The sequence below is a fragment of the Leptospira koniambonensis genome (assembly GCF_004769555.1).
Classification (GTDB): Bacteria; Spirochaetota; Leptospiria; order Leptospirales; family Leptospiraceae; genus Leptospira_B; species Leptospira_B koniambonensis.
In genome coordinates this window covers 55691-113361 of record NZ_RQFY01000007.1, presented here as the reverse complement: position 1 = coordinate 113361, position 57671 = coordinate 55691, and the positions used below count along the sequence as shown (strand labels likewise).

The 57671-nt window shown below is 37.8% G+C and carries 56 protein-coding genes (2 of these 56 running past the window's edge); 26 read left to right on the top strand and 30 right to left on the bottom strand.

What is annotated here, in order from left to right:
* The 4 genes in view from EHQ52_RS15915 to EHQ52_RS15900 are tightly spaced (at most 13 nt apart) and all read right to left on the bottom strand, a layout consistent with a single transcriptional unit that may run on beyond the window.
* On the bottom strand, positions 1-50 hold the 5' end (the start) of the coding sequence (locus EHQ52_RS15915) for a hypothetical protein (protein ID WP_135616170.1). Its footprint begins 1336 nt before the window's first position; only the first 50 of its 1386 coding nucleotides appear in the window; it begins with the start codon at positions 48-50; its stop codon lies off the left edge, out of view.
* Positions 50-655 (bottom strand): LIC20162 family protein, encoded by a 606-nt coding sequence (locus EHQ52_RS15910; RefSeq protein WP_135616169.1) that lies wholly within the window; start codon positions 653-655, stop codon positions 50-52. Before EHQ52_RS15910 ends, EHQ52_RS15915 begins: the two co-directional genes overlap by 1 nt.
* A gap of 11 nt (positions 656-666) precedes the next feature.
* The gene (locus EHQ52_RS15905; protein ID WP_135616168.1) at positions 667-1794 is read right to left on the bottom strand and encodes a glycosyltransferase family 4 protein; all 1128 of its coding nucleotides are present in this window, start codon (positions 1792-1794) and stop codon (positions 667-669) included.
* A gap of 13 nt (positions 1795-1807) precedes the next feature.
* Positions 1808-3118, bottom strand: coding sequence for a glycosyltransferase family 87 protein (locus tag EHQ52_RS15900; protein ID WP_135616167.1), 1311 nt, complete (start codon positions 3116-3118; stop codon positions 1808-1810).
* Positions 3119-3202: 84 nt separating this feature from the next.
* Here EHQ52_RS15900 and queA point away from each other — a divergent pair, with 84 nt between their 5' ends.
* From queA to EHQ52_RS15880, 4 genes are all read left to right on the top strand, one after another.
* Positions 3203-4258 carry a tRNA preQ1(34) S-adenosylmethionine ribosyltransferase-isomerase QueA gene (queA, locus tag EHQ52_RS15895; protein WP_135616166.1) on the top strand — a complete coding sequence of 352 codons (1056 nt, stop codon included), beginning with the start codon at positions 3203-3205 and terminating at the stop codon, positions 4256-4258.
* A 51-nt stretch (positions 4259-4309) separates the two neighbouring features.
* Positions 4310-5929, top strand: coding sequence for an AAA family ATPase (locus tag EHQ52_RS15890; RefSeq protein WP_135616393.1), 1620 nt, complete (start codon positions 4310-4312; stop codon positions 5927-5929).
* Between the two features lie 180 nt (positions 5930-6109).
* Complete coding sequence (locus EHQ52_RS15885) at positions 6110-6340, top strand: hypothetical protein (protein WP_135616165.1); 231 nt, start codon at positions 6110-6112, stop codon at positions 6338-6340.
* 56 nt (positions 6341-6396) lie between these two features.
* Positions 6397-6705 (top strand): YbaB/EbfC family nucleoid-associated protein, encoded by a 309-nt coding sequence (locus EHQ52_RS15880; RefSeq protein ID WP_100723727.1) that lies wholly within the window; start codon positions 6397-6399, stop codon positions 6703-6705.
* Here EHQ52_RS15880 and EHQ52_RS15875 read toward each other — a convergent pair whose 3' ends face one another.
* Complete coding sequence (locus tag EHQ52_RS15875) at positions 6706-8328, bottom strand: peptidase M30 (protein ID WP_135616164.1); 1623 nt, start codon at positions 8326-8328, stop codon at positions 6706-6708. It abuts the gene before it with no gap.
* 93 nt (positions 8329-8421) lie between these two features.
* Here EHQ52_RS15875 and EHQ52_RS15870 point away from each other — a divergent pair, with 93 nt between their 5' ends.
* Positions 8422-9207: a hypothetical protein gene (locus tag EHQ52_RS15870; RefSeq protein ID WP_135616163.1), complete on the top strand. Its 786-nt coding sequence runs from the start codon at positions 8422-8424 to the stop codon at positions 9205-9207.
* A gap of 2 nt (positions 9208-9209) precedes the next feature.
* Here EHQ52_RS15870 and EHQ52_RS15865 read toward each other — a convergent pair whose 3' ends face one another.
* Entirely contained in the window at positions 9210-9914 is a 705-nt protein-coding gene (locus tag EHQ52_RS15865; protein ID WP_135616162.1) for a leucine-rich repeat domain-containing protein, read from the bottom strand.
* A 173-nt stretch (positions 9915-10087) separates the two neighbouring features.
* On the opposite strand from EHQ52_RS15865, the gene EHQ52_RS15860 reads away from it, so the two are divergent.
* From EHQ52_RS15860 to EHQ52_RS15845, 4 genes are all read left to right on the top strand, one after another.
* Positions 10088-10486: a Fur family transcriptional regulator gene (locus EHQ52_RS15860; RefSeq protein WP_135616161.1), complete on the top strand. Its 399-nt coding sequence runs from the start codon at positions 10088-10090 to the stop codon at positions 10484-10486.
* A complete protein-coding gene (locus EHQ52_RS15855; RefSeq protein ID WP_135616160.1) occupies positions 10483-12069 on the top strand; it encodes a hypothetical protein in 1587 nt (528 codons plus the stop codon). The genes EHQ52_RS15860 and EHQ52_RS15855 overlap by 4 nt, the downstream gene beginning before the upstream one ends.
* Before the next feature lies 1 nt (position 12070).
* Positions 12071-13309, top strand: a complete 1239-nt coding sequence (locus EHQ52_RS15850; protein ID WP_135616159.1) for an AZOBR_p60025 family cell surface glycopolymer formation protein — start codon at positions 12071-12073, stop codon at positions 13307-13309.
* A gap of 305 nt (positions 13310-13614) precedes the next feature.
* Complete coding sequence (locus tag EHQ52_RS15845; protein ID WP_008589002.1) at positions 13615-13872, top strand: RNA recognition motif domain-containing protein; 258 nt, start codon at positions 13615-13617, stop codon at positions 13870-13872.
* 36 nt (positions 13873-13908) lie between these two features.
* Here EHQ52_RS15845 and EHQ52_RS15840 read toward each other — a convergent pair whose 3' ends face one another.
* The 9 genes from EHQ52_RS15840 to EHQ52_RS15800 all read right to left on the bottom strand — a co-directional run bounded on the left by EHQ52_RS15840 (position 13909) and on the right by EHQ52_RS15800 (position 23656).
* The gene (locus EHQ52_RS15840) at positions 13909-14397 is read right to left on the bottom strand and encodes a DUF4269 domain-containing protein (protein ID WP_135616158.1); all 489 of its coding nucleotides are present in this window, start codon (positions 14395-14397) and stop codon (positions 13909-13911) included.
* Between the two features lie 17 nt (positions 14398-14414).
* The gene (locus EHQ52_RS15835) at positions 14415-14768 is read right to left on the bottom strand and encodes an LB_289 family protein (RefSeq protein ID WP_135616157.1); all 354 of its coding nucleotides are present in this window, start codon (positions 14766-14768) and stop codon (positions 14415-14417) included.
* A gap of 293 nt (positions 14769-15061) precedes the next feature.
* Positions 15062-16597, bottom strand: a complete 1536-nt coding sequence (locus tag EHQ52_RS15830; protein ID WP_135616156.1) for a S1C family serine protease — start codon at positions 16595-16597, stop codon at positions 15062-15064.
* 3 nt (positions 16598-16600) lie between these two features.
* Positions 16601-18061 carry a S1C family serine protease gene (locus EHQ52_RS15825; RefSeq protein WP_135616155.1) on the bottom strand — a complete coding sequence of 487 codons (1461 nt, stop codon included), beginning with the start codon at positions 18059-18061 and terminating at the stop codon, positions 16601-16603.
* A gap of 7 nt (positions 18062-18068) precedes the next feature.
* Entirely contained in the window at positions 18069-18602 is a 534-nt protein-coding gene (locus tag EHQ52_RS15820) for an adenine phosphoribosyltransferase (RefSeq protein ID WP_100710892.1), read from the bottom strand.
* Positions 18603-18701: 99 nt separating this feature from the next.
* Positions 18702-19613 carry a protease HtpX gene (gene htpX / locus EHQ52_RS15815; RefSeq protein WP_135616154.1) on the bottom strand — a complete coding sequence of 304 codons (912 nt, stop codon included), beginning with the start codon at positions 19611-19613 and terminating at the stop codon, positions 18702-18704.
* Positions 19614-19693: 80 nt separating this feature from the next.
* On the bottom strand, positions 19694-21301 hold the full coding sequence (locus tag EHQ52_RS15810) for an NCS2 family permease (RefSeq protein ID WP_135616153.1): 1608 nt from the start codon (positions 21299-21301) through the stop codon (positions 19694-19696).
* Entirely contained in the window at positions 21298-21777 is a 480-nt protein-coding gene (locus EHQ52_RS15805) for a ClpXP protease specificity-enhancing factor SspB (RefSeq protein ID WP_135616392.1), read from the bottom strand. Before EHQ52_RS15805 ends, EHQ52_RS15810 begins: the two co-directional genes overlap by 4 nt.
* A complete protein-coding gene (locus EHQ52_RS15800; protein WP_135616152.1) occupies positions 21770-23656 on the bottom strand; it encodes a polysaccharide biosynthesis protein in 1887 nt (628 codons plus the stop codon). Before EHQ52_RS15800 ends, EHQ52_RS15805 begins: the two co-directional genes overlap by 8 nt.
* Before the next feature lie 105 nt (positions 23657-23761).
* Here EHQ52_RS15800 and EHQ52_RS15795 point away from each other — a divergent pair, with 105 nt between their 5' ends.
* Both EHQ52_RS15795 and EHQ52_RS15790 read left to right on the top strand, forming a co-directional pair.
* On the top strand, positions 23762-24238 hold the full coding sequence (locus EHQ52_RS15795) for an STAS domain-containing protein (RefSeq protein ID WP_135616151.1): 477 nt from the start codon (positions 23762-23764) through the stop codon (positions 24236-24238).
* Positions 24239-24310: 72 nt separating this feature from the next.
* The gene (locus tag EHQ52_RS15790; RefSeq protein WP_135616150.1) at positions 24311-27151 is read left to right on the top strand and encodes an adenylate/guanylate cyclase domain-containing protein; all 2841 of its coding nucleotides are present in this window, start codon (positions 24311-24313) and stop codon (positions 27149-27151) included.
* A gap of 2 nt (positions 27152-27153) precedes the next feature.
* Here EHQ52_RS15790 and recD read toward each other — a convergent pair whose 3' ends face one another.
* From recD to EHQ52_RS15770, 4 genes are all read right to left on the bottom strand, one after another.
* Positions 27154-28941, bottom strand: a complete 1788-nt coding sequence (gene recD, locus EHQ52_RS15785; RefSeq protein ID WP_135616149.1) for an exodeoxyribonuclease V subunit alpha — start codon at positions 28939-28941, stop codon at positions 27154-27156.
* Positions 28938-32597: a UvrD-helicase domain-containing protein gene (locus EHQ52_RS15780; protein ID WP_135616148.1), complete on the bottom strand. Its 3660-nt coding sequence runs from the start codon at positions 32595-32597 to the stop codon at positions 28938-28940. Before EHQ52_RS15780 ends, recD begins: the two co-directional genes overlap by 4 nt.
* Complete coding sequence (locus EHQ52_RS15775; protein WP_135616147.1) at positions 32584-35985, bottom strand: exodeoxyribonuclease V subunit gamma; 3402 nt, start codon at positions 35983-35985, stop codon at positions 32584-32586. Before EHQ52_RS15775 ends, EHQ52_RS15780 begins: the two co-directional genes overlap by 14 nt.
* 483 nt (positions 35986-36468) lie before the next feature.
* A complete protein-coding gene (locus EHQ52_RS15770) occupies positions 36469-36864 on the bottom strand; it encodes a hypothetical protein (RefSeq protein WP_135616146.1) in 396 nt (131 codons plus the stop codon).
* Between the two features lie 494 nt (positions 36865-37358).
* On the opposite strand from EHQ52_RS15770, the gene EHQ52_RS15765 reads away from it, so the two are divergent.
* The 10 genes from EHQ52_RS15765 (at position 37359) to EHQ52_RS15720 (ending at position 49076) form a co-directional block, all read left to right on the top strand.
* Positions 37359-37871 carry an LB099 family protein gene (locus tag EHQ52_RS15765; RefSeq protein ID WP_086445869.1) on the top strand — a complete coding sequence of 171 codons (513 nt, stop codon included), beginning with the start codon at positions 37359-37361 and terminating at the stop codon, positions 37869-37871.
* A 181-nt stretch (positions 37872-38052) separates the two neighbouring features.
* The gene (locus EHQ52_RS15760) at positions 38053-39483 is read left to right on the top strand and encodes a polysaccharide deacetylase family protein (RefSeq protein WP_135616145.1); all 1431 of its coding nucleotides are present in this window, start codon (positions 38053-38055) and stop codon (positions 39481-39483) included.
* 212 nt (positions 39484-39695) lie between these two features.
* Positions 39696-41411, top strand: a complete 1716-nt coding sequence (locus EHQ52_RS15755) for a diguanylate cyclase (RefSeq protein WP_244244930.1) — start codon at positions 39696-39698, stop codon at positions 41409-41411.
* A gap of 101 nt (positions 41412-41512) precedes the next feature.
* On the top strand, positions 41513-43447 hold the full coding sequence (locus EHQ52_RS15750; RefSeq protein WP_135616143.1) for an AMP-dependent synthetase/ligase: 1935 nt from the start codon (positions 41513-41515) through the stop codon (positions 43445-43447).
* Between the two features lie 58 nt (positions 43448-43505).
* Positions 43506-43898, top strand: coding sequence for a DoxX family protein (locus tag EHQ52_RS15745; protein ID WP_208653523.1), 393 nt, complete (start codon positions 43506-43508; stop codon positions 43896-43898).
* Between the two features lie 93 nt (positions 43899-43991).
* Positions 43992-45254, top strand: coding sequence for a porin (locus tag EHQ52_RS15740; protein ID WP_135616141.1), 1263 nt, complete (start codon positions 43992-43994; stop codon positions 45252-45254).
* A 138-nt stretch (positions 45255-45392) separates the two neighbouring features.
* A complete protein-coding gene (locus EHQ52_RS15735; protein WP_135616140.1) occupies positions 45393-46190 on the top strand; it encodes a UDP-2,3-diacylglucosamine diphosphatase in 798 nt (265 codons plus the stop codon).
* Between the two features lie 94 nt (positions 46191-46284).
* A complete protein-coding gene (locus tag EHQ52_RS15730) occupies positions 46285-47853 on the top strand; it encodes an FMN-binding glutamate synthase family protein (RefSeq protein ID WP_135616139.1) in 1569 nt (522 codons plus the stop codon).
* A gap of 53 nt (positions 47854-47906) precedes the next feature.
* Positions 47907-48626 carry a hypothetical protein gene (locus EHQ52_RS15725; RefSeq protein WP_135616138.1) on the top strand — a complete coding sequence of 240 codons (720 nt, stop codon included), beginning with the start codon at positions 47907-47909 and terminating at the stop codon, positions 48624-48626.
* A gap of 21 nt (positions 48627-48647) precedes the next feature.
* Complete coding sequence (locus tag EHQ52_RS15720; RefSeq protein WP_135616137.1) at positions 48648-49076, top strand: acyl-CoA thioesterase; 429 nt, start codon at positions 48648-48650, stop codon at positions 49074-49076.
* A gap of 70 nt (positions 49077-49146) precedes the next feature.
* On the opposite strand, the gene EHQ52_RS15715 is transcribed toward EHQ52_RS15720, so the two are convergent.
* The 3 genes from EHQ52_RS15715 to EHQ52_RS15705 form a co-directional block, all read right to left on the bottom strand.
* The gene (locus EHQ52_RS15715; RefSeq protein WP_135616136.1) at positions 49147-49590 is read right to left on the bottom strand and encodes a DUF1801 domain-containing protein; all 444 of its coding nucleotides are present in this window, start codon (positions 49588-49590) and stop codon (positions 49147-49149) included.
* Between the two features lie 103 nt (positions 49591-49693).
* A complete protein-coding gene (locus EHQ52_RS15710) occupies positions 49694-50188 on the bottom strand; it encodes a helix-turn-helix domain-containing protein (protein WP_244244929.1) in 495 nt (164 codons plus the stop codon).
* Between the two features lie 11 nt (positions 50189-50199).
* Positions 50200-51753 (bottom strand): NAD(P)/FAD-dependent oxidoreductase, encoded by a 1554-nt coding sequence (locus EHQ52_RS15705; protein ID WP_135616135.1) that lies wholly within the window; start codon positions 51751-51753, stop codon positions 50200-50202.
* Positions 51754-51949: 196 nt separating this feature from the next.
* On the opposite strand from EHQ52_RS15705, the gene EHQ52_RS15700 reads away from it, so the two are divergent.
* Positions 51950-52180: a helix-turn-helix domain-containing protein gene (locus EHQ52_RS15700; RefSeq protein ID WP_135616134.1), complete on the top strand. Its 231-nt coding sequence runs from the start codon at positions 51950-51952 to the stop codon at positions 52178-52180.
* A gap of 4 nt (positions 52181-52184) precedes the next feature.
* Here EHQ52_RS15700 and EHQ52_RS15695 read toward each other — a convergent pair whose 3' ends face one another.
* The 4 genes from EHQ52_RS15695 to EHQ52_RS15680 form a co-directional block, all read right to left on the bottom strand.
* Positions 52185-52820 (bottom strand): hypothetical protein, encoded by a 636-nt coding sequence (locus EHQ52_RS15695; RefSeq protein WP_244244928.1) that lies wholly within the window; start codon positions 52818-52820, stop codon positions 52185-52187.
* 48 nt (positions 52821-52868) lie between these two features.
* Complete coding sequence (locus EHQ52_RS15690) at positions 52869-53273, bottom strand: DoxX family protein (protein ID WP_135616133.1); 405 nt, start codon at positions 53271-53273, stop codon at positions 52869-52871.
* 144 nt (positions 53274-53417) lie between these two features.
* Positions 53418-53804, bottom strand: coding sequence for an iron chaperone (locus EHQ52_RS15685; RefSeq protein ID WP_135616132.1), 387 nt, complete (start codon positions 53802-53804; stop codon positions 53418-53420).
* Between the two features lie 47 nt (positions 53805-53851).
* Positions 53852-54265, bottom strand: a complete 414-nt coding sequence (locus EHQ52_RS15680; protein WP_135616131.1) for a hypothetical protein — start codon at positions 54263-54265, stop codon at positions 53852-53854.
* A gap of 186 nt (positions 54266-54451) precedes the next feature.
* On the opposite strand from EHQ52_RS15680, the gene EHQ52_RS15675 reads away from it, so the two are divergent.
* The 3 genes from EHQ52_RS15675 to EHQ52_RS15665 all read left to right on the top strand — a co-directional run bounded on the left by EHQ52_RS15675 (position 54452) and on the right by EHQ52_RS15665 (position 55787).
* Positions 54452-54832, top strand: a complete 381-nt coding sequence (locus EHQ52_RS15675; RefSeq protein ID WP_135616130.1) for an ArsR/SmtB family transcription factor — start codon at positions 54452-54454, stop codon at positions 54830-54832.
* Positions 54795-55256: an SRPBCC family protein gene (locus tag EHQ52_RS15670; RefSeq protein WP_135616129.1), complete on the top strand. Its 462-nt coding sequence runs from the start codon at positions 54795-54797 to the stop codon at positions 55254-55256. The genes EHQ52_RS15675 and EHQ52_RS15670 overlap by 38 nt, the downstream gene beginning before the upstream one ends.
* Positions 55257-55319: 63 nt before the next feature.
* A complete protein-coding gene (locus EHQ52_RS15665; RefSeq protein WP_135616128.1) occupies positions 55320-55787 on the top strand; it encodes an SRPBCC family protein in 468 nt (155 codons plus the stop codon).
* 40 nt (positions 55788-55827) lie between these two features.
* On the opposite strand, the gene EHQ52_RS15660 is transcribed toward EHQ52_RS15665, so the two are convergent.
* The 3 genes from EHQ52_RS15660 to EHQ52_RS15650 are packed head-to-tail and all read right to left on the bottom strand — an operon-like array spanning position 55828 to position 57046.
* Positions 55828-56217: a DUF1801 domain-containing protein gene (locus tag EHQ52_RS15660; protein WP_135616127.1), complete on the bottom strand. Its 390-nt coding sequence runs from the start codon at positions 56215-56217 to the stop codon at positions 55828-55830.
* Positions 56214-56663 carry a GNAT family N-acetyltransferase gene (locus tag EHQ52_RS15655; RefSeq protein ID WP_135616126.1) on the bottom strand — a complete coding sequence of 150 codons (450 nt, stop codon included), beginning with the start codon at positions 56661-56663 and terminating at the stop codon, positions 56214-56216. Before EHQ52_RS15655 ends, EHQ52_RS15660 begins: the two co-directional genes overlap by 4 nt.
* Positions 56664-56683: 20 nt before the next feature.
* A complete protein-coding gene (locus EHQ52_RS15650; protein WP_135616125.1) occupies positions 56684-57046 on the bottom strand; it encodes an MmcQ/YjbR family DNA-binding protein in 363 nt (120 codons plus the stop codon).
* A 113-nt stretch (positions 57047-57159) separates the two neighbouring features.
* Here EHQ52_RS15650 and EHQ52_RS15645 point away from each other — a divergent pair, with 113 nt between their 5' ends.
* Complete coding sequence (locus EHQ52_RS15645) at positions 57160-57576, top strand: SRPBCC family protein (protein ID WP_135616124.1); 417 nt, start codon at positions 57160-57162, stop codon at positions 57574-57576.
* 93 nt (positions 57577-57669) lie between these two features.
* On the opposite strand, the gene EHQ52_RS15640 is transcribed toward EHQ52_RS15645, so the two are convergent.
* Positions 57670-57671 carry a 2-nt sliver of a VOC family protein gene (locus tag EHQ52_RS15640; protein WP_135616123.1) on the bottom strand. Its footprint extends 379 nt past the window's final position, so a 2-nt sliver of its 381-nt coding sequence is all that appears in the window; the start codon falls outside the window, past its right edge — the gene reads right to left on this strand; only part of the stop codon is in view: it crosses the right edge, with 2 bases visible at positions 57670-57671.

Here is a 57671-nt window from a genome sequence, read left to right as displayed (position 1 = left end):
TTCTCTGCTTTTTTAAGGAACTCCAGGCTTTCTAGAGAACGTTTGAACATTAAACTGATCTAAATACGGAAGATAAAAAATCCTGATTACTTTTAGAGAAGAAATAAGGAGATTCTGCGAGTATTGAATTTTCAGTTTCTGAAAGATGGATCCTAAAAGATAATTTTTCAAAACCTAAAAGAGAACGGAACCATCCTGATTTATGATGGATCTGTAAACCAGTTTGGTCTGGATTCCAACGAATAGTTTCTTTTCCTAATAATCCCCATTTGGTAACTGCGAGTCTATTTTCTTCGGTAACAAAAGTTTGGAAAAGGTTCTTTCTTAAAAATCTGATCAGATCTAAAAAGAATGCAAATGCGATATAAGAGATCACAAATAGGGCAGTGTAATCGTATAATCTTTTGTCAGTTAATAGAGAAAGTTTTAATACCTTAGTGATTTGTAGTAGTTCTACAAATTTGAAAATCCAAGTGGAAACTAAGGTTCTTAAAGGGAATAAATAAACTAAAAATACTCCATAGACCAAGATCGCAAAGAAAGGAGGTATATAATTGATCCTTAATTTACTTTTTTTGATCTTGGAGGACCTAACTTCCGGTTCGGAGTTCTCCCAATTCCACCATACGGATTTAGATATATCGGATTTATTCATACTTTGAGGGCCTAGGAGTTTTTCTTTCTTGATTTCCAAAGTTCTACGAGAGAGTTTTCGATCTGTTTTGCGGTAGAATCCCAAGACCAATCGTTTCTGCTCGGCTTTCTGCCATAGATCCCTTTTTTACCAGTCAGGGAAAGTGCGTTTTTCCAAGCTTCTAAATCCTTAGGAGATACAAAAGAATCTGTAAACTCATCTAAGGCTTCATGAAACACCGGAATATCAGAAGCGATACAAGGTTTGTTTTCTCTGATTGCCTCTAGTAAGGGTAGACCAAAACCTTCATGCAAAGAAGGGAAAATAAAATAAGAACAATTTTTATATAACCAACCTAATTTAGAATCATCCGGATTTTCTATAAAGTAAACTCCGTCCTTCTCCAAACCACCTTCTTTTAAAAGAGAGGTTAGACCTTCTGATTTCCAACCAAGTCTTCCTGCTAAAACTAGAGGGTAGGGGAAATTAGGTTCTTCTTTCTTTAAGGAAAGATAAGCTTCTACAAGAGTGCCTAAATTTTTTCTAGGTTCTAATGTACCTACAGAGAATAAGAAATTTTTAGGTAGAGTTTTTTCGGGTGCAGATACTGATCCAAAACCTTGGACTCCTGGATAAACTACTTCTAATTTTGGTTCTAAGTCAGGTAAAAAATTTAAAATATCGTTCTTTGTATTTTGAGAAAGACATAGAACCTTATCTGCTTTTTTTAAAGTGATCGGTGACATGATCTTATGCTGCCAATAATTAGCAGTGGTCATTGTCTCTGGCGCAGATTTAAAATTTAGATCATGATAATTTACTATGGTAGGAACTTTCAGACCGAATGCGGGAAGTAACTGTAAGGTCCCCCAGAATAGATCTATCCTATGCTTTTTTATCAAGGAAGGTATAGTAAAGTTTAACCATAAAATCCCAGGAAGTTTGCTTGGAATGAAAGTAGGAGTGATCCCAATCAAATGATTGAACACCGGATGAATTGGTTTATTTGAATAAAGATAATATTCTAAAGGAGAATCTGGGCGCAAAAGTCTTTCTAGAACTTCTGCGAGATATCTGGAGTTTCCAGTGATCCCGTAGGACAATGGCCTCGCATCTACTGCGACCCTTGGTTTGTATTTTAAATTTTCCTTTTTTAGCATAAGATTCTAACAACTAGCTAGTTCTATCCGAATAGAATATGCATACATATTGTATTAAAGAAGTATATAATAAGAAGGAGAACATCAAGATTGCTTCTTCTGCCATATTTCCTATAAAACTTCTGTTTAAGAGTAATACTAATATGGACACAGAGATAAAGATCGTAGCAGATCTGTATTCTATCAATTTTGATTTCCATTTTTCCCAAATAAGAAGTGGTTGTCCTTGTTCCGGCCAAAGTTTGGAAAGAGCAAATGCAGTTGGGAATAATAAGAAAACGAATGCATGTATCCAGGAGATCCCACTGAAAATAATGGAAAAGAAAAATAGCCCAGATAGAACAAATCCTTCCGAGGCTCCTTTAAACACTCTATACAAATAAGGGCCTGCAATTCCTAAACTTAAAATTCCGGAGATGATCTTTACTTGATTTACCGTTAACGTAGTAAACGGCATTCCAAATCTTCCCTGATTTAACAAATCAGAATATGCTAAAAAATACTTAGCTAGGGTAGAATTCAAACTTTGGTTATTTTTCCAAGCGCGCAAAGCAGGAGACTTAAGATACTTATCTAAAATTAAATCGTACCAGGTTTGGTTCATCTTCCATGTGAATTCTGGATTGTACAATGCTGGTAGCGCGATCCAGCCTAAAACAAAGATAATCGTATAAACGATCACCATCGGTCTTTTTTTGTATAAGAAATAAAATAAGAAAGCAGCAGGAGTGATCTTGATCACGATTGCAAGAGCTAAGACGAGTCCAGACAACCAATCCTTTTGGACTGAAACTGAAACCAAGATCATAAATAAGAGTAAGAATCCGACTTGGTTATTGTTTTGGTGGTTTTCAACAAACCGTAAGGATAAAAGTAAAACTGCAGATAAGAATAAAAAGGATTTCTCTCTTCCTAAAAGTTTCCCAATCAAGAAAAGGCTTAAGATCAATGCAGCAAAATTGATTGTGAAAAATATCCCTGAGGCCACTTCAAACGGAAGGCTGGAAATTGGGATGAGTAAGAATGCAAAAGTTGGCGGATAAATATAAGAGCCTAAATTTTCCATTTTTGCTTTGATCCTAAAGAACACTTCCGGATCAAATATTTGTTCCATTTTGAATTTGCCGCTTTCGAGTTCTTGGATGACTTCTGACAGTTCGTCCAGGCTATATAGATCTTTGCCTTGTTTGAAATTACGAGAAGCTTCGTAATAATCCGAAAAATCGGAAGATTGGCTGGTTCGGCTGAACCCGTTTGCGTAAAGGAAAACTAAGAGTAAAGAAAATGCTAAAACAGGGCCGGATTTTTTGAGGTCGATCCGCATTCAGGTACTCTTTTCTGTCCGCCCGAAAAAGCCAAGAAATTAAAAATCGGTTCCCGAATTCTTCGGATCGGATTCATTGGAAGAATGGAATTCCAAGATCTATCCGATTTTGATTTCGAACTTCCCGAAGACCAGATCGCAAAATTTCCTGCGGCTAAAAGAGATAAGAGTAGGCTGCTTGTTTTAGGAAGGACCCAAAATTTTTTAAAAGAAGAAACAGAGTTTTCCAAAATATTAAACTATCTCCAAGAAGGAGATGTACTGGTAGCAAATGCAACCAGAGTTTCCAAACGAAGAGTGTTCCTAACTACTAAAACAGGAAGAAGACATGAGGCAATGTTCCTTTCTGAAATAGAACCTGGGCTTTGGAAAACACTTACTCGAAATTCTAAAAAGTTGAAGATCGGAGATAGCATCTCAGACGAAACAACTGGGAAATTCCTTTTTTCAGTCGTACGAAAAGAAGAAGAATTTACTATCTTTCAGTCTGGAATACCTCTCGATGAAAATTCATTTGAGACAATAGGCCGCACTCCAATTCCTCCTTACTTCAAAAGAGAAAGTACATCTGAAGACGATGTACGCTACCAAACTGTGTATTCTAAAAATTTGGGTTCAGTTGCAGCTCCCACAGCAGGATTACATTTTACTCCAGAATTATTAGAAGAGTTGAAAAAACGAAACATAGAATTTCTAAACCTAGAACTGAAAGTTGGTTACGGTACATTCCAGTCCTTGAACGAAGATCATTTTACGAATAAAAAATTACATGAAGAAGAATTTGATCTTCCTCTTGAAACCAAAAACGTTTTGGATTCTGCTAAGAAAAATGGTAAAAGGATAATTTCTGTAGGCACTACTACGTTAAGAGCCTTGGAATCAGCTTATGATCCAAACACTAAAACTTTCAGATCAGGAGAAGGAAAAACAAGACTGTTTTTACAGCCGGAAGATTCTATCCTAAGTTGCGAAGGTCTGATCACTAATTTTCACCTTCCTCAAAGTAGCTTACTTTTGTTAGTAAGTGCCTTTTCTGAAAAAGAAAAAATACTGAAGGCATATAAATTTGCTATAGAACAAAATTTTCGTTTCTTTTCCTACGGAGATTCTATGCTGATTTTGGATCCTGAAAAAATCTGATCCCAACTTATTTAATTGAGGAATTCTAAGCCGAAAAGGAAAATGGGAAAGGTGTTAAGAAAGGTTCTTCCTGGGCAAACTGAAATTAGATTTAAAGCGGCAAAGCCGGCTAAATTAAACGGACTGCCTGACTTTTTAGTATTTCATAAGGAAGAGGTGAGAACATTCCGCCAAGCCCTTGGCAACCCAGGACTCTTCCGACATATCCTAATCACCGGTCCAGAGATAGAAGCAAACCTTTTGCAATTCGGACAATACCTAGAAGAGATTGTAAAAGACCAACCTGTAATCGCAGAACCAAATCCTACATTATTATCCTTAGCAGGATTTCCTGTTGAGAACAAGTATAGGCCAGGAAAAATTTCAGAAGCAAACGGCGGACTTTTACTTCTTCCAATCAAACCATTTGTAGAAGATCCGGATCTTTATTATTTTCTGAAAGGTGTGCTCTTAACTGGTAAGATAGATTTTCTTTCTCTTCCAGAAGGTTCCGATTCAACCAATATCAATCGATTTCATCCAAGTATAGATTCTAGATTTAGACTTATCTTAGTGGGAGAAGAAACTGAAGTAGATTCTATCTCTCAGATAGACGCTGACTTTTACGGAAGTTTTGATTTTAAAATTCACATGCCTTACGAGATCAGTTTGGAAAAATCCTGGCTTCCTGTTTTTTCTGGACTCGTTAAATCTTGGGAGAAGCCGGGTTATCCTCCTTTGGACCAAGCAGCTCTGGATTCACTTCTAGAACTTGCACTTAGATGGAACGATAGCCAGACTAGACTTTCTTTACATCTTTCAGAGCTTCGTTCTTTTGTAAGGGAAGTATTAGCATTTAATAATAAAGGTAAGAAGGCAGTGGGAAGGGCAGAGATAGAAGCGGGTCCTTCTCTCATCCAAAAAAGAACTGCCATCCATAAAAGAAAATATATAGAAAATATCAAAGAAGGTCTTATCTCAGTCCCGCTCAAAGGAAAGAAGACAGGGCGGATCAATGGACTTTCCGTAATTTTGCTGCAGTCTTCTTTACTCGACTTTGGACAAGTGAATCAAGTATCTGCCAGGGTTTCCTTGGGCTCCGGAAACCTGATCAATATAGAAAGAGAAGTAAATCTTTCCGGAAGCCTTCACGATAAGGGAGTTTTTATCCTGCAGTCCTATATCAAAGGAATGTTTTCTCATACCCAATCTTTTGGTTTGGATGCTTCTATTCTATTTGAACAAAATAGTTCTCCAATCGATGGGGACTCAGCAAGTTGTGCAGAACTTCTGGCACTTCTTTCTGCGCTTTCCGGCTTGGAGATACCTTGTAATATTGCAGTAACTGGCGCTCTTTCTCAGTACGGAGATATTCTTCCTGTAGGTTCAGTGAACACTAAGATCCAGGCCTGGTTTGATGTGATCCGACTCACGGGCTCTACTCGAGAGAAATACAAAATTTATATTCCTAAAGATAATATGAGGGATCTGAATCTTCCCCGCGAGATCCGAGAAAGTATGAGAAAGGGAAATTTCCAGATATTCTCCTGCTCTCATGTAGAAGATCTAATTCCAGATATTTTCGGTGTTCCAGCTGGTCGGATCTCCAAATCAGGAAAATACCCGAACGGCTCGCTTTTTAGGATCATAGAAGAGCGAATAGACCGCAAACGAGACGGGGAAGAGAATTAAGTCCTCTGTGATCTTTGCGGTCTCCGTGCGAAAACTAGATGCAAAAGGACGTTTCGCACAGAGTTCACGGGGCACACAGAGTTTCGGCTTTATTGTCCTAAAAACCTATCTAAGTCCGATTTTTTCTCAGAAATCCTCTAATCAGTCTCCCCCGAAATGGCCGATACTTTATATACAGTCATGGAACGTCGGGCAAATATCAATATTGAGTCCTCTCTTCTGGTAACCTTGGTTGCGAGTATGGGATTCTTAGTCAGTTTGGGAATTGCCCCAGTCAGGACCGGGGGCTTTTTAAGTGACGAACCGGTTTTGAGAGAACTCATCCCCGACCAATTTACTTGGGAACCAAGCTCGGAACAAATCCGAGATCTGCCAGAGAGAATAGGAGAAACCGGACCCAGCCTGGTTTAATTTCTTGCTCCGCTTCCCGGTCTGAAAATCCTATCAAGAAAGACCGGGAGTGTTCGATGTTCGGCAAAAGTTTAGATAATCTAAAACAAATGAACCAGATGCGGGTTCGTATGAAAAAATTGGAGAAGGAACTGGAGGCTTTAACCTTCGAGGGAAAATCCAAGAACGAATTGGTCGTCTGCATTACTGACGGTAAACAAACCGTACAAGAGATCCGTATCGAAGATTCTTTGCTTGCTAAGAATGATAAAAAACTACTTCAAAAAAGTATAAAGCAAGCCGTGAACCAATCTATGGAAGCTGCCCAAAAAGTAGCGGAAGAAAGAATGGGAGAATTTAAATCCCTTCTTTCAGGAATGCCTTAATTATAGGCCTTTATATTCGTTAAAAATTTTCTGTTTCGTCCGATTCCGAGAGAGTTTAAAAAACTCATGAGGACAGATCGGACGAGAGTCAGAAGACTCTGGAAGAACAATCGCTTCTTCTCCGCCTTCGTCGTCACTCTCAGTAATTCCTAAAGATACCGAAATATCTCCTGATCTTTTCATTTCTGTATTGATCTGTAGAGAATATAAAGCTCCATCTATATTCTTTTTTAATAATACTAATCTAGTTGTTGAGTTTGAATTAGAACGATCTGCTTTTACGAATTGGATCTGGCCAGGGTTTAATGTTCCTAACGGAGTGATTTCTGGTATTCTGAGTGGATCGTATAATTTTCTGAGAACATCTCCATCTGTTCCTGCTGCGGGGAATGGGAAAGATTGGATTGTTTTAGTGATATCTTGTAAAAATCCAGAAGCTCCATTTGTATCTGTTCCTGCTTGTGCAAACTCTGGAGAAACATCTCCTAAAGACTGCCATAAGAATGCAGGATAAATTTTCATAAAGATAGCAGACCCATCTGTTCCAAGTGCATTTTTTACTTCTTGAGAAGATGTTAGATAATTATCAGCACTTGTTTTGAATAGATGGAATAATCCAGTTGCATCTGAGGCTCTATAACCTTTAGGGCCTTGGACTCCAGTTCTAAAGAATGAATTTCTGGAATCTGTATCACTTCCTGAGATCATATATAAGTATTTCATAAAGGAGTAGGCGAATGCGTAATCAACTAGAGAGTTAAATTTGGAACTTCCAAATATACTATTTCCATTTGCTCCTCTGGAGCATGCGTTGGAATTCCTACCTCTATAACAATTGATCCTGTTAATCTGAGGAGAATAACCCGCGATATCTGCAGCTACTTCGCTAGTCCCTTCATTGATCCAGGCCTCGTCTCTTCCTCCACCTTGGCTCATGATCCGAGCCTCATACTGGAATCGGATCAAATGTTGGTATTCATGGGCGAGAGTGGCTAAGAATGTATCTGGTTTTCCTTGGGCAAGGTCAGAATTTCGAACTGTAACCAGTTCTACTCCATCCATATACACTATATTTGCATAATTAGAACGGACCGCATAACTGGAATTGTCTGGAAAATAATCCACAGGATCGAAAAATCCTGCCACAAAAGAAGAACCTGTTTTGCTTCCATCATGAATATCTGAAACGATGACTGCAACTTTTCCGTCTCCGTCCAGATCATCTGAGAAACCGAATGCTTCGCCTAGTCTTGGATAAATTTTTGAATCAAACTCTTGAGCGATATATTGATAATCTAAAGCGGATTCCAAACTGCTAGTCGTGTAGATGTTTACGTGAGATCCGGATGCTACCTTGACAGTTTGCACGCAGTTAGAATTGTTTTTTACAAGATTGCGGATCCAGAATGTATTATTGCCACCACAAGAACTAGATACTCTGGCTAATGAAAGTAGATCGTCTATACTAGGCTCTGTTTTGTCTTGAGTGCCTAGTGCATCATGGCTGACCACGCAGTCAGAAAGTAGGAATATCAAAGAAACCGAAAGTACAAACGTATATAAAGATCTGCCTATTGGCATACAAAGGGACTTCCAAAAACCGTCTCCGGTCGAAACCTTCATGATCTTTCCTACCGAAAAAGGAAACTAGCTTTACGCCTTGATCCTTTTTGTTAAGGTCAATAATTATTCAGGGTCGAATGGGAGCAAGGATCATTGGCTAAAACGGTTCCGAAGATTTGGAAATTTTTTTCCAAAAAATTTCAATATATCGTAATTTTTTCGTTAGGATATAATTGCGGATTTCGTCCTTCTCCCTTACAAAAAGATCCGATCCCAGGTCCACAGATCCCCGCATTTGATTCCATTCCGGATAGCGGAGAATATTTTTCCGAGATCAAAAAAATCCCAACCGGGTTTTATATCCGACAGGTTTATCTAAATCATTCCAACAAAAAAGAAATGTTGATCAGTCAACTAACAGTGACTGAATCCAAAAACTGGGAAGAAACAAGGTTTGAAGGAAAACTAAATTTAGATGAGTCCGGAAAATTTTTTAGATTTCGTCCCCGACTTTGTAGGATGTTCACAAGTAAAAATCCTGGAGATCGTTGGACTTTAACTAGAGCATACGAATGCGATCATTTCGAATTTCTAATATGGAAATCAGGCCCGGAAGATATTCGTTTAACTCCTGGCCCAGAAGGAGAAGAAGAGGGGGTCCTTCTAAAAAAATCTAAATCTTCTAATATTTCTCAAATTTCTGCGATTATATTAAAATCAGATCCAACTATCACAAGTATTTGGGGGATCCGTCTTTCCAGGGTCAGAAAAGGTGCCAAGGCTATATTAGAAAAACAAGATGGAAGAAAAACTGAATTGAATTCTCTTAAAACTGTTGAAACCACGGGAGAGATTAAAACTGAAAAATCCAATCATGCTCAGCCTGGAGATATGATCTTATACACAAATCCTGGAGAAGCAAGGCCTCTCGCCTTATAGTATTAATCCAGTCCATTCTCTGAATTTAAGATCCTGCGCAAACCAGGCATGATCTTTACATAAGGAAGGATCTTTCTAAAATCAGAAATTTCTTTTGCTGAAACATCTGAACCGTCCAGTTGTAAATGGATCAGGTTCGTAAGACCATATAGGGGGCTTAAATCCTTTATTTGGGTCCCTCCCAGGTATAATTCCATTAGTTTTGTACAATTTTCCAGAGGTCTTAGGTCCGTGATCTTAGTATTCTTAAGTTGTAAATGCCTAACGCTGCAGCTAGGTCCCAAAAAACCTAGGTCGGAAATTTTTGAATCAGTCAGTTCAATTCTAGTCAACCTATTCCAATGCAGATAATTTTTCAGATCTTGATCAGCTATTTCAGTTTGGTTTAGAATCAGGCTGTCCAATTTTGCAAAACGATTTAATGGAGAAAGGTCCTTAACTAAAGATCCAGATAGATGAATATATCTGAGTTTAGGAAGATCGGGCAAACCTTCTAATGATTTTAGGTCTTTAGAATTTAGTTCTAGGGCCTCTAATCTAGAGAATGGAGAAAGGTCAGTCCAAGTTGGATTGTTTCTAAATCCCAACCAACGGATTTCTTTAGGATATTTACCTAAGATCTCACCTTCAGAATTTCTTACTGAAATAAGATGATCCGATTGAGAACAGGCGAATAAAAAATAGAGGACTAAAAATATTTTCCTCATTAGATCGAATCTATTTGGATTCAATAAAGAAGAAAACCAAAAATTAGAATTTAGAATTTCGAAAATACAATTTGGTTCGCATGTAGGAACTCCTACAAGCGCTTTAAAAGCGGATTTATCGGGTTGACATATGCTTCCTTCTTGGAGCAAGATAAGATTCGAAGCCGATCCGAATGGAAGAAGATAAAAAATCCGCCTCTCGAAACACCAAACAAAAGGGCGAGATCCTGAGAGTCATCCGTGACGCAAAAGGTCCTCTTTCGGTAAAGGAAATCCACGACATCTCCAAAAAATCCATACAGAATATTGGGATCGCTACCGTGTATCGTTCTGTGAACCATTTGTTGGATGCAGGTTCGATCCATGAGATCCAATTGCCCGGAGAATCATCTCGTTTCGAGATAAGTCATCTAGACCATCATCATCATTTCCATTGTAAAGTCTGCGATCGTGTTTTTGACGTGGAGATCTGTCCTTTCCCTATGGAAAATTTGCCTAAGGGATTTACATTAGATTCTCATGAAATTATTTTATATGGCATTTGTTCCGAATGTAATACCTCCTCCAAATGAATCAAAAAAAACTAAAATTTAAAATACTCTATTTAAGCATTCTATTTCTCGCATTATTCTCCATTATAGATCGGGTCGTGCTGGAGAATTTACTTTTTGGATTTCCGAACGAACTAGAATGGGATACTTCTCCTTGGTTCAACTTCTTGGAAAAAAGAAGAAGGATTGAATTTAAGGAAAACGAAAAAGGCGCATTGATTGTAGGAAGTAGTGTAGCTCTTTATTCTTCTCTTCCCGAAAGAATGAATGAAAAACTTAAAGACAAATCTATTCGCACAGAATTTTATTCTCACCCTGCTTTGACACCTTCTGATTTTTATTTTTATAAGGAAGATATAGTTTCTAAAAAGCCTAAACTTGTATTTTTCGTTTTAAATCCTGCGGATCTTCAACTGGATTTTCTGATCACAGAAAAAGAAAACGAGGCAAGACTTGCTCAATACAAACAAAACCTGTTATTCCAAGAAAAGTCTATCATAGACTTTCAAAATTTAGAATATTCAGAAAAAGCTTTGGATGATGTTTCCGCAAAAACAAGGCACCAAAATAGGATGATCTATCCTGCCCAATATTTAAGGGAGAAGTATCGGGATATTCTGAAAACAGGCAAATCTGCAGTTTTATCTCTTCTCTCCAGATCTCTATTCTTAGTGATCAGATATCGCAGCTTTTTATATGATCCAATGGATGCTTGGATAGAAAACCATCTTAGAAGTGGGAGATCCTACCATTATTATACAGGGATCATCCCGGAAGAAGGTATTTATCTAAGAGGGTGGGCCAAACCTGAATTCTCAATCGACTGCGAATTGAAGAATGGAGTTTTCGAAGAGAGTGTATTTTTCCAAGAGAAGAATACTACTTTAAGAATTTGGGGAGAAGGTAAACCGATCCTATTCGATAAAACTTTCCCTAAATCAGGTTGGCATACGATCAAATTTAATGTTCCAGAAAAATCAGATAAAACCAAACTTAGAATTGCTTCTGATAAAAAAATCTCTTCTTTACAAGTGGATGCAAGGATTTTCGGAACAGAAGAAATTTATGGCATCAGACTTTCTCAAAACTTCTGCAGAAATGAGATCCGAAAACATATCTCTTATATTCGAATTCCAGGTTTAGATGATTCTAGACTTTCCAAAATGGATGACTCTACTTATTCCAAAGATTATATAGAAAGGATTTATGGATATAAGGGAGAAAGTTCCAAAATGTCTAGACTTGTCACTCTTAGAATGGCAAAGATCAAACTCGCATCTTTTCCAAAATTTTTTACATGGTCTGAATTGGAATATCTGAAAAAAGGAATAGAGTATTTAGAATCTCAAGGTATCCAAGTGGTTCTTGTAAATTCTCCTGAAAATCCAATCGAAAGAGAAGTGTACGGGTCCAGCCCTTGGTATAAAGGATATATTTCTTATTTAGAAAACTTAGGGAAAACTAAGTATAAATTCAAAAATGTAATTTCTGATTTTGAGGATAAAAGATCTTTTCTAGATCCTCACCATTTGACCTACCAGGCTTCCGAAAAATCCTCAGATCTGTATGCAGATTGGATCTCAGAAACATTAACGGAAAAGTAAAATGTCCGGATTCTTATCTAAATTTTTACCAAATGAAAAATTGAAATCACAGTGGCTTACCGCTTTAGGAAATCCTAAACTAGTTACTGTAGTTTTTGTCATTCTGTATTCCTTTTCGTCTTTTTGTGTTTGGAAGAAATACTCTTGGAGCCCTAGTTCTCAGGTAAATTTTGGAAAAGAATTCGCGGACCAAAACAAAGAGCAAACTCCTCCAGGTGCGATTGTATTCTTAGGAGAAGAGGGGAACCTGGGTGCAGGTTATGACGGGCAGATCTTTTATTATTATTCTAGAATGTTGTCCGGTTTTAGTTTAGATTGGCCAAACGGTTTTGAGACTAGTTTTAGAGCACCTAGGATAGGATATCCACTTTTAGTTTCTCCATTTGGCTGGTTCGGGATGAATGCAACCATCATCGGGATGTACATTCTAAATTTAGGGATCTTCTATCTTTCGTATCTTGCGATCCGAGACTTATTGCCTGATCCTAAAAAATATTTAAGTTCGTTCTATCTATTTTCTCCATTTGCTTTGGGAAGTTATATCTTACTAGTTTCAGACACAGTGATGATGGGACTAAGCGTTCTGGCATATTGGTCCTTTGCCCGAAATAGATTTATCACCTTTTCCTTGTTAGCCGGTCTTGCAATTCTCACAAAAGAGCAGGCGATCTTTTTGTTTTTCCCTTTGGGCCTAATTACATTACTAGAAAAAGATTTCAAAAAAAGTATCTGGGTAGCTTCTTCTTTAATCCTGCCTGGAGCCTGGAGTTTATATTTAAGAACCCAATTCCCGGAATGGACCCCTGGAAGTTTAGGTCATTTCTTTGATCCATTCGGAGGGCTTTTAGGATATTTTGGGGAACTCCAACAAGTTATAGTTTCAGGAGATCGAAATCTTATTCTTCTGATCAAAAAATTCTCCAGATTCCCTTTGGTACTTCTTCTTTTATCTGGAACCTACCTTTTATTCAGAGGTGATTGGAAGAAGGGTCTGGCGTTTAGGTTAGGCTTTGGAATTCTTTTATTGACCGCGTATGCTGGAGGTTATGTTCTCTATTGGGCTACGTATGAGAACGTTTCTAGAATGTTTACATTCAGCCTCCCTATATTAATTTTTTGGGAAAATGAAGATGATAGCCTTCCGAGCGGAACTTATTGGGTTTTAACAGGCATTATTCTAGTTTCGTTTTTAATAAAATTGGCATTCGTTTCCAAAACTTTACGTCACTTGGTCTGGTGATCTGACTACTCGTCGTAACCCTGTTTTTTTGCAAACAAGTCATCAAAAATTTTCTTAGACTTGATTCTTCTTATAAAAGAATTAGAATGGCCGAATTGTAGGTCCGCTGTTCAGAAATCCGCACGTGTCATTGTAATCAGATCGGTGAAATCCGAGCTTTGCTTCTCTTAGAAACCCTGCTATCCGCGATTTTACGATCATTCAAATCAATCCCGCTGTTCTTAAAGAGTGTTTAGTCTTACGGAAGGCGAATTGGTCTTCGTTTGCGAGTCGGAAGCTGCCTAAATTTTTTGTTCGAGGAAAGCATGCAGAATCGCAAACTCTTTGTAGGAAATCTTAATTACTCCGTTCGCCAGCAGGAAATCAGTGACCTGTTCTCCAACTACGGAGAAGTAGCTTACGCAAAAGTAATTGAAGGTAAAGGATTCGGATTCGTGGAAATGGCTAGCGAGGAGCAAGCTGAAAACGCGAAGAACAGTCTAAACGGGACTGAGTTCAAAGGTAGAACTTTGAATATCGATATCGCAAAACCTCAGACTTTCAACAAACCAAGAAGACATTAAGATCTTTCTCGGGGAAGGGAACTTCCCCGAGTTTCTCTAATATTCCCTTTCTCCATATTCTAAAAGTGAAGAATATGGATCTCCTTCCAAACCTAAAAGTTCAGCAAACGCCGCCTCCGTATTTTTCCCTTCTTTCTTTTTCTCCAAAACAGACAGCCTAAAAGTTTCCCCTTTATCTTTCAGGACCTTCTCTTCTATGATCATATGTAGATACGCGATTTGTTTTTTAGGGAGAAGGTTTTGTGCCACGATCTCCACCTTTTCAGATCCTAAACGGAATCTACAAATGATAGAAGGCACATTACCCAAAACTTTTTCGGAAAGATGATAATTAGGATAAGAAGAAAATGATCCTAAAACTTTTAATAAAGAAGGTCTTAACTCGCAAATAATATCAATGTCAGATTGGGGAAGGTCCACTCCGATTGGAATGGAACCTACGAATTCAGGAGAGAATTCGGAAAGGATTTCGAGAACTTTATGATCTTTTAGAAGTGAAGAACAATCCGAAAATCGGTTTGTCATTCAGGCAAAGTAGGCGATTAAACGCCTACTTCTTCCTCTTCGTCCTCGTTTTCTTCTTCTACGTTTAGAAGCTCTAAGAGTTCTTTATAGGCTCTGTCTTTTTCTAAAACACCAGTTTTCTTAATCGCCTTTTTAAGAACATCGTCCCATTTTTTCTGGGGAAGGATCACTTGCATCTCTTCCAAAACTTCCAGAATATTGATATCGTCTTTTGTATTAAAGATCTCAGTAGCGTCGTAACGGAATAACCCGGAAAGTTGATCGATAAAATCGCCGACTCCGTTCCCGCCTCCGCGTTTATCTAGGGCTTCTTCCTTTTTTTGCGCTTTGCGGAGATCTCTTTCTCGTCTCTCCAATTCGGTCCGTTTCATAAGAACCCTCTCTTATCGGCTATACCTGCCATATTTTCGAAACCAGCTCACGGGCAAAGAAAAAACCCTAAAGAACTCTGGTAGAAAAACTCATTAAAGCTGCCGATCTGGCGGAAGTTTAGGTTTGATTTGCAAAAAGTCCCAATCTAAATCGGGAGAATTCTGTATAATCGTTCCAAACTTTCATTCCTATAGAATTAGACCGGGACTAAAGGAGAATTCTTTCCGCAAAGGCCTAGTTTTGGGCCTTTTTTCGTACGAACGTTTATAAAAAAAGAAGAAGTGTGGCCCTTTTAGCGAGAACCCATGGAGGATTTAGGAATCCTATATTCTTTTTGGATCCTTTGGTTAGCGGCACTTAGGCTTTCTTTATCCAAAACGACATCTGTTCCATCATCTAATAAAATCGTAATGTACCTGGACTTGGATGATTTTATTTCGTTAGAAATATCTTGGATGGATTGAACAGGCTTGCCATTTACTTCATCTACTAATCTTCCGGAAACCTCATGATATCCTTGGTTGGATTCGTCCGGAATGACCTGGGAAAGTAATACAAATTTACCTTCTTTTTTGTCGCCTGTGCTGAACTTATGATAATCGAATGTATATAGAAGTTTGCGATCTACTTTAGATCTCCAATCTTTTCCCCATTCCAATAAATAACCTTCCGAAAGTTCTACAAATAAGAACCCGCCATCAAAATAATATTCTGATTTTGATCCTAGGTTTCTATGAGGAATGCGGATAGAAGAATAAGGAAATGTTTTTAAAGTAAGTTGGACTTCTTCTTCTTTACCGGATCGGATAATTTTGACTGGGATTTGTTTTCCGATTTGGTAACCGAATTCGTCACCTAAATGAGCTATATAAGAAAGAACCTGTTTACCATACTTTGGATGATGGAAATATCCTTTTGAGTCTATCTTTTTGCCGCCGAACTCAAGAACCACATCACCTATTTTTAATATTCCATCTGCAGAACTATCAGGTATGATCTCTGCTACTAAAATCCCTTGGTCTTTTGTTTTGAGAGAATAAAAATCCTTGGTAGCCTTGTCCATGATCGGTCTATAACGGAAACCTTTAAAAGGAATTTCAGTCTTACCAAAATCTCCCAGGAATTTGCTGATTAAAAAAGAAGGAATTGCTCTGCCAGAATTTTTATCTCCGGAGAAGTCGAAAAGTATTCCGCTTACTTTTCCTTTTTCTAATAGAACTTCTCCGTTTCCATTTAATGTTTCAGTGGAGTTTACATCCAATACAGGAAGTTCTACCATTCCTTGAGGATATTGATCCAAGTCCATGCTGATGAGGGCACCAGAAGCGGATTGTATAGAACCAGAATTGTCTAATTGGTAGATAGAAACTTGTCTAGGATAATTTATCTCTTTTTGGAATTCAAAAGGAGTTAGATCTTTGAAGAAGTTCTCTTCTTCTATTTTTAAAAGTGCGAGGTCGGATTCTGAATCTTGTCTTGCAACAGTCGCCTTTGTCTCCGCATAAGAAGAATGTTTTTTAACTTCAATCAATGTGGAGTGGGTGAGTAGATGTGCTGGTAATAGGATCTTTTCTCCTGGGACTACAATCCCAACGCCTCTTCTTACCTTTGGATTTTTCTTTTTCCAAGGATTGAAATAATCTGGCTCTTGGTAAGAGATCTTTACCTGGACTATGCTCTTTTTGTATTCTTCTTCTGCTTTTGCCTGGGACAAAATCCCATTTGAAACAGGAGTAGATTTATTCGCGGACTGTTTTGGCTTTTTAGCGGAAAGCCCAGAGCTGAAAACACAAATGCTTATAATGATTAGAAGGATCTTGGATTTCACGTATTACTCCAAACCGTAGGTGCTTCTGATCTGGGAATCTGCTTTTTGGGCTTCCTCTCTATCCAAGATCAATGGAAGATCTATATTCAAAAATTTTAATTTTAAGAATTTGGACTTGGATTCTGAAATCATCTTTTTCAGATCTGCGAGACTATTGATCGCTTCTCCATTAACAGATTCCAGAACTAGATTTAGAAAATAATCGGAGGAAGAATTTACAGGGTGGGCCAATTTTCTGTACAAAACCACATCCGCTTTTTTAGTTCTGCCGATCCCATCTTCTATAAAATAATCGTATCTGTATAAGAACTGGCTGCCGCCGGAAGTGTTGCCACTTCTAGACCAAGCGCCCAGAAGATCTCTGGTCATCTCTTGGAATAATAATCCACCAATCATAGAATAATCAAAAGGTGCATCGTACCTGTTTCTCATAAAATCGAAATCAGGCATCCTTTTGGCTTTGAATTCTACATCAATGAGTTTGCCATTTCGGAATACTTTGAATCGGATCGGCTCGCCTGAATATTTATCATCTACAGTTTCTGTAAAATCAACTCTGGCGTCTTTATCTAAGGTGATTGTTCCATTTCTTCCGATTGTAAGACCATCTATCTCTGTTAGATAATCTCCTTCTTTCAGATATCCATCTGCGGAGCCGTTAGGAAGAATTCTGGTTACAAATACACCTTCTAAACCTTCAGGGATACCTTTTGCTTTTCTGAGAGAAGTATTAAAAGAATTGAATGTTCCTATACCAAGTTCCACATAACCGTCATATATTCCGTCTTCTATATCTTTTAGAAAATGGCGGATCACTTTTGTAGGGATGAGATAACCAATATTCTCCCCTTTGGTTGCGACTTGGAAAGCGACTCCTACTACCTTATTATTTTGAATAGCAGGCCCACCTGAGTTCCCTGGATTGATTGCAGCATCTACTTGTAATACTAAGTGACTATCTACGGAAGAATGCTCGTATTTGGATTGTTCCTTTCTGGAAACGATCCCTCTGGTTACGGAGACTTTATTTCCTCCGATTGGATATCCCACAACGATGAGGGAAGAATTTAGTTCAGGAATTTCCCCCAAGCTAAGTTCAGTGGAATCTTTATAAAATTCTGGATCTTCTGCTTCTAAAACTGCTAAATCGCAATCGTGCGCTACATGTAGGATTTTTACCCTGTACCACTCTGTCTGATTATATCTCTGTACTTGAACGTATTTTGCATTTGAGATAACATGAGCATTTGTTAATATTCTTTTATTCCCGATCAAGAAACCAGTGCCTGAACTTGCACGAACACCATCAGTGGCCCAGGGAGTAAAAGTGCTGAATGCTTGAGAATATACTTTGATCTGTACGACTGCTTTTCGCACATGATCGAAATCACTTTTTTCTTCAGAGAAAAGAGGGAAATGAAGAGAGAATACTAGTACGATCAGACCAGATTTCAGGATCCGCATGAGATTTTTAATGTCCTTCGAATTCACAAATAGAGAATACGTTTACACCTAAATCTTTGCTTAATTTTGTAGCTCCGCCCAGATCAGGAAGATCAATGATGACTCCTACTTCTGGAACTTCTGCGCCAAGCTTTTGTAATAACTGAACTGCAGCGATCATTGTTCCGCCCGTTGCGATCAAGTCGTCCATAAGTAGTATCCTATCTCCAGGTACAACTGAGTCCTTATGGATCTCGATCACATCTTTTCCGTATTCTAAATCGTATTCTTGGGAAACTGTTTCGGAAGGAAGTTTTCCTTTTTTACGGATCGGAATGAATCCGACTCCTAGTTGGAATGCGAGAGGTGCACCAATGATAAAACCTCTGGCTTCAATTCCGGCTACTTTAGTGATTCCTTTACCTGTGTACCGGTCTACGAAAGTACCTATGGTAAGAGCTAAACCTTCCGGATCTAATAATAGGGAAGTGATGTCTCTGAATAGGATTCCTTTGCGGGGATAATCCGGGATCGTGCGAATTTTGCTTTTAACTATGGACATGGGCTCGAAGTCCAATTCCATTTTCCGGAAAGGAACAAACAATTCTTTTTTCAATGGGTAATAGGAGCGGCCTCCAGAAAAGAAGGCCGCGTGTTTAGGTTAGTATGCTTTTGCTCTAAGAGCAGCAATTCTTTCTTCTAGAGGAGGGTGGGTTGCAAATAAGGAAGCAAGTCCTCCGGCTCTATTTGAAATTTTCAAAGCGGCGATGTTTTCTCCTCTTTGATCGACTGGATCTCTATTGAAAGCTACTTTTAATCTTTCTAAAGCAGAGATCATGCTAGATCTTCCGGCTAATTTTGCACCACCAGCATCTGCGCGATACTCTCTGGCTCTGGAAACATAAGCCACAACAATGGAACCTAAAAGTCCAAAGGCCACCATCAAAAGTTGTCTGATCATAAACTCCATAAAGAATCCACCACTGGATCCTCTATCATCATTACGATTCAATTGAGAAATGATAACTTTAGCTACGATCCAAGCGAAGAAGATCACGAACGAGTTGACCACACCTTGTACCAATGTCATGGTCACCATGTCTCCATTGGCTACGTGAGAAAGTTCGTGTCCTAAAACTCCATCCAATTCTTCGCTATCCATTCCATTCAAGAGCCCGGTGGAAACAGCAACTAATGCGCTATTTCTGCTAGGACCAGTAGCGAATGCGTTTATCTCAGGAGATTCGTAATATCCAACTTCTGGCATAGGAAGTCCAGCCGCCTGCGCCAATCTTTGCACTCTAGTTAAAAGATCTCTTTGCCATCCGGATGCGTTTCTAGGATCTATGACTTGGACTCCCATGGAGGACTTTACCATAAACTTGGAAAGCAACAAGGAAACGAATGCACCTCCCATACCCCAGATTGTTGCCAATAGAAGGGTAGTAGCGTAAGGCATTCCGGACTTGGCTAAATATACATCCAATCCAGAAAGTCTGAGTAGTAATCCGATCGTGAAGATTACCGCGATATTAGTAAGCGCGAATAATCCAAATCTGCGAAAAAGCGCCATAGGCGAACAGTTCTCCTTTTTAGAAGTTTTTTAGGCCTCGGTAACTCCGTGCCCGCCGGTCTTCTAAATTCCGGTAATGGTTAGACCGCTCTAGGTTCCTTCTTTAAGAAAGAAGCTAGAAGAAAAAGTCCCGCAAGTAATAAATATGCCCAAACAAATGGACCCAGGTTTAGCTGAAAAGAGTTCAAAATTGCGTTTCCAGCCAAGGAATAAGAATGTATAAATCCTGTTCCAGCAAGGAATGCACCCACCAAACTTGCTATTATCGCCTTCTTAAAATCTCTATCGATCACAAATGTTGCGATCGCAGCCCAAACCATAGAAGAAAGTAAAAATCCTTGGGATAAACTTAACAATCCACCGAGTGAATACGGAAAAATCGGCTGATCTAAAGGCACTGTAGAAAGCCAGATATTCTGGGTTTTAGAAGCTGCTTCTGTTCCTTCTATCGCTTTTGCAAGAATTGGAGCCGCATAATTGAATGCACTTTGGATCATCAAAACTCCCCAACCAGCAAGAGCAGGAAGAAGTCCAAGCACAACCGCAGGTGCGTGTCTAGTAGGTGTAGCTTCGAATGCTTGCGCACCGATTACGATACCAATCCAAAGTACGATTGCCATTCCAGCTTCGACTGGGATGAGAGCACATACAAAACTAACCAACCCGAAGAAAGCAATCAAAGTCATAAAAATTCCGTTTAAACTGGAATAACCTGATCTTGCTCCGAGCGCTTTCCAACCTGGATGGCCAATATAAATTGTAGTAGGGAAAGGAGATCCGAATAAAGAGCCAACAATTGTTCCAACACCATTCATCATGAGTGAATTTCTGGTATTGTATTTATCTCCAGCTGCTTCTGCAGATTCAATATTTTGTAATGAACCGATTACGTTAAAAATTCCCATCGGTAATATCACAGATAAATATTCTCTGATACCGATTTGGCTCCAAGCTTCGAATAGATCTCCACCGCTCCAAACTGGAAAATTAAATCCAAAATCGATAGAGGAGTGTAAGGCAGCTCCATCCATCATTTGTTTCCCAGTGATATGGGGAAGATACCAAGCAAGTAGGGTTCCTACAATCACAGAGATAAGTCCACCCGGGATCTTAAATGGAAATACCACTCTTCCAAAGTATTGCAGTAGTATAATTCCGAAAGGAACGAATGCGACCAGTGGATTTAAGAATGTACGGACTAAAAAGTCCATGGAGATAAATGTAAGTGCAATCCCAGCAAGTGCAGAAAGAAGTGCTGCTCTTGGAGTTGCTTTACGGATCTTCTCCGCAATAAATGCTCCAAAAAATTCGATCAAACCTGATACAAAACTTGCAAGAAGTCCAATAGACCAAGCTGCTTTATAACTATTCGTTTTTTGATAAACCGGGAACATTACGAAAAATACGAATGCAAATAAGGACACAGTATTGATCCCGTAAGGTAATGCAGTTACGTCACTTCTGTTTTCTGAGATCGAAAGTTGCCTTGCTTGCCATGCGTAAAAAAGATTTCCTACAAGTAGAGAGATTGCAGCTCCTGGAATGACCACTCTGAATACGAAATCCTGAGGCATTCCACAAAAGCCGATACATAAAGCTACTAGAACCAAAATTTGGATCAGGTTATCGATCATCAGTCCGAAGAATCCATCCAGGTCCCCGGCAACAAACCATTTGTATTTGCTCATTTCTTTGTTTTACTCCCGAAGTCTACTTGGATTACATTATCTTTTCGTTTAGAAGATCCGGATTCAGGATCGGAAACTTCTTCTTTGGTTTCTGCCGTAGACACGTCCTCTTTTTTAGGAGGTAGTTCCGGTTTACCTAAATAGATTCTCATTTGAGTGACAGTTTGTTGGGATTTGTCGAAATATCTGAAAATTCCGTCCCAGGGTAGAAAGACTTCTTCCCAGGTATAGCCGAACTGAAGTTCTGCATAGACCCATTCTTCTTCTATTTTGATATCTCTTGCGGCGCGGGGTCCTATGACTAGGATGATACCTGATTCTGGCTCTTCTCCCACTAGTCCTCTTTTTCCAATTTTTAGATCTGGATGAGGCATTACGTGTACGTAAAAGGTGCCGAACCTTTCCCAGTACACCGAGAAGAGTTGTTTTTTGAATTCTCGAAGTGCTTGTATGTCTTCTAAATTCGGACTATCCATCATTTTTCAACTTACGCGAGGATTCCTCGCTGATATATTCTTTATGTATTTTGTATTCAGGCACGAGAGTCTTAAAAGATGAGAAAATCTCATCTTCTCGATCTGATTTAGCTGCTTCTAATAAAGAGTTAAATCTGGCCTGGAAGCTGCTAGGATCTCCTTCCTCTAAGGGGGCTGCAATCCTGATTTTTGGATGATGTGTTTTTTTGATCCCTTCTAGATCTAACAGCAGTTCTTCGAATAGTTTTTCTCCAGGTCTTAAACCTGTGAACACAATTGGAATATCTGTATAAGGCCTGAATCCTGAAAGTCGGATCATATCTTCTGCAAGATTCAGTATGCGGATCGGTTCTCCCATATCTAGGAGAAAAATTTCTTCCTTCTCCCCCATAGCAGCTGCTTGCAAAACCAATTGTGTAGCTTCCGGGATTGTCATAAAATAACGGATAATATCAGGATGGGTCACAGTCACAGGACCACCATTACTGATCTGTTCTCTGAATCTAGGAATAACTGAACCACTGGAGCCTAACACGTTACCAAATCTTACTGTGATAAATTTTGTTTTGGTACCTTGGGAGATCGCCTGCAGATATAATTCTGCAACTCTCTTAGAGGCGCCCATTATGTTTACTGGATTGACCGCCTTGTCTGTGGAAATTAAAACAAAACGTTCGGTGCCATAAATTCTAGAAATATCTGCTAAGTTCTTAGTTCCTAGTACATTATTTAAAACTGCTTCGGATGGATTGATCTCCATCATAGGAACATGTTTATAAGCTGCAGAATGAAATACTACTTGAGGACGATCCGATTCAAAAACGGAACCTATCCTGAGTGGATTTTTAATATCTGCGATCACCGCTCTGAATTGGATCCCGCTATCTTTAAAAACTTTTCTTAGTTCGTAATCTATTTCGTAAAGGGGAGTTTCTGCAGAATCGAGTAGGATCATTTTTGCTGGATGGAATACTGCAACTTGTCTGCATAATTCGCTTCCGATGGATCCGCCTGCTCCGGAAATTAATACTGTTTTACCAGCAATATAAGAACGAATAGATTCTATTTCCAGATCTACAACTGGGCGACCTAGTACGTCTTCTACCCGGATCTCTCTTAATTGTTGTACTTTTGGAGGATCGAAAAATAAAGAACCCAAAGAGGGAAGGATCTTAAAATCTACATTTTCGGATTCGAAACTTTTGATAAGTTTACCGATCTGTTTTCCGTCCGGATTGCTAAATGCAATCAGAACCTTTTTGATTTCCAGAGAACGGATCAGAGATTCTGCTTGGTCAATTTTTCCGAGGACTGGTACACCTTGAATATGTGCTCCAATCTTGGATTCGTCGTCGTCCAAAAGGCCTAAGGGGAGAAGGTTTAGATCATTATGCCTTCTTAATTCCGTAAGAAGTGTAGCTCCCGTTTTTCCGGCACCTAAAATCAGTGTTGGAATTCCATCCCCCTGTTTTTTGCGTAGAATGTACTGATCTCTTACTAATCTCCAAGAAAGGCTGCGAATACACAAAAATCCTAAAAGAAGAAGTGTATCTATTACAGGGATCATTCTGGAAAGATGTTCGAATCCGTTATAGAATAATAGTGCGGTATTTGAGATCAGTGAAGAAAGTACTGTGGTCTTGATAATTTCCACCAGGTCGTGGATGGAAGCGTATGCCCAAATTGATCTGTAAATATTCGAAAATAGAAATACTAGAGAACGACAGACCACTACGATCAAAAGTGGAATAAAAAAGTCGTTAGGTTCCTGTAGAAATACAGTGGATTCGAAACGAATCAGATGGGCTAGAAAATAGGAGAGGATCATGAAGCTTAAATCCAGAGGGAAGAGAAGGCTTCGACGATTCCATTGTCCCATTAAGTAAAAAAAATGTCGCTCTTGAGTAAAAGTCCAATCTTTTTAAAGTTTTTTAGGTTGCTTAAAAACCCGATCTGATTCGAAACTTTAAAGGGCTTTTTTCTAGTGAAAGAATTGATCGTCAATTTACAAGGCAAACTGGATTCCTTACTCGGAAACTCTTTCCGAGAAAAAACGGATCCTCTACTTCGAAGTGAGCCCCATAAAATTCTTCTCGATGCCAGAGACCTACAAGTCTGGGACGAGAACGGTTTACTTTCCCTCAAAAATTCTTCTCTCTCTCATTTGAGTTCCAAATATGCCGCCTGCGGATTGTCCGAAAGTCTCATGGGAGATTGGAATCGTCTTGGGCTCCGAGAAAAAATCCCGTACTTCAAAACTAGAGAAGAAGCAAAATATTATTTAGTCTCCGGTCAAAATGTAGATCCCAGTTTTGAACCTAACGAAAGTACTACGGCCTGTCCTGCTTGTCTCCAGATCTTGAGAGTACAAGGAAAAGGAAACTACCGTTGTCCGTCCTGCGACCATACCTTCTACCTGACCGCAGACTATAGAACGGCTAGTTACGAGAAATTATTCTAATCCATTCGGAAATAAATTTCCAAATTTTATAGGCTTGCCAGAAAAAATTCAGACTGGTGCTGTTACTATTATATGGGTACACAAACTTCGCACAAGCATAGTTTCGGGCAAAAATTCCTAGATCTTACTCTAGTTCTTCCGAGATTATTTTATTCCGGGATCCGAGCAAAACTCGCCTGGTTTACTGGAAGTCTGATCGTTCTGACCATTCTAATACTTTCCTTTATTTATGTGAGACAACAGACAGAAATTCTCACTGATAGTTACGATAGAGAAGCTGCTATTTCCAGAAAATATATCTCTTCTCTCGTTTTGGAATTGGATAATATTTCCCAAAGTTTGATCCGTATCGAAGAATTTCGCGACCGGGTCAGCAAACAAACAGAAGCATTAAAAAAATATAAAACAACCAAAACCGTAGTCCAGGAAAAGAAGGTCTCTTTTTTCGGGATCAAAACTAGTTTATTCGGTGCTTTGGGAAAAAATACGGTCCGTAAAACTTTAGATACGTATTACTCAGCTTATCTCTCCAAGGATGATATTCAAGTTTTAGAAAAAAACATCCGCCTACAACTTCAACAAGGTGGGGAAGAAGTAGTTAATGATAAAGAGTTTGCTCGCCTACAAGGTTTAGCTAAAAAATTCGTATTTGTAGATAGAGAGGCGGGACTTGTAAGAAAGCGTCTAGGCGAGTTAAAAGAAAATCAAGAAAAACCAGATCAGACTGAGATCTCCGCCGCAGAAGAAGAACTTCGTAAAAAATCACTTCTCGCACGAAAACTTAGATCTGAGTTGGATGAGAATATTGTATCCATTCTTGCAGATTCCAAAAAAAGAAAGATCAAAGAATTGGGATTAGATACGGGCAGATTTAGGATCCAAACATTTCCAGTTTCAGGTATCATTCCTGGCGAAGCTTCAGAGCCTACATTAGATACTAAAATTTTTGATTCAGAATCTTCTTTGAACCAAGCTCCTATGGAAGAAAATTTGGAAGAAGGATTAAAATCTGCATTAAGTTCTCTTTTAGAAGGCGCAGGAGTTTTAGGAGAGATACGTCCTACTTCTTTCCAACAAAATGGATTAGAGTTACAGGCTCTATATTCCCCTCATTTTAGAAATCCGGCATCTACAGAAAGAGCTAAACTTTTAGAATCCAGAAGAAGTACACTCGGAGCTTGGACTAATTATTTAAGAGAAGAACAGGAAATACTATCAGAACTTTCTAAAATTCCTCCTATCTTAGAAACCAGACTAAAAGAGTTGAAAGAGAAAAAACCTCCGATCCCTCCTTTCAAAGATAAAGAATTTAAGAACCAATATACAAAATACGCAGCATTAATACGTAAAAGAAATTTATTATACGCAACGTATCTTCGCAATAATCCTCCTAAAGAAGAGGAAGAATTGGAAGTAGAATCTTTTGGTTCTATCAGAGACTCCGCTTTAGAGGATCAGATCCTACTCAGATTCAGACCAGATGGTTCCGATTATGGGAAATCTGTTCAATCGGAAGAAGGAAAAGAAACTTTCCAAAAACGTTGGAATTCCGTCAGAGAATGGATCTATTCGGGAGAAAGTGAAACTCCTACTGCAAAATTAAAAGCGCTCTTTCCAGATGGGATCATCGGAAACAGTAGAACAGAAGCAGAACAAATTCTTTGGAAATTAGACTCAACACCTTTAATTTCAGAAGTTTCAGAAGATCTTCCAACAGTCGTTCTCGCTTCTAACTTTTCAGGAGTGATCCGAACCGTAGTGGATAGAACAGAAGGTTTGGAATCTATTCGTCGCAATAGAGACAGGGCTGTACTTTCTGCATTAGGTATTTGCGGATTTTCGATCTTCTTAGCTGTATTCATCTCTGGGTTTGTAGTCCAAAAGATCAAACGTCTGATTAGAAATGCAGAACAAGTAGGAAAAGGAAATCTAAACGTAGAATTCGAACAGGGTGGAAGCGACGAATTCGGAAATCTTTCTGTTGCACTCAACCAAATGGTGACCGGTCTTAGGGAAAGAGAAAAGATAAAAGGTATCTTAGGAAGTATGATCGATCCTGTAGTGATCGGTGAGGCAATGAAAGATCTTGCGGCCCTCAAAAGAGGTACCGAAAAAAGGGTGACCGCATTCTTCTCTGATGTAGCAGGTTTTTCGAATATTAGTGAAAAGTTAAGTTCTGTAGAATTATCTGAACTTCTAAACGAATATCTTTCTGCAATGACTTTGATCCTAAAAGATCATGACGGCGTTTTGGATAAGTATATCGGGGACGCGATCGTAGGAATTTTTAACGCACCTGTAGATGTAGAAGGTCATTGTTTAAAAGCAACTCGAGCTTCTATCAAAATGTTAGATAAATTGGAAGAATTACGATCTGGTTGGAAGAAGGGCCAAAAATATATTCCAGACGCAAGAGATATGCAGATCCGGATCGGTCTGAACACTGGACTCGCCAAAGTTGGATTCATGGGAACTGATGCTCTCGCATCTTATACTATGATGGGAGACACAGTAAACCTTGCGGCTCGTTTAGAAGCTGCAGGTAAAGATTATGGGGTTTCCATTTTAGTTTCAGACTCAGTTCATTCTGAAATTAAGGATTCTATTTTTACAAGAAAACTAGACTTAGTTCGTGTAAAAGGTAAGAATGAGCCAGTGATCTTGTACGAGGCAATTTCAGAATTGAAAGGTGTTGCTTCCGCTAAAAAAGAAATCATCGGTTTATATGAAGAGGGTTTAGCATTATACATAGATCGCAAATGGGATCCTGCTGTTAAAAAATTCAAAGAATCTGAAAAAGCAAAAGGTAAAGAAGACAAAGCTGTTCAATTACTTGTAGAAAGATGTAATGAGTATAAAAAAACTCCACCTCCAACTTCTTGGGATGGAGTGTATACTAGAGATCATAAGTGATTTTAACTTAGTTTAAAACCGGTTAATCTTTCAAAACGGTTTCGGAGAGAATATTCTAAAAGTTTTTCTTCCGAAACCAAAAACGCAGATCGTTTTGCTCTAGTGATCGCAGTATATAAAATTTCCTTTTTGAATAGTTCTAGAGAGACTTCTTCCGTATTTAGATCTGCCGGGTCAGGTGGATAAATAATAAAAACTGAATCATATTCTGAACCTTGGGACTTGTGGACTGTAATTGCAAATGCAGGCTCATGAGGAGGGAGAGTATCTAATGCAAAATCTCGGATCTCTCCTTCTATAAAAAATAATGCTCTGAGTTCATTTCCTCCATCTGGAGTGGCGACCTCTAGAACGAGACCAGTATCTCCATTATAAACTCCTCTTACTCTATCGTTTTTTGTAATAAGAATCGGAAGTCCTGAAAAATAAGTTTTGGTCCCGATCTGTATCAAATTTCCTTTTTTATGATGTAGAATTAGTTCTGTTAATTCTTTATTGATAAATTCACTTCCGAAAATCCCATTTCTAAGAATTGTAAGTATTTTAAATCGATTTAGATCTTTATTTAAATATTCTTTTAATTCTTGAGGAGAATTCGGATTGGGAAGTTTAGAAAATATAGGAAGAATTTTATCTTCTGCAGTTCTTTTCAAAAATTCCTTCCATTCTTTTTTGTAGTCTAATCGGATCTGATAAAAACCTTTTAGATCTTCTTTGGTAGAGCCTGGAAAAATTGGATCTAATTGTAAAGATTTAGGAAGATTCTCTTGGAATTCTTTTAAAGAAACATTGTCTTTTACACAAAGCTCTGCCGCTTTAGAAATGGAAGAAAATTCTTCCTCTTGTCTATGGCTCGTTCTTAATTCTATTAGGTTTTCCGAATTTAGTTTTTTTAAAGATTTGACCAAGTCTGATAAAACTGCACCAGCTTCTACACTAGGTAACTGATTCGGATCGCCTAAAATTATTAATCTAAAGTTTTCAGAACCGATAGGTAGAGCTTCCATCAATCTATACATCATATGCAAATCAACCATCGACACTTCATCCATGATGATGACTCGATAGGGGAGTGGAAAATGTTTGCCGTATTTATAATTTCTTTTTCTAGGATTATATTCTAAAAGCCTATGTAACGTAGAAGTTGGGATTTCAGAAATAGAATCATCTAATTTGTTTTTTGTTCGCAAATTTGAGATCGTATTCTCTAGGGATTCTTTTAATCTTTTGGCAGCTCTTCCTGTAGGGGCTGCAAGTCCGATCTGTTTAAAATTATAGCCTAAACGCAAAAGTCCCCGGATCACATTTGCAACTACAGTCGTTTTTCCAGTTCCTGGCCCGCCTGTAAGAACAAAAAATGGATGTTGAAGAGCTTTTTCTAATGCTACTTTTTGTTCTCCTTCTCCACAAAGAATATATTCTTTATTTCCTCTTTTGATAGATAGTGGATTGGTCGAAATGAGTTCTTTTAAGACTTCCTGTATTTTTTCGGACTTTGTGGCCACGCTCGCCTTAAGTAAGTTTTCAAAACCTTTTTCAACTTCAGTTAGCTGCCTAAACACTTTAGAAAAATATAATAAATTATCTCTTCCTTTGAATAATATATCGGAAATTGTATCATTTTCAAAAAATGGGACCGCGAGATTCCCAGTTTTGGATGCCTGGATTAAAGAAAGATTCCAGGAGAATAAAACTTCGTATGGAATTTCTTTTGTATAAGTTAAAAATTCCTTAGTGAGAAATCCAGCATATTCCCTGTCTAAAATTGTTTCGAGGGATTCTTCGTTCATTCTTTTTCCGCCGAAATTCTATTTTTCAAATCCAAGGTCTCTTTTATTTTTTCTTTGGAGATTTTCACAAATTCAGGATCTATATTTTGATAAAAAATCCCTCTCCCCGGTCTGTTCGGATCTGTTCCTCTGAGGAATACAAAATACATTCCTCCTAAAAGTTTTGGATCATATTCTTTTCCATACTTGAATCTCAACCAATCGTCCAAAACTACGGAATAGATTGCCATCTGCAAAGAATAAGATTCTTGGATTTTTTCTTTCAAATGAGATTCCGAATAAGGATCTTCTCCGAAATTTGCAGAGAGAAGATTGGACTTCCAATCTAAAATCCAATATTTCCCTTCTGAAAGGAATATTAGATCCAAGGTTCCTTTTAATAGATCAGAAACACCGGTTTGTTCAGGGATTTTCAAAAAGAAATCCACCTCATGCTTTCTTTCCAAAGAAGAAATTTCTGAAAGTGAGATGTTTTTTTCCGAATGTGATAACGGAGTTTTGAGAGTATTCCAAAACAATTCAGCAATTTTGTGAGCAAATAATTCTAATTGTTCGGAACTATTCCCATACCCATAAGACTTTAGGATATTCTTGTATGATTTTATATTACTTTCGGGGATTTGTTTTAATGATTTTGCACTTTGATAAACGCTAAAATTTTCTGTTTCCAAAAGTTGGTGGAGCAAGTTTCCCATTTTATTAGAAGAGGGCAGTTCTTCTTCTTTTGATTCTTCCGGTGTTTCGTCCGTTTTAAATGATTTTGTTTCTGAAACCTGGAATCCTAATCCTTCGGAAGTAAAAAATGAGTCCAAAGAAGAATAACTTTCTAGGATGATCTTTCTTTTTTCTGCTTTATCCGGCCAAATTTCTACGGAACGTAAAATTTCAGGTCCTTCTTCTTTTGTCGGGTTCGTTATTAATCCAGAGATGGTTTTATGATCTCTAATCCATTCGTGCTCATATTTTCCTTCTTCATTTTCCCAGAATCTAGCCACAGAAGAATCTTTGGGAAATTCAGATGTAGCAGCATGAAAGGATTTTCGGAATAATTCTAAAGGACGTTTTGGATCTGGCTCTGCAAGTAACGGAAAATAAAATTTGTACATTGCTCGAGTCAAAGCTACGTAGTACAATCTTTTATCTTCGTTAATTGTGTTAAAAACGGAGTCCTCTTCTTTATTGTTTTCCAGATCTATAATACGTTTTTCGTCTTCTCTGTACTCCGAGAATTTTTTTCTTTGTGTACCCCAGCCTGAAAATCCCCCGAATAAAAATACAATTGGAAATTCTAACCCTTTGCAGGAATGGATGGTGAAAATTTTAACTCTATCTTCTTCAGAATCTTTTTCTAAATAATCTTTCTCATCCTCCTTAGATATCATTTTAGATTCTAAATAAGTGATTAACTCTCCTAAAGTTTGGTCGGACTTGGATGCTTTTTCAGTTAAAAAGAAAAATATCTGTTTGAAGTTTGTGATCTTTCTTTCCCAATCCTGCATGGATTCATCTGGAAGGGGAGAAGCTAATCTACTTTCAGTCAGGATAGAACTGAATAGACCTGGAAAGTCTTTTTTGCGGGAAAATTTTCTCCAGGTTTCTAAAAGCATTTTTTCGCCAGATTCTATCGGATACTCTTCATAATTTTGAAGATTTTCAGGTTTCACTCGAAATAGATCTGATATTAATAATTTATAAAATGAATCCCTGCTTCCTTCTTCATCTAAACATTGCAAGATCTCTCTAATTCTAATCGTTTCAGAAGATCCGAATAACCCAGCTTGTTTAGGATAAGTGTATGGAATTCCTCTAGCTTTGAATTGCCTTTTTAAGGACTCGGAATCGTTTTCTCCCCGAACCAAGACTGAAATATCGGACCAGCTTAGTTTTTCAGGAGAAGAATATCCTTCTTTTTTAATATAAATCTCCGATTTCTCAGAAACTAGATGAATTATTTCTTCCGCTAAAAATTTAGAATATTGGTCTTTTAGTCGGTCCGCATTGGTCTCTTTTGAAAGTGAAAATGCATTTATAGAAGCACGATTACTTTTATCTGAATATAAAATTGCCTTTCCCGGGGTCTCAGGAGATTTAACATTTACATATTCTATTGGCAAAAATCCAGTCTCTCCAATAGGGAACCATTCTCCTTTTGCAGTTCCGAAGATAGAATTATAGGAAGAAATAAGTTCAGGTAAAGATCTACGGTTTGTGTCCAACTCCGGATAAACGATAGAAAAATTTGCAAATTTTCCACCGATATCAAATTCTCTTTTTGCAGCTAAATAAGTGCCTAAGTCTGCACCTCTAAAACCGTAAATGGACTGCTTCGCATCTCCAATTAAGAAAAGTTTCCCTTCCGTTTCGATGCCTCCTGATTTTTCTAAGAATAATATTCTGAAAATATTATATTGGTCAGGATCTGTATCTTGGAATTCGTCTATAATTCCGAATCTAAAACGTTTTTTTAACTCCGAAACTAATTCTGGATTTTTCTCCAAGGAATTAGAAAGTCCTAAGATCATATCTCCATATGTGATCGAATTATCTTCTTCCTTGATCTTAACTGAATCTTCCGCAATATCCTCGGCAAGAGAAACTAGGAAAGAAGAAAGAGAAGATTCTAATACGTTTAAACTTAAAGAAAGTTTTCTGATCCTCTCCCTTTCTAACGTATAAGAAAGATATCCGGATTCGCCGGTTGCAGTTTTTAACTCTTCATCCGAAAGAAGAATGGATTCTATTCCGGAACTTTCTCCTCTTTTTAGATTTAAAATCTCTTTGAGAGCTAATGTAAAAGGAAAAGGAGAGAATGGGTCAGAAAAATCTATGAGCTTCTTCAAAGAATCTTGGAATTCTATCTGTCGACTCGAAAGAGCTTTGTACTTATTTGCATTGATCTTCTTTTTAAATGAATCTTGGAATTCTAAAAATTTAGGAAGAATGGATTGGATTTCCGAAAATACATTTTTGATGGAGCTAATCTCAGGAAATTTTTGAGGGCGGGGAAGAAGTTGTATTGAATCTGGAGAAGAAACCTTCTTAACCGCGAGACTGGATACAAAGTTTTCCCAAGTAGTTCCTTGGAATCCGTCATTATAAAAACGATTTGCTTGAGATAATATAAAAGGCAAAAGTTCTTTAGGATATTTCCCGCCAAACTCGTTACGCATTCTTCTGTATAATGCTTTAGAAACTGCAGAAAATTCTTCTATAAGTTCCGAATTTTCAGAACTTCCCGATTCCAAAGAATATTCTTTTAAGATCTTATGTGCAAATCCATGAATGGTAGATATATAAGCCTGATCTAAATGAGAAGCTTGGTTTAAAAAATAATCTAGCTCTTTAGATTCTTCTTCACTTGGGGATTCTATTTTCTCCAATTTGAGGATTGTATTTTTTAATTCTGCCCGGATCCTGCTTTTTAGTTCAGATGCCGCTTTATCTGTATAAGTAAGTACTAATATAGATTCGATACCGAAAGGAATTTTGTCTGAATCTAAAGAAGTCCTGAATGAATCTTTTAGTATTTTCAGAACTAAAAAGACGATTGTATGCGTTTTTCCTGTTCCTGCAGAAGCGCCAATAAAACCGTTTTTAGTAATATCGATTTGGTCTGCGAAAGAGCCAGTCACTGCTTCAAGTTTATTTTTCTGCATAATAAACCTTTTCCAGCGGATGATAAAGTTTTAAGCAAAGATTAAAGTCCTTTTCACTTATATAATTCTGAGGGTAGGGCAGAAGTCGAATGATCTCATCCAAATAAATTCCAGGATCGTACTGAACTGATTCTTGAGCCCAGATTTTATATTCTTGAGAGAATAAATTTAAACTTTTAGGATCGTTTAGATCAATTTCTGATCTATCTGGAAAATCTTCCCAGATCCCTGGAGAAATTAAAGATGTAGATTGATCCGAAAATTCTTGGACTAAATCAGAGAGGAATTTTTTACGATATAATTCTCCTCCTTCTCGATCCATATTCAGTATGGTTGGTTTATCTCCGTATCCGAAAATTGCAGTTACTGATCTTGGAGTGTCTTTAGAAGGAATAAGATCCAGCAATGATTGGATCAAAAATGGCTCTATTAAATTTTTGAATTTTTTCTTAGAGTTTGGATATATGAGCACAATGGTAGAATTTCCGTCAGCTTCCTTTTTCAGGAATACATCTTCTTTTAATCCGTTTATACTAATCTTAGATCCATTCGAAATTTCTAATGGAATAATGGGCAAAGAAAGTAAATTCCCTTTCTTGGGGGATTCTCCGAAAGTAAATCCGGATAAAATTTCTACGTCTGAAAGTATTTCGGAAACTGCTTCCGAAATTTTTCCCACTTTCTCTGATTTAGTTAAAAATTCAGTGTCTCCATAAATTCCTCTTGGAATATTTCCTCTTTTTTTCCAAATCGAGAAAAGTCCTTCCAAAGAATTTTGGATCTCTTTTTCGGTCTTTTTCATAGAATAAGACCATAACTCTTTCATAAATTTGAAATTATCTGAAATTCGGAAGGGTTCCTCTGTTGCAGTTTCGGATTCTGAAATTTCTTCTGTGTACAATCCAAATCGTCTTTGTAAATGATAAGAAAGCGGAGATTTTGCAAATCGAACCAAATCATTCCAATCTACAGTTTCTAAATTCGAAACTTCCTTTTTTACAGAAGAACTAGCCTGGAAATTTCCTAGTACTGTTTTACGATAATATTCTTTATCTTCTTCTTTTCCATAAACTAGGGAAGAAGAAAGATCGAAACTTTTACGGAACTTCTCCGCAAACTTTGAAGAGGAACTTTCTTTTTGGATAAAATATTCTTTGCTATGTTTGTTTAAAGGGATTTTGATCCTAACAGAAGTTTCAGGAGCTAATACATTCTCTTTCAAAGCTTGTTCGAGTAAGAGTAAGGAAGAAGAAGGAGCGATACTTTCGTCTTTTGTAATGTCTTCCGCAACAAATGATAATACCAGACTTTGTTTTGCAGATAAGATTGTTTCGTATAATAAAGACTGATTTAAGCCTCTTACATTTATATCTCCTTCTCTAGGAGCCAAATGTCTTAGATTGAACGCGGAAGTATCGTCTGTTCCAGGGAATAAACCTTCTCCCAATCCTAAAATATAAACATGTAGGAACGGGATCGGGCGCATTGGTTGTAGAGAAGATACTGTAATTCCTCCTGTTAGGTATTGTCCTTTTCGGACCTGGATCTCTCCTCCGGTTTGTTTAAAAAACGCCTCTAAAAACTTAAGTCTGTCTTTAGAATTTTTAGGATCCCATTTTACAGATCTTAATTCATATAATGAATCTATAATATTTTTTTCTAATTCTACTTCAATCGGATTGGAAGAAGGGGAAGAAAATAATTCTCTGAGTAGATCGGATAGAGAATCTATAATTTTTTCGTTAGAAGATTTTGGATCTGAGACTAGTGAGGAAAATTCTTCTAATAAAAAAGATACACGTTTCCAAATTCCTATCCACATTGATACAGAAGAACCTGATCCGGGATCAAAAGGGGAGATAGGAAGATCTTCCTCTTCTTCCGCTGATAATATATTGCCAGCGGCTAAACGTAAAAAACCTTTTCGAAAAGAGAATGCAAGTGGTTGCTCTTCTTCCAAAGAATCATCTTGGTATAATTCTAAGTCTTCAGAAAATTTAGCCCATTCTTCTACCCATGATGGTTGCACTTCCCATTTAGATTGGAAGCAAGGGTTTCTAAGTAATTTGAAAATATCTGCTCTGGATCTTTCCTTAGAGAGTAGAGTAAATAGAGAAAGTATTCCGCTGATATAGGCGCTAGTTTCTGAAGCGAGCACATCTCTTATACTATATGGTAATGTCTTTATTTGGCTGCCGGACTTTTCTGCAAGTTTTGCTTGTATGCCACCTTCGAATACAAACTCCAAGGCTGCTCTATATTGGGAAAGGTCAGAACAGAATATCCCAAAATCGGTTAATTTAGTTTCTTTAGATTCGGATAAGATGGAAAGAATATGATGGAATACTGCTTCTACTTCTCTGACTTTTCCGGGTGCTTCTAAAATTTGTAAACTCTCGTCCGGAAGAAGTCGAGATGATACTTTATATTCAGATCGTCCAAGATATTCTTTGAATTCTGATAAAACAGTTTTTGTTTGTTTTTCTTTTTTAGAAGAATATAAAAATTCTGCTCCTGAAATTTCCCAGGATTTTTTTAAGGAACGAAATGAGTTCGCCCAGTTTCTGCAGATCTGATTTCTTTCTGTTCCGGAAACTAATTCTCCGTCTGGAACCCCGAATTGAAAAACTTCTAAATGAATTTCAGGAAGCAGATTTTGAAAAATCGAAATATACGTACTCGATAGTTGAGACAGTGCAAATAGATACACATTCTTTGGAGAATGTTTTTTGGCCTTGGACTCTAAGCCAAGATTTCGCATTGAATATTGGATCAAAGTTTCTTTAGAAGGATCAGAATTTGTAAGATAAGAATAGAGTTCTTTCTGAAAGAAAAAAATTTCTGATTGGGTGGCAACTTCTTCCCAGATATCTTCTCCAGGTAATCTTAGAAGTGAATATTTTTCTCCTAGCCAGTTTCGGATCCAGTCCTGCCTATGAAGTTCATAATCCTTGAAATATTTTGCCAAACGTCCTGATAGATCTAAAAGCCTTACCGGATCCGGAGTTTTTCTTGCGGAAGGCAAAAGATAGTTTTTAAGGATTGGATATTTTTGAAGAAATTCCTGATCTCGAAGCAAGGTCTCGTAGATCTGGAATTTTCGAGATTCTCCTTGGAGGAACGGTCTAGATTTTGGATCGATCTCAGGAGAAAATTTTTCGAGAAGCAGCTCCTCTAAAAACTTTTCCAAGAACAAAAATCTGATATTAAATACCACGCCGAATCTTTGGACAAGATCCAGGTTCAACCAGGTCTCCATACTCTTGTTCGGGATGATTACCGTTGGAGAATACAATCCATCCTGCCTTGAAATCTCTTCTCTCAAGGATCCGGATAATGCTTCGGACAAGTCCGCAAGATTGTAGGAACTATGGACTCGTATGCTCATCTTCGATCGGTTCTACCAAAAATTATTAAATTACGGACCGGTAAAACAAAGTTTTGGTCCGAGAGGGGAGCTCTTATAGGCTTATAAATCGCCAATTAGAAGTATTTTATCTAATGCGACATAATGCTGATTATCGGAAGTTGGGGATATGGGGAGGATTGATTGAGATTGTTTTGTGTTATTGCGCCCATCCACAGACACTCCAAGAGCTTGGCGAACTTTCGCCCATGTAGCAGATCCTACCAAATTCGTTCTGAAGAATGTCCCGGACTTTATAGTAATATCGATGGCTTCCCGATTTTCTGTGTATACACTCTTGTATACAACATCAGAAGATCAAATTCGATTGTATACAATAGAATTTGTGCAGTATACCAAAAGGGCTTTCGCTACAATATGTAGAAGCTCCTACATTAAAAAGTTCGTATACTTAAATTCTTTTGTATACAGACTTTGAAAAGTAAGCTGAGATTTCGGATGTCCTTACTTTGAGGTGGAGAATAATGCGGATTTACATTTTTCTCCCAAAAGATTTTTGTTCTCTTGGAGGCAACGGATAACAGCTGTTCCTCGGTTGGAGCAATACTTCTCCTTATCTTCTTTGCAGGCTTCCATTCGTTGTTTTGCTTTTTCCCTGACTTCCTGTAATAATTCTTTGCAGTCTTCGGAAAGATTTTCCTCATTCTTTTTTAAACAAGTGAGAACATCTCCCTTGGGACTTTCCTTACAATATTTTTCTTTATCGGCACGGCATTGGTCTGCATGCGGGTGAGCCGCTCCTTCTTCATGAGAGCTAACGGAAAAATTGAATAAGTAAAAAAGGCACAAATAAGCCGTAACTACTCTAATTCTGCCTTTATTTGAAGTTCTGAATAACATGATGACTAACCTCTCTTAAGACCTTAGTCATTTTTGCTGGTTTCTTTTTTTCGAAAAGATAGAATTATATCTGAAGCGAAAAACCAAAGTCTAATAAATATTAGAAAGAAGAAGGAGGTAAGACGTTACTATTCGTCGGAACTGAGACAGAAAAGCGAAAATGTTTCAGACTTCGATTAATAATAATGAATCGTACACAAACTTTCTATCATGTGATATTTCTGTATGAGGACGAGGTCATGTTAACGGCTTCCTGTAGTCCTTCGAGGGACAAACTTTGGAAGAGCATCCTAAGTCTTTAAGTTGCTTAGTATACTTTAAAGGAGGTTTTGCGATTCTCTTCTGCATAGCCCAGACCAGGCGAAGAAGCGTTTTGTTTTTTCGTGCCGTAATTTGAAAAAGAGTTTCGGTATTGGTCCAGGTAAGGAACACTATCCACCGACTAAAAGATAAAATAACACCTGACGGTGCATTAGAAATCGCAAGGCAAGGATATGGATTACGAAAAGGAAAAAAAGAAACTCCTCTCTGCGAAAACGCCAGAGCAGTACATTGAATTTTCCATCAAATCAAAACTAGAAGGACCCAAGAAGTCCAGTATTACCACAGAATGGTTAAATAAATCCGGTTATACAATAGATGACATAAAATATGCAAGGAATAGGCATCCTTTTTGGAGAGAGAAAAGAAACAAAGGCTCTTACGAAAGAAACAGCCGTCGTCTAGAATACCATAACTATTATAAGACGGACGAGAAGATCGTTTGGGATGACGCTAAACTTTCCAAGTTTTACGACCTGAATCAGGAAGGAAATGCGGATCATGAGTTAGCTAGACTTTTCAAAACGTCCATTCCAGCTGTGAATCATATTCGCAGAAAGTTCCGTTTTTCCACCATTCTACTAGAACTGGAAAAAAAGAAACCGAACAAGGCTGCGGTTATCAAACTAAGCGGTCATTCAGAGTCTGTTCTGAAACGTTTGATTAAGGAAAAAGGAAAAAAATAAACTTCCTGCCCGTCGATCTTTCCGAAAGACGGGCCTTGTCAATAAATTTCAGAAGAAGGTATTCCTAAAAATCCTTCTTTAAGATAAATCTCTCCCCTATTTTATAATCTTTTACTGTACTTCATATTTTAGTAAAAAGTTGCGCGTCATCTGCCCAAGAGAATCTTGGAACTGATCATCCATGTATAAACAAATCAGCCGCTTTTCCATTCTACTCTTTTTAGGGATCTTCACTTCTTCCGTACTTTATGCGGGACCTGTCCGTGAATTTTTAAGTTCAGACGGTAAGTCCAAAACAAACCAAGAGAAAGAAGAAGATCCTAAACCTTCCGCTCCTAAAAGAGAAATCCCTAGATCGGAAGAAACTTCTTCACCTTCTCCCAAAATAGAAGTGAAGGTTAAAAAAGAAAAAGTAGAATCTGTGGCTTCTGCGGAACCTTCTTCCCGTAAATCTAAACGTATAGAGCGTAGGAAAAAAGGAAAAACTAAGGTTTCTAAAAAGGAAAAACAAGAAACTAAAGAGAAAGAAAAAGATACTGCTTCTAAGAAGTACGAAAATTCTCATCCAGAAGTTTCAGGACTTCCTCCTAAGACTGAATACGATACTAAAAATCCAAACGCAAACGCGGAACTAGGTCATGGAAAAGGGATCCCTGTTTTATGTTATCACCACCTGGTTGGAAACCAAGATCCAATGGGTGGATATAATTTAGATCCAAGCCTTTTAGAAGAACAATTTAAGTATCTTAAGTCAATAGGGTACCAAACCATTAGTTTGGACCAATTCTATCAGTACCAACAAGGAAAGGCTGGTTCTGATTTCCCTGCTCGTCCTGTTCTTTTAACTTTTGATGATGGATCTTTAACTCATAGAGATGTGCTTGTTCCATTACTCAAAAAATACGGAATGAGAGCTTCTGTTTTTATTTATCCAACTGTGATCTCCAATCCTAGATATAAATTTTACTTAAGCTGGGCGGCGCTGAAAGAAGCCTTGGACAGTGGAGTTTTGGATATAGGTTCTCATACTGTATACCATCCTAAATTGCCTGCAATGTCTAGAGCAGAGATCAGAAGTCAGCTTAGAGATTCTAAAACAACTCTGGAAGCAAAAACAGGCAGAAAGATCCAAGACCTCGCTTATCCATTTGGATTATTCGACGTACGAGTGATAGAAGAAGCGAAAGCTGCAGGTTATAGAATGGCTTTCACTGTAAATCCAGGTAAAAATCTTCCTGGAACTTATGCTTATACAATCCATAGATCCTTAGTGACTTGGGGAATGTCTCAATCCAGGTTCAATTCTATTCTAAGCGCTTCTCCGCCTGTTAAGATCCAACTAGGGGTTCTGGATGGCTCTTGGGTCAAACCGGGAGATAGTTTTCCAGTTATAGTAGAAGGTCTAGACCCTAAGTCGGTGGCGATCAAGATCAGCGGGAAAGAAGGTATCATTCAGAGAAAGTCGAATACTGAATATATCATTAGAATTCCTGAATTCAAAAAGACTACTTATCCAGCTATGACGGTGATTGGCAAAACTCCTTCCGGCAAAAGAAGTGAAACTCAATTTTTATTTGTAAATAGAAAAGAGTTTAAAAAAGATCCCGACTAAATATTACTTTCCGATAAATTTTTAGGTTTCCGAAAGTTCTAAAGTTATATTTTATCTAGAAGAACCGTCAAAATCGTATCGTTTCCGCGAAAGTTTTTTGACATCTCTAGGTAGGTAAGAATATTTTCGGTATGCTAAAAAATTCCGAGACATTCGAAAGAATCCAAACATCCATAACTCGGAATCGCCTTCCTCTTGTTTTATGGACGGCGTTGCTTTCTCTCGCCCTCCCCTATTCTTATTTTGCAGATCCTGTTCCAGAACAGGGTCCTGTGCTTCATTTAGATTCTCATTCTGCAGGTAAAATCCCTCTAAGAGAAGAGATCTCCTATTATAAAGATACAGAAGGAAACCTTACTTGGGAAGATATCTCTGCCCCAGATTCCGAAATTGAATTCAAAAAGAATACGGATAGAATGCCAAACTTTGGTTATGATTCTTCTCCTTATTGGCTTAAATTCTCAGTAGAAGCAGAAGAATCTCTTTCAGAAGAACGTTTTCTTACCTTAGAATATCCTCATATAGATTATGTAGATGTGTATTGGAAAGATTCTAAAGGTAGAGAAGGTGAATTCCATACAGGAGACATGCTTCCTTTTAAGGAAAGACCGATCGCCGAGAGATATTTTGTATTTCCTTTAACCTTAGAAGATAAGGGCAAGATAGAAGTGTATATCCGGATCAAGTCAGAAGGATCTATCACTCTTCCACTTCATTTAGTTACTAAATCGAATTTGGAACATTCTTCTAGGATCTCATTACTCATAGATGGTATCTATTTTGGCGCCCTAGGAGTGATGGTATTCTATAATTTCTTCCTATTCTTGGGCATTCGAGAAAAAACATATATATATTATGTAATTCTAATTTTTGCAGCGACCTACTTTTTGATCATGAGTTCTGGATACGGCTTCTGGTTTTTAGTCCCGAATTCCCCTAAATTTGTAAATTCTTCCTTTATTATGGCCACATGTATCGCGATGATATTTTTAGGCCTATTTGCAGAAGAATATCTACAGACCAAGGATGCTTATCCGATCTTACATGTATTTATCCGAGGACTGACAATTGTTTGGTCCATCTTGACGGTTTTACCATTATTTCTACCTTTAAAGTACCTTCTTCCTTTTACAGCCATTCTTCCAATTTTGGAAATTTTGGTATTGATGATCATTTCTCTGATCCAAAGTTTAAAAAAGGATAGAAAGGCCAGAATTTTCTTAAGCGCATGGATGTTCAGTTTAATCGGAGTTTTTATATTCTCTCTGAATAGACTGGGTCTTTTTGATTCTGAAGAGATTGCTTCTGGGACGTTAAAAATTGGCGTTTTAAGTAACGTTATTCTTCTTTCCTTGGGACTCGTAGATAGGATCAATACTTTCCAAAAAGAAAAAGAAGAATATAAAGAAAAAGCAGAGAAACTATTTGAACTTTCTCTAATGGACCCTTTGACAGGGGTTGCCAACAGAAGATTTTTCGATCAGGAATTGGAAAGAGAATGGAACCGATCTGTTAGAACGGAAAGACCACTTTCTCTTTTAATGATAGATGTGGACTTCTTCAAGGCGTATAACGATACCTACGGTCACTTAAAAGGCGACCAGGTACTTTTCAAAGTGGCGCAAGCATTAAAAGAATGTTTAAATCGTTCTTCTGATATGATCGCTCGATACGGAGGAGAAGAATTCTCCGTTATTCTACCTGATACCCCTGTAGAAGGCGCGATAGTAGTTGCCTTGAACATGTTACAGACAGTCGAAGATATGGGGATACCTCATTCAGAGAGTACTTTCACAAGAGTCACTGTTTCTATAGGTGTTTCCAGTAATACAGATCGTGATATCCATTCTTACCAAGAATTGCTCGGATTAGCTGACAAAAACCTATACGATTCCAAGGCATTTGGTCGAAATCATATACGTCATTGATCCTTTCCGAAACAATCGTTCGAGAAAGACATTCGGGAAAATCATGAAAATTTAATTTTTCCTGGACCCTTGGCCCAGTCGGGATTAAAATCGGTCCCCGCATGGAACCTCTCAAACTCCCCTTTCTAAATTCTCAGACATTATATTGGACTTTAAAGACTTCTACAGATTCTTTTAAGGAGCATCCTGCTCAATTCTTTAAACCGGATGGTAAAACTTATAAATCCATAAACTTTAAAGAGCTAGGTGATCTAGTTACAAGGATCGGTTTAGGTCTTGTATCTATTGGAGTTAAAAAAGGAGAGAATGTAGGTTTGATCGCTGATTCCGGACATCGTTGGATCTGGGCGAGTATGGGTATTACAAATATAGGAAGTGTGGATGTACCTAGAGGAACTGACTCCACTCTCGAAGATCTGATCTATATCTTAAACCATTCAAAGGCAGAAGTTTGTTTTGCAGGAAATTCAGAAGTGGTTCGTAAGATCAGTTCTTCTTCCACATCATTTCCTCATTTAAAAACAGTTATTTTATTCGAATCTTCTCATCATTCTGAACAAAGACATCCATTCAAACTTTTGCATTTAGATGATCTAATCTCTCTAGGAGACAGATGGATCCAAGAAAAAGGAGAATTAGAATTTCATTCTAGAGGTGAATCTATCCAAGAGTCTGATCTTGCTACCATCGTTTATACTTCCGGGACAACAGGTCGTCCTAAGGGAGTCATGCTCACCCATAAAAACATAGTCTTTAACGTGAATATGTCTTTGGCATTGGATGATGTTCGTATCACTCCAGAAGATAGAACAATGGCTTATCTTCCTCCTTGGCATATTGCAGAAAGATTGATTGAAACTGCGTGTGTTAGAGCAGGAGCTTCAGAAGCATTTACTTCTATTTCTAGTTTAGGACAAGATCTACAGGATATCAAACCTACTTTCCTTCTTTCTGTACCTAGGGTTTGGGAAAGTTTTTATAATAAGGTCCAAGATAAACTAAAGGATGCTTCTCCAGTTGCTAAAACTATTTTCAAAACTTTTCAATCCGTCGCAAATTTTTATTATAAATATAAAAGTAGGCTTTTCGGTTTGGAATTTGCATTAAAACCAAGATCTTTTTTTGGAGAGTTTTTCCATAGAATGAGCGGACTAGTCGGAACATTCTTCTGGTTCGTGCCGAATATTCTGGCTCAATTACTATTTTCTAAAATACGAAAAAGTCTGGGCGGAAGATTAAAATTTGCGATCTCAGGAGCTGGAGCACTTCCAGAATACATAGATAGATTTTTTAATTCTATAGGAATTCCAATCTTAGAAGGATATGGAATGACTGAAACTAGCGGAGCTTCTACTAGAAGGAGACTAGATAAAATCACAGTTGGAACTTTGGGAAAATGTATCCCTGGTGTAGAAATTAAAATTTTGGACGAGAAGGGAGAAGAAATCCACGAACCTGGAGTGAAAGGGATCGCTTGGCACAAAGGTGGTCATATCATGCAGGGGTACTATTTAGATCCTGAAAAAACTGCAGAGACAATGAAGGACGGATGGTTAAATTCAGGGGACCTTCTTCTTTGGACCTCCCAAGGAGAATTAAAATACGCAGGAAGAGCTAAGGACACAATCGTACTTTTGGGCGGAGAAAATTTGGAACCTGAGCCTATCGAGTTCGCTCTTACCCAAAGTGAGTTGATCTTGCAGGCTATGATCGTAGGACATGACCAAAAAACGTTAAGTGCACTTTTGGTCCCGGATTGGGAGGCCTTAGACAAACAATTACGAGACTGGAAATCCAGATTATTACAAGAAATTGCTGACCCAAATTCTGATCCGGATGTTAGAGAATTGTTCAAAAAAGAGATTAAAGAGAGAGTTTCTTCTAAAAACGGTTTTAAAAATTTCGAAAAAGTATCTAATTTTTACCTTCTTCCGAAAAAATTCGAGCCTGGAGACGAGTTAACCATGACTATGAAGGTGAAGAGGAACGTTGTCTCGGATAAATATAAGAACCAAATAAATGAATTATTCAGATAAAACTCCATTTGCCGTAACGAATCTGAAAAAGGATCGAATCCAAGATAAAGGAGATTTTATGCCGGTTTTGACCCAAACAGTAAAGAATCGATTATCCACGATACTTTCCGTTTTTTCGGCTCTTGTATTTTTACAGACATTATTTTTTAAATTCACAGGACAAGATGAATCAGTTCATATCTTCTCCACTCTCGGGATAGAGCCATGGGGAAGGATAGGAACTGGCTCAGTCGAATTTTTTGTAGCAGCACTTTTGATTTTCCCTCCATCCAGATTCGTAGGAGCCTTAGTAGGTTTCGGGCTGATGATCGGAGCGGTATTATCTCACCTTTTATTTTTAGGAATAGTAGTAGATGATGATGGAGGCTTATTGTTTGCAATGGCAGTGAGTGTACTTATCTCCTGCATTATTATACTGAATTTAGAGTGGGACCACAGACCTCCTACCTAGTTCCATAATTTTCTAAAATTCTTTCGAATTCTTATCTTTAAAAAAGGAACGGTTACTCTAAACCTAGGTTCCAATTTTGAAGATAAGAAAAATATGAAAGCTCGCTATCCAATTTTCACACTTCTACTCTTTCTATTTTCCCAATCCGTAAATGCCGAATCGATCAAATCGGTTAAAAAGAAGAAGGTCCGGCAAAGACAAACGGAAAGCTCCGAAAAAAATCCAAACTCTCAGCAAGAATTACAGGAACATATTTTTACCAGTATGGGATTTGGAAAAGGGTTCTCTTTCGAAACTTCAGATAAACAAAACTTTCTAAACATGAGAGTACGTTTTCAAGAAAGAGCAGTTGAAACGATCAGCCAAAAAGAAGGAGAAAAACAAACTGAAGGCTTAGAATTCCAAGCCAGAAGAGCAAGACTTGTTTTTGCCGGAAATTTTTTAGGTAAGGATTGGCAGTATTACGTTCAATTATCATTTTCTAATTTGGATATGGAAGAAGATAGACCTATTCCCCTAAGAGATGCTTCCCTATCTTATACAAAATTTAATAACGCAAATATTAAAGTCGGGCAAATGAAAGTACCTTATAATCGCCAAAGATTTATATCTGATGGACTGCAAGAATTTGTAGATAGAACCGTTTCGAATGAAGAATTGAATCTGGATAGAGATGTCGGGGTTTTAGTCTCTTCTTCAAATTTATTTGGATGGAATTGTTTCGGATATTCAGCAGGTGTTTTTGGTGGAGAAGGAAGAAATAGGAGCTCTAACTCAAGCGGAGTATTAACTAGCGGAAAACTTACCTATTACCCGTTGGGAGTTTTTTCAGATAATGGAGAACCGGATCTGGAACATTCTGCCAAACCAAAACTTGCACTTTCAGTCGCAGGCGCAAATAACCAAAATACAAATCGTGAACTGTCTACTCATGGAGATACCTATCAATTTGCAAGATTCGATTATACGAATACTGGAGCAGAGTTCTTATTCCAATGGAAAGGTTTCTCAGCTTCCGGAGAATATCTAACTAGAAAAGCAAACTCGCCTTTTATGGAAAAAGAAATAGGGAATCGAACCCTAACAGAATATTCCAGATCAGTAAAGGGAGGATTTTTCCAATTAGGTTATCTTTTCCAAAATAATCTAGGAGTGGCACTTAGATATTCTGAATATAGACCCTGGGGAAAAACAGATCCAAAACTTACTTATTCCAGAGAAAGAGGTCTCGCAGTTTCCTATTATCTCAAAGATCATAATTTGAAAATACAGGCGGATTATGCTTATCTGGAAGGAGGATATGTGGACAGTTTGGGTTCTCATAGGATCAGAGCCCAGATACAAGTATTTTTATAAAAGATTTAAGCGAAGACTTTGAAAAAAATGTAATCGTTTTTTCATCTCGGAAAGTTTCTGGGGAGGCGATCTGAGCCTCGAATCCGTTGACAATCTTACAGGATTTCGTCTTATGGAAGTAAGGTATTATTCAGCTAGATGAAATTTCGAAAAGGAAGACTTTACGACGCGTTTTTCATTTCTGACATCCATTATCTTTTGAATAAGAAGATCAAATCACATAAGCACAAAGAGCTTTTCCAACTACTAGACCATCTGAACAAAAAAGAAATTCGTTTCAATAATCTGTACCTTGTCGGGGATATTATCGAGAACTGGTTTTTCAGCGCGGACAGAAGATTACAAAGAGTAAAAGGCAAAAAAAGATTTAATAAACTTTTTGAACGTCTGGATAGGCTCTCTTCCGGTAACGGCAAAAAATATTATATTGTTGGGAACCACGACACTACTTCTTATCTGATGAGACTGACCCCTAAGGTAGAACATTATCTTATCGAAAGAGGTTGGATCATTTGTGAGAAGGCGGAGAATGAAACTCTGATCGCCATCCATGGTCACCAAGGCCAGTATAACAAATTTACCTGGATGGGTTCCATTCTTGTCTTAAGAATTCTTCATGTATTCGCATCCGCTCTTCCTGCATTATTCAAATTTTCAGAAAACTTCTACCATAAACATCTGAACAGACAAGATCCAAGCACTGTAGAAGAGACATTACATTATTACCAAAAACTTTCTAAACTTACCCACCAAGATAAGAAGGTTTTGATCTCAGGCCATACACACGACTTCTTATGTATCCCTAAAATGAATATTATCAATACCGGAGATTGGGTGAAGAGTAATAGTTTCGTAATCCAGGATGGCAAAAAATTTTCCGGAATTCGGATGACTGCCAGAAAAGAATTCAAAAAAGAATTCGTCTTACATGTTTGATTGTTTTCTGAGACTGCCGCATCACTCTAAGCTTAAGACCCAAATCCCTAAAAACTAATTTGCAATTTCTTGCCTGTGGGCTATACTTCGGCGCATGTCCGAAGAACTGTTGATAGAATATCTAAACTTAATAGATGAACACGCTTGGCTTTTTTGGTCGGGGGTCGTTTTTCTTTTTTTACTCTGCGTTTTTATCCATGATATATTCCAGAAAAAACATACGATCAAACATAACTTTCCAATCGTAGGTCATATCAGATATCTATTCGAAAAAATAGGACCGGAACTCAGGCAATATTGGGTGGCTAATGATAAGGAAGAAATGCCTTTTAATAGGGCGGAAAGATCCTGGGTTTATGCCACAGCAAAAATGCAAAATAATAATTTCGGATTTGGGACTACCGAATTATTATACGATGCAGGCTACCCTATCATCAAACATTCTGCCTTCCCCTTCCCTGAAAACAAAGCAAAATTTATAGAAGCTGATAGTTCTATGATCCCTTCTCTCAAAGTAATGGGAGAATTCAGGAACAGAAAAAAATTATATAGACCTGCATCGGTTGTAAATATCTCCGCAATGTCTTATGGATCTTTGGGCGAAAGAGCCGTATCTTCCTTAAACAAAGGAGCAAAGATAGCACGTTGTTATCATAATACAGGGGAAGGTGGACTTTCTCCTTATCATAATTTCGGAGCAGATGTTGTATGGCAACTAGGTACGGGGTACTTCGGTGCCAGGGACGAAAAAGGTAAATTTTCCTTAGATCATTTTTTAAAACGTTTAGATGCAAATCCAAATGTCAGAGCAATAGAGATTAAACTTTCTCAAGGCGCTAAACCCGGAAAAGGAGGGATCTTGCCTGGAGCAAAAGTCACTAAAGAGATCGCAGAGATCAGAGGAATTCAACCTGGACAGGATTGTATTTCGCCTAATGGACATACTGAATTTAATGATGTAAAAAGTCTGATCGACTTTATAGAAAAATTAGCATCCACCTCCGGACTTCCTGTAGGGATTAAAAGTGCAGTGGGAGAATCTAAATTTTGGGAAGAACTTGCGAGCCGGATGAAAGAAACGGGCCAAGGTCCTGATTTCATCACGATCGATGGAGGAGAAGGAGGAACAGGAGCAGCACCTTTAACTTTTACCGATCACGTTTCTCTTCCTTTTAAGGTAGGATTTGCTAGAGTATATAAGATTTTTCAAAAGTACGAGATCGCAGACAGAATCGTATGGATAGGCAGCGGAAAATTAGGTTTTCCAGACAGAGCAATAGTCGCGTTTGCTATGGGCTGTGATCTCATCCACGTGGCAAGAGAGACCATGATGTCTATTGGTTGTATCCAGGCACAAAAATGTCATACAGGTCATTGCCCTGCAGGAGTAGCAACTCAAAGTAAGTGGTTACAAGCAGGTTTGGATGTAGAACAAAAAGCTAAACGTGCAGCAAACTATATCAAAGGATTCAGAAAAGAATTATTATCCGTAGCTCATGCATGTGGATATGAACATCCTCTTCAATTTACAGGGAACGATATAGAGATCGGAGCGGGTCAAAATAGATTCAGGACCCTGACCGAAGTTTTAGAATACGAAAGAACTCCTATAAAATTCAGCACTATGATGGATTATACGAGTAATATCACTGCACTCGGTTAGTTTTTAAATCGCTTGCATTAGGTCGGGTCCCTGTAAATATTTGCGGGACCCGAATGAAACTGATCTCATCTTTTTTCCAAAATTTCTGGAACTTTATTCGTTCTCCTAAAGAAGAACTTCAAAAAAAAGCGCCCTTCCCCGGATATCCGATCTTATTTGTTAAAACTTTTATCCCGTTATTGATCGGATATTTTTTTGCACATCTTTCTTTTAAAGCTTTAGGATTACAGTATGTATTCTTAGGCGGATCCATTCTGAATATGTTCACGAGAGTGATTATACCCGATATGTTTTTCGGGACTCTGTTTGCATTACTCTTCACTGTAATTTATCTAGGTGCCGGTGTAGGTATTCTTTGGGGAATTTCTAAAATTTTCTCTTATCCATTCGAAACTGATCGAGGTTTAGAATTAAGTTCTAAACTGGCTCATTCATTTTTGATCTTGGGACTTCTGATCTTCTTTGGATTTACCGGAATATTTGGATCTATCGTATATTTAATATTCTTTATATACTTTTCCTTCTTAGTCATTCTAGTATTATTCTACGGGATAGAAGCAGGACAAAGAATAAGTATTATTTTTGGTTTAGTTATTGGACTTATCTCTTATGGTATTTTTTTCTTAAAAGATGATACACAGATGGAAAATCTCACTATTCCTACCCAACCGGAAACAATGACACCGGAAGAGGAAAGAGAGAAAATACAAGATGCAGAAGATGTGATCCGAAAATTAGAAGAAGCCCGCAAAGAAAAGGGCTACGACAACTAGTATATTCAAAAAGGATAAATAATGGCAAGAGTTCAACTGGATCTGCCCGAAAAACTGGCATGGTCTACCAGCTTAAATATCAGGATTTATGATACAAATTTTGCAGCGCATTTAGCTCACGATAAAGTGGTCTCTCTTTTACATGAATCCAGAGCAAGATTATTCAAAGAGAAGGGATTTTCGGAACTGGATGTAAACGGATACGGGATCATTCTTACCGATCTAGTAGTTGAATATAAGGCCGAAGCTTTTTTCGGAGACCAGGTCCGAGTAGAGATCGGAGCAGGTGATTTTAGTGCGAAAGGTTGCGATCTATATTATAGAATGACCCATACAGACGGGCCGATTAACGGCAAAATTGTATGTAATGCAAAAACAGGTCTTGTGTTCATGGATTATGCTACTAGAACAGTTAGCAATATTCCGGACGTCTTTAGATCCTGGTTCTGAAGAAAGGATATTAACAAAATATATTATCTTTTGTTAATATTATTAAATTTCAGTGAAAAGCACGGATTTTTTAATTTGATTTTTTCTTTTTGTCCGAGTGGTAAGTCAACGCGAAAGAAATACATTGTTTTAATTCTTTTTCCGGAAGTTTAGTATTTTCAGAAAATATAATACTTCTGTTTCCTTCGAAATGAAATGTTTTAGGATATAATTTCCTAAATCTGGAGATCAGATCTGTTTGGCAATGAAAGAAGATCGCATATTCTTTCGATTCCCCTTTTAATGCATCTATTCGGATCGTAGTCCCACTTTTGGATTCAGGAGTGATATAACTGGGTTGTCCCCATTTTAGAACTTCTTCTATCCTGCCTACTCCTTGGGTCTCTTTTGCAGTTTCGAATATAAGTTCTCTTAAACGGAATAATTTCTCTCGTACAGCGGGAGAATAATCTGAGAATGTTTCCGCTACATCTGAATTAGTGAATTTTTGGAACTGATTCTTTTTTTGAGCCATGGATTCTTCTTAGGTCGCACTTATAGGATCTACTACAAGGCAATATTTCTTAACTTAAAAGTATGTAGGAATTCCTAGATTCGATCTTGACCTTTTGTGCTTTTTATCGGATCGAAATATAAATTTCGGAAACCGGATTCTGAGGATCCCAAAATCTTTCATCAAAGACCTCAAAATCGTCTTCTGATCCTCTTTCATATTCGCTATTTGCAAGCCAGGTGCCGTAAATGTATTTCCAGGCGCTGAGTAACTTTTCAGTAGTATTTCCGGGAACGGTAAACAGCATATATTCAGAAGGAGTGGTTCCAAAATCCTTTTTAAATTCTCTTAGAAAAGTTTCAGGAGTTTCGTATCCAAATTCAAAGGCAATATCTATGACCTTAGATCTAGTTAGGATCAATTTTTGTGCCGCTTCAGAAAGTCTTCGTTTGCGAATGTAAGAATACACAGAATATCCAGTCATATATCTGAATATTCTTTGGAAATGCCAAAGAGAACTAAATGAATTCTCTGAAACGTCTTTTACGGATATATTATTCTTAAGATTTTTTTCTATAAAATTAAGCGCTGAATCTATTTTATCATAGTGGTTTATCATAATTAAAAATTCTAAACACTAATAGTACAAGCCTGTGCACATCTGATCCCATCCATCGCTGCAGACACGATCCCGCCTGCATATCCGGCTCCTTCTCCGCAAGGATACAAACCTTTGATACGAATATGTTCCAATGTTTCTGGATCTCTTGGTATACTAACTGGAGAAGAAGTCCTAGTCTCAGGAGCATGAACCACTGCTTCATTTGTCAGATATCCTTTCATAGATTTATTAAATTCTTTGAATCCATCTTGCAAAGCCTTCATTACAAATTTAGGAAGAACGGAAGAAAGATCTGCAGATATAATTCCTGGAGGATAAGAAGTTTTGGGAAGATCAGAAGAAATTTTACCTTCTACAAAATCAGCAAGTCTGGTCGCAGGAGCTGTTTGGGTTTTTCCTCCTGCAATCCAAGCTTTTTGTTCTATCTCTTTTTGGAATTCCATCGCAGCCAATGGCCCAAACTTTTGGAGAGGTAGAAAGTCCTCTTGCCTTAGTTCCACCACGATCCCAGAATTTGCAGTAGGCCTTGCTCTTTTAGAAGAAGACCAACCATTCGTCACAACCTCTCCAGGTTTTGTGGCACATGCTGCGATCACTCCTCCCGGGCACATACAGAAAGAATACACTCCTCTACCATGGATCTGTTTTACAACACTATAAGGAGAAGGAGGAAGAAAGGGACCTCTGTCATCGCAACTATACTGAATTGAGTCTATTAAGGATTGTTTATGTTCTACTCGAACACCCACAGCAAGAGGTTTTAAATGGATCTCTATTCCCTTATGATGTAATAATTCAAATATATCTCTGGCAGAATGTCCTGTGGCCAAAATCACTTTGTCGGCAAGAAAACGATCTCCATTCTTTGTGATAACACCTTTAATAGAATTTCCTTCGACGATTAGATCAGTTACTCTTTGGTTGAAATGGACTTCTCCGCCTCTTTCCTGGATGGTTTCTCTCATTCTACGAACAATACTAGGAAGTTTATTGGTTCCTATATGAGGGTGAGCATCTATTAGAATATTAGGATTTGCTCCAAAACCTACAAGTAGTTCCAGAATACGACGGACATTCCCTCTTTTTTTGGATCTTGTATAAAGTTTGCCGTCTGAATAAGTGCCTGCTCCACCTTCTCCGAAACAATAATTGGAATCCTCATCCACAATATGATGAGCATTAATATTCTGAAGATCTTTAGGTCTTGACTTAACGTCTTTTCCTCTTTCCAGAACGATAGGTTTTAAACCTGATTGGATGAGTTCTAAAGCGGAGAATAAACCGGCAGGTCCAGCTCCGATCACGATCACTTCTTTAGAATTTTTTACATCAGGATAATCAGGAAGATGGATCTCTTCCGGTACAAATTTTTCGTTAATATAAACTCGGACTTTGAGATTAACGAAGACAGTCTTTTGTCTTGCATCAATAGAATGATTTAAGACCTCAATATGTGTAATATCCGACAAAGAGATCTTTTTGGATTTGGAAATATATTCTGTAAGCCGATCCGGTTGTTCGGCGATCTCAGGCAAAAGCCTAAGTTCTAATTCTTGGGTCATAGTTGAGGACCAAAAGTTTTAGGATTTGTATGTAATGGAGTTAAAAAAGAAAGGAAGATTGATGCAAGGAATTTTAAGGAAGGATTGGAATAAATAGAAAGGCTTTCGCACCGAAAATGAAGATTCCGGGGGAAGATCAAAATTAGAATCGCAAAAATCCTAGATTTATCACTAAGTTGGTAAACCAGGTAGATCCTTGAAAGTAACGGACCGACAAAAGAAAAAATTCTTAAAGTCCCTGAAACAGGCAAGGATCGAAGCAGGATTCACTCAATCAGAAGTCGCCCGTCAGATTGGGACCAGTCAAAGTTTTATTTCTAAACTAGAATCAGGAAGTATATCTTTAGAAGTGGAGATATTTTTAAAGTTATATCAATTGTACGAAAAGCCTGCGGTGTATTTTTTCTCCGCATTTTCCCAAAAATAAAAACTCATTTTTGGACTTCTCCCCTATTCTTAATAAACTTTTGGATCATCTCTAACTGAGAATCAGAGACGAATAGATCAATCGCATCATTCGCACTATACAATCTATACTGAAGCGATTTCGCAGAAAGAATATCATTCTCCATTTCTTTTGTAAATATTAACTTACCGGAAAGAATATTAGAGGTTAATGTAGAAGTCCTGGTGCTAGTCATAGGAACACCACCGTAACCATATCCAAAACCAATTCCGGGTCCCATATTTGTAGAAACCTGAGTGCGAACTGTGACTTGATTTGCAGAATAATTCGAATCGGCGAGAAGTAATTTCGCAGACTTACGATCAATTTTTATGTATGCCTCCGGGCCTAAAGAAGCGAGAGTTTCGGAACCTTGGAGTCGAATGATCAAAGTGATCTGAGAAATCACTCCATTCTTAATTTCTTTTGCGTATTGACCGCCATAAGAATAAACACTTTTGTTCGGGTTATCTACCTTCGCTTCATGATCCATATCCATTTTGACGACAGTGATGTCTCTAAAAGGATCTTGCACAACTTGTATCGTTGCTCCGCAGCCGACGCACAAGAATAGAAAATAGAATATTAAAGATTTATACTTCAAAACTGGAAGAACGATCACGATGCAAATTTTCCTTTTCTTGGATTATTTACATCGTGATATCCAAATTTATTTCTGCAAGGGAGTTACATCTCTCAGCTTAGGAAATCTGAGGTATAATCCTGCCCATAGAATAATTCCCAAATAGACTGGAAATAAAATATGAGAACCTAAAGGATTTAAAACACGAACATGAGTCGCAACAGCTCCACCCAAATAACCTGTGAGTAAGGTTGCTCCCAGCACTGCAGTTCTAGGGAAAGCATATAACAAGGTGCTTACGATCAAAACAGTTCCCAAGTAAGGCATTACTTCAACCGGGTAACCAAGTTTAGCTCCTTCTGCCTGAGCTTCCGGCGGCATTTTATCTAAGAAAAATTTTAACACTCCGTCAAAGAGCAGAAAAAGTACAACCAATCCGCTGAGCACTCGACCGGTCCAAAGTTGACCTTTCGAAACGTTTTCAGATCCCATTCTATATTTCCTCCAAATGAGAGTGCAATTTTGAGATCTTCAGAGGAAAAGTTCAAGAACTATTACAGAAATTTTGAATTCGATTCTGTAATAAACATATGCTTGTAGCAAAGACGACTACTCTCAACTAAAGAGCGTTGGAGATTATTTCTTTTTCGTTTTTTTAGGGACCTTCTTCTTATATTCTCCCACTCTGAATTTTACGATCTTACGGACCAGAGAAAAAGGTAAAGGTCGATCGATCGGAAATTGAACTGAACCCTTTGCATTTTTGTATTTATCAATTTCTTTCTTAAATTTGGCAATTCCACTTGCTCCTGGGTAAAAACCGATATGATTTTTATATGCAGCGAAATGGACCAGATTTCCGTTCAGATAAAAAGTCGGGATCTGATAGCTTATCTTCTCACTTGCTTCAGGAGCTTCTTCTTGGATCACTTTTCGGAGTTCCTGAAGAATGGACTGGACCTCTTTGGGAAAAGTTTTGATGTATTCGTCAATCGATTTGAATGTGCTTTTTGTCTTATCCATAAATAAACCTGAGAAATTTGATCAGAAGAAGGTCCGTTCGACCTAATTTACTTTTTCTTAATGATTAATATCCCTGCAAGATAACTTGTCGGAATATAAGCTCCGACCAAATCCAGAACATTAAACCAAGCAGGAGCAGGAAGCATGAGAACATTTGCAGTCCCACCTACTAAGAAAAAACCTCCAATCACTAAGGCAAATTTAAGTTTATGACTCGCTGCAATCGATGCAGCTACCAACGCCCCTACAAATGTACCGAGAGCATGAGCTAAAAAAGGAAAGATAAAATGTTTAGGTTGGAATAAATGAATGGAAGCCTTTAAACCTTCCATAGTAGTTACATCGGCACCTTCAGGAGGAGGAATGATACTACCGCTGATTGTAATAAGCCCCATATTCACTATACTTCCAATAATAAGCCCAGCAATTACAGATAAGGTATTTCTAACATATGGATTCATAATTCAAGCGCCTCACAATTCAAAAAATAAATGATTTAAAGGGCTCATGAAAACAATACAAGCGCAAAATTATGGATCGATTCTCTTTAAACTGTCCCTGAACCAGTTTCGGGAGCGTCAAAAATTTATTAAACCGATTAGTTTAATATTTGACAGGACAGAATCCTAAGCAATTTATTCAACTAAATGGTTGTATTTCAAAAAAATGAACAAAGGTTAGATCAAGTATTCGCAGCTCTTGCAGATAGTTCGAGAAGGCAGATGCTTGCTAAATTGCGAAAAAGGCCGCTCACCATTTCAGAATTGGCTGAGCCCTTTTCCATGTCCTTTGCTGGAGTTGCTAAACATATAGATGTGCTTACATCGGCTGGTTTAGTTCGTAAAGTTAGAGATATTGAAGATGGTCGCAGCTTTCGATTAGAGCTGCAAAATCAATCTCTTATGGAAGCTTCTACTTGGCTTGCATATCATCAGGAATTCTGGACCAACAAACTAGATAAACTCGAATCCTTTATAGAGGAGCAAGACCATGATAAACCAAGTCGTAAGAATAGAAAAAAGAATTAACGCAGAACCGATTCGGTTGTTTCGAGCCTGGTTAAAAGCAGAAGAGTTTTCCAGCTGGTTTTTACCCGGGAATTCAATCGGGATCGAATCGGCTTTATTAGATCCACGCCCTGGTGGTCGCTTCAAGATCAATATGTTACACGAAGGCAAAATTCTGCCTCATGAAGGAGAATACCAGATCGTCGATGAACCAAAAAAATTAGTATTTACTTGGAGATCACATGCGACCGGCGGCTTAGACACATTAGTCACTGTTACTTTTGATCCATTAGAAGAAGGATCTTCAAATCCAAATAAGAAACCGCAAACACTCATAACGTTAATACACGAACGTTTAATAGGAGAAGATGCTATCACTTCCCATAAAGCAGGATGGACCCATATCATTGACAGCCTTGAAAAATGGCAGGTCGGAAAAAATTAATACGTACTTTTTATCGGCAATACGCCGGGAAAAAAAAGAAACAACAAACGTAAGGAGAATAAGATGAACGGAATCTATCACAAGATAGGCGTTCGTGCAGGAACTGCGGACGTCATCAAGGCGCTGACGACTAAGGCGGGGCTTTCAGGATGGTGGACCAGACATGTAGAAGGTCCGTTTACAGGCGGAGTATCTGGTATAGGAGAACCTATCCATTTCGATTTTGGAATAGCAGGGATCGACATGAAGGTAAAAGAACTTTCATCACAAAATGTTCTTTGGGAATGTATATCAGGACCGGAAGATTGGATTGGTTCTCATATCGATTTTAAACTAAATCCAGGAACTGCACCTGACGGAACCGCATTGACCCTTATCTATTTTAAGCATCAGGATTGGAAAGCTGAAAGTGATTTTACTGCGCATTGTAGTATGAAATGGGCAGTTTTCTTACTTAGCCTAAGAGACTTGATTGAAACTGGCGCTGGCAAACCTGCGCCGGATGATATTAAGATAGACGACTTTAATTAAAAATGAACTGCGCGGGGACGCCCGCGCTGCTTTTGCAAAATTACTTTAATCTTTCCAGAACACCTTTTCGTTTTACAATATTTTTATAATCCCACTGGATTTTCTTGGATTTATTCACCCAACGTTTTAGATCTTTTTTATTAATTTGATCCGGACTTGTATAACGGACTTCAGCAGCTTTAAACGTTCCTTCTGGCTCTAAACCTTCCTCATCAAAAGATTGTCCGCTCCAAAAGAGTAACCGAATACAATTTTTAAGCTTACTATATCCTACAACTGGATTCCCATCTAAAAACCAAACTGGATGAGCATGCCAAATTTTATTTTCCGCTTTAGGAAGATGAAGATTAATTTCTTGAGAGAGAATATTACAAATCTCTTTTTCAATTTTGGTTTGTGAATTATTGTATTTTTGGACTTCTTTATTCATGTAATTATATTATAGGTAAAAAATTCCCAGCTACTCTGTTTGGCCCCCATTTTATTATATAGAGCTTGCGCAGTTACATTATCAGGAGCAGTCACCCATTGGAGTCTTGCAGCTCCTTGAAATTTTGCATATTTTGCACAATGATCAATCAGCGCTTCTCCTATTCCTTGTTTTCTAAATTCGGTTAGAGTAAAAAGATCATTCATAATGGCTACTTTGCGAATGATACTTGATGCATAAGAAAAATATACAGTAGCAAAACCGACTAACCTTCCATCTTTTCTATATCCGAACAGACATCCTGAATTACTACCTTCTCCGAATTGAGAAAAGAATACTCTATTCTTTTCATCATTAATAGATTCTATCTTATAGAATTCTTGGTATTTACGAATTAGAGGAAGGAGCTCATCTAAATTTTTATCCGAGATAGTTTCGATGCTCATATGATTTTTATATATTAAATTTATTTCTTTGGTCGAGGTTTTGGGTTTTGTTGAAGCGATCCTACAAGTCTTTTTGGAGCAACATCACAATAAGAAACAACTAACATATCTTTGAATAAAGCTAGATCGGTTGATTTCATTTCTACACAGGTCCAACCCTGCTGACCCCATTTATTTTCTATAGGATAAACAGAACCCTTAGATGCTGCTGAGAAGAAGTCCTGGTCGTTCGGATCAAACTTAAGAACGATCTTCTCATTCTCCTGATCCACAGTTGCAAAAATTTTCTTACTCACCCTGAATGAAATTTTTTCAAAATGAGGTTCTTCTTTTGCTTCTGGAAGAGCCAATGCAAGTTTTCTTATTTTGTCCAAGGATATCATTGAGTTTTTACTTATTACGTAAAATTCGATTCTTATTCAATTTTTCTTTAAAACGACATTAAATGATACCGAAAAAGCTTTCCTAGGAAGAATAGTCTGTTAAATTCCCTAAAATGGACTCAAAACAAATCACTATTCAATCTACTATTGCAGCAGATATTAAAAAAGCTTGGGACTACTACACTGATCCAAAGCATATTATTCATTGGAATTTTGCCACTGACGATTGGCAATGCCCTTGGGCAAAGAATGATCTGAGACCTGGTGGTACGTACAGTGCGAGAATGGAAGCTAAGGATGGAAGTTTCGGCTTCGAATTTGGAGCAATTTACGATACAGTCGTTGATCAGAAAAATTTGGCTTATACAATGGGAGATGGTAGAAAGGCTACAGTTAACTTTGAGAATAAAGATAACAAAACAATTGTAACAGTAATCTTCGATCCTGAATCGATGAACCCTGTTGAAATGCAAAGAGGTGGTTGGCAGGCAATACTTGATAATTTCAAGAAGTATACAGAGGCCAATTAATAACTGGTCCTTGTTCGAAAGAGATAAATCTCTTATATCTCAAAGGCAGCATGGATTATTTCAAATGCCTGCTGCCACTTTGTAATAATATTATT

Bases quoted from the DNA above. Each gene is read 5' to 3' on its own strand.
- EHQ52_RS15665 (WP_135616128.1), top strand. From the start codon at position 55,320: ATGAACGGAATCTATCACAAGATAGGCGTTCGTGCAGGAACTGCGGAC.
- EHQ52_RS15680 (WP_135616131.1), bottom strand. From the start codon at position 54,265: ATGAATCCATATGTTAGAAATACCTTATCTGTAATTGCTGGGCTTATT.
- EHQ52_RS15685 (WP_135616132.1), bottom strand. From the start codon at position 53,804: ATGGATAAGACAAAAAGCACATTCAAATCGATTGACGAATACATCAAA.
- EHQ52_RS15845 (WP_008589002.1), top strand. From the start codon at position 13,615: ATGCAGAATCGCAAACTCTTTGTAGGAAATCTTAATTACTCCGTTCGC.
- EHQ52_RS15675 (WP_135616130.1), top strand. From the start codon at position 54,452: ATGGTTGTATTTCAAAAAAATGAACAAAGGTTAGATCAAGTATTCGCA.
- EHQ52_RS15775 (WP_135616147.1), bottom strand. From the start codon at position 35,985: ATGAGCATACGAGTCCATAGTTCCTACAATCTTGCGGACTTGTCCGAA.
- EHQ52_RS15705 (WP_135616135.1), bottom strand. From the start codon at position 51,753: ATGACCCAAGAATTAGAACTTAGGCTTTTGCCTGAGATCGCCGAACAA.
- EHQ52_RS15725 (WP_135616138.1), top strand. From the start codon at position 47,907: ATGAAACTGATCTCATCTTTTTTCCAAAATTTCTGGAACTTTATTCGT.
- recD (WP_135616149.1), bottom strand. From the start codon at position 28,941: ATGAACGAAGAATCCCTCGAAACAATTTTAGACAGGGAATATGCTGGA.
- queA (WP_135616166.1), top strand. From the start codon at position 3,203: ATGGAATTCCAAGATCTATCCGATTTTGATTTCGAACTTCCCGAAGAC.
- EHQ52_RS15770 (WP_135616146.1), bottom strand. From the start codon at position 36,864: ATGTTATTCAGAACTTCAAATAAAGGCAGAATTAGAGTAGTTACGGCT.
- EHQ52_RS15905 (WP_135616168.1), bottom strand. From the start codon at position 1,794: ATGCTAAAAAAGGAAAATTTAAAATACAAACCAAGGGTCGCAGTAGAT.
- EHQ52_RS15860 (WP_135616161.1), top strand. From the start codon at position 10,088: ATGGAAGAAGATAAAAAATCCGCCTCTCGAAACACCAAACAAAAGGGC.
- EHQ52_RS15800 (WP_135616152.1), bottom strand. From the start codon at position 23,656: ATGGGACAATGGAATCGTCGAAGCCTTCTCTTCCCTCTGGATTTAAGC.
- EHQ52_RS15900 (WP_135616167.1), bottom strand. From the start codon at position 3,118: ATGCGGATCGACCTCAAAAAATCCGGCCCTGTTTTAGCATTTTCTTTA.
- EHQ52_RS15670 (WP_135616129.1), top strand. From the start codon at position 54,795: ATGATAAACCAAGTCGTAAGAATAGAAAAAAGAATTAACGCAGAACCG.
- EHQ52_RS15730 (WP_135616139.1), top strand. From the start codon at position 46,285: ATGTCCGAAGAACTGTTGATAGAATATCTAAACTTAATAGATGAACAC.
- EHQ52_RS15805 (WP_135616392.1), bottom strand. From the start codon at position 21,777: ATGGATAGTCCGAATTTAGAAGACATACAAGCACTTCGAGAATTCAAA.
- EHQ52_RS15765 (WP_086445869.1), top strand. From the start codon at position 37,359: ATGGATTACGAAAAGGAAAAAAAGAAACTCCTCTCTGCGAAAACGCCA.
- EHQ52_RS15745 (WP_208653523.1), top strand. From the start codon at position 43,506: ATGCCGGTTTTGACCCAAACAGTAAAGAATCGATTATCCACGATACTT.
- EHQ52_RS15835 (WP_135616157.1), bottom strand. From the start codon at position 14,768: ATGAAACGGACCGAATTGGAGAGACGAGAAAGAGATCTCCGCAAAGCG.
- EHQ52_RS15750 (WP_135616143.1), top strand. From the start codon at position 41,513: ATGGAACCTCTCAAACTCCCCTTTCTAAATTCTCAGACATTATATTGG.
- EHQ52_RS15855 (WP_135616160.1), top strand. From the start codon at position 10,483: ATGAATCAAAAAAAACTAAAATTTAAAATACTCTATTTAAGCATTCTA.
- EHQ52_RS15735 (WP_135616140.1), top strand. From the start codon at position 45,393: ATGAAATTTCGAAAAGGAAGACTTTACGACGCGTTTTTCATTTCTGAC.
- EHQ52_RS15885 (WP_135616165.1), top strand. From the start codon at position 6,110: ATGGAACGTCGGGCAAATATCAATATTGAGTCCTCTCTTCTGGTAACC.
- EHQ52_RS15780 (WP_135616148.1), bottom strand. From the start codon at position 32,597: ATGCAGAAAAATAAACTTGAAGCAGTGACTGGCTCTTTCGCAGACCAA.
- EHQ52_RS15690 (WP_135616133.1), bottom strand. From the start codon at position 53,273: ATGGGATCTGAAAACGTTTCGAAAGGTCAACTTTGGACCGGTCGAGTG.
- EHQ52_RS15650 (WP_135616125.1), bottom strand. From the start codon at position 57,046: ATGATATCCTTGGACAAAATAAGAAAACTTGCATTGGCTCTTCCAGAA.
- EHQ52_RS15840 (WP_135616158.1), bottom strand. From the start codon at position 14,397: ATGACAAACCGATTTTCGGATTGTTCTTCACTTCTAAAAGATCATAAA.
- EHQ52_RS15655 (WP_135616126.1), bottom strand. From the start codon at position 56,663: ATGAGCATCGAAACTATCTCGGATAAAAATTTAGATGAGCTCCTTCCT.
- EHQ52_RS15910 (WP_135616169.1), bottom strand. From the start codon at position 655: ATGAATAAATCCGATATATCTAAATCCGTATGGTGGAATTGGGAGAAC.
- EHQ52_RS15810 (WP_135616153.1), bottom strand. From the start codon at position 21,301: ATGAGCAAATACAAATGGTTTGTTGCCGGGGACCTGGATGGATTCTTC.
- EHQ52_RS15865 (WP_135616162.1), bottom strand. From the start codon at position 9,914: ATGAGGAAAATATTTTTAGTCCTCTATTTTTTATTCGCCTGTTCTCAA.
- EHQ52_RS15875 (WP_135616164.1), bottom strand. From the start codon at position 8,328: ATGAAGGTTTCGACCGGAGACGGTTTTTGGAAGTCCCTTTGTATGCCA.
- EHQ52_RS15825 (WP_135616155.1), bottom strand. From the start codon at position 18,061: ATGCGGATCCTGAAATCTGGTCTGATCGTACTAGTATTCTCTCTTCAT.
- EHQ52_RS15710 (WP_244244929.1), bottom strand. From the start codon at position 50,188: ATGATAAACCACTATGATAAAATAGATTCAGCGCTTAATTTTATAGAA.
- EHQ52_RS15850 (WP_135616159.1), top strand. From the start codon at position 12,071: ATGTCCGGATTCTTATCTAAATTTTTACCAAATGAAAAATTGAAATCA.
- EHQ52_RS15720 (WP_135616137.1), top strand. From the start codon at position 48,648: ATGGCAAGAGTTCAACTGGATCTGCCCGAAAAACTGGCATGGTCTACC.
- EHQ52_RS15645 (WP_135616124.1), top strand. From the start codon at position 57,160: ATGGACTCAAAACAAATCACTATTCAATCTACTATTGCAGCAGATATT.
- EHQ52_RS15820 (WP_100710892.1), bottom strand. From the start codon at position 18,602: ATGTCCATAGTTAAAAGCAAAATTCGCACGATCCCGGATTATCCCCGC.
- EHQ52_RS15880 (WP_100723727.1), top strand. From the start codon at position 6,397: ATGTTCGGCAAAAGTTTAGATAATCTAAAACAAATGAACCAGATGCGG.
- EHQ52_RS15790 (WP_135616150.1), top strand. From the start codon at position 24,311: ATGGGTACACAAACTTCGCACAAGCATAGTTTCGGGCAAAAATTCCTA.
- htpX (WP_135616154.1), bottom strand. From the start codon at position 19,613: ATGGCGCTTTTTCGCAGATTTGGATTATTCGCGCTTACTAATATCGCG.
- EHQ52_RS15740 (WP_135616141.1), top strand. From the start codon at position 43,992: ATGAAAGCTCGCTATCCAATTTTCACACTTCTACTCTTTCTATTTTCC.
- EHQ52_RS15760 (WP_135616145.1), top strand. From the start codon at position 38,053: ATGTATAAACAAATCAGCCGCTTTTCCATTCTACTCTTTTTAGGGATC.
- EHQ52_RS15660 (WP_135616127.1), bottom strand. From the start codon at position 56,217: ATGAATAAAGAAGTCCAAAAATACAATAATTCACAAACCAAAATTGAA.
- EHQ52_RS15715 (WP_135616136.1), bottom strand. From the start codon at position 49,590: ATGGCTCAAAAAAAGAATCAGTTCCAAAAATTCACTAATTCAGATGTA.